Annotated in this window: 48 protein-coding genes, 1 pseudogene and 1 riboswitch; of the genes and pseudogenes, 20 read left to right on the forward strand and 29 right to left on the reverse strand. The window is 70.6% G+C overall.

Features of this window, described 5'->3' with window-relative positions; all coding sequences use genetic code 11:
• The first annotated feature begins 373 nt into the window (after positions 1-373).
• Positions 374-2,473, forward strand: coding sequence for a S9 family peptidase (locus AB0C16_RS34765; RefSeq protein WP_357689426.1), 2,100 nt, complete (start codon positions 374-376; stop codon positions 2,471-2,473).
• The gene (mgrA, locus tag AB0C16_RS34770) at positions 2,470-3,456 is read left to right on the forward strand and encodes an L-glyceraldehyde 3-phosphate reductase (RefSeq protein ID WP_357689429.1); all 987 of its coding nucleotides are present in this window, start codon (positions 2,470-2,472) and stop codon (positions 3,454-3,456) included. The genes AB0C16_RS34765 and mgrA overlap by 4 nt, the downstream gene beginning before the upstream one ends.
• A 10-nt stretch (positions 3,457-3,466) precedes the next feature.
• Here the strand turns inward: mgrA and AB0C16_RS34775 are convergent, their stop codons facing one another.
• On the reverse strand, positions 3,467-5,845 hold the full coding sequence (locus tag AB0C16_RS34775; protein ID WP_357689431.1) for a lysylphosphatidylglycerol synthase transmembrane domain-containing protein: 2,379 nt from the start codon (positions 5,843-5,845) through the stop codon (positions 3,467-3,469).
• 321 nt (positions 5,846-6,166) lie between these two features.
• Between AB0C16_RS34775 and AB0C16_RS34780 the strand changes: the two genes are divergently transcribed.
• Positions 6,167-8,182, forward strand: a complete 2,016-nt coding sequence (locus AB0C16_RS34780; protein WP_357689433.1) for a molybdopterin oxidoreductase family protein — start codon at positions 6,167-6,169, stop codon at positions 8,180-8,182.
• Here the strand turns inward: AB0C16_RS34780 and AB0C16_RS34785 are convergent.
• Positions 8,160-8,933 (reverse strand): hypothetical protein, encoded by a 774-nt coding sequence (locus tag AB0C16_RS34785; RefSeq protein WP_357689435.1) that lies wholly within the window; start codon positions 8,931-8,933, stop codon positions 8,160-8,162. The genes AB0C16_RS34780 and AB0C16_RS34785 overlap by 23 nt on opposite strands.
• Positions 8,934-8,999: 66 nt before the next feature.
• On the opposite strand from AB0C16_RS34785, the gene AB0C16_RS34790 reads away from it, so the two are divergent.
• A complete protein-coding gene (locus AB0C16_RS34790; RefSeq protein ID WP_357689437.1) occupies positions 9,000-9,557 on the forward strand; it encodes a helix-turn-helix transcriptional regulator in 558 nt (185 codons plus the stop codon).
• On the opposite strand, the gene AB0C16_RS34795 is transcribed toward AB0C16_RS34790, so the two are convergent.
• A complete protein-coding gene (locus AB0C16_RS34795; RefSeq protein WP_357689439.1) occupies positions 9,536-10,003 on the reverse strand; it encodes a GNAT family N-acetyltransferase in 468 nt (155 codons plus the stop codon). The two genes, AB0C16_RS34790 and AB0C16_RS34795, sit on opposite strands and share 22 nt — an antisense overlap.
• Positions 10,004-10,063: 60 nt before the next feature.
• Between AB0C16_RS34795 and AB0C16_RS34800 the strand changes: the two genes are divergently transcribed.
• Both AB0C16_RS34800 and AB0C16_RS34805 read left to right on the forward strand, forming a co-directional pair.
• Positions 10,064-10,447 (forward strand): VOC family protein, encoded by a 384-nt coding sequence (locus tag AB0C16_RS34800; RefSeq protein WP_357689441.1) that lies wholly within the window; start codon positions 10,064-10,066, stop codon positions 10,445-10,447.
• Positions 10,448-10,471: 24 nt separating this feature from the next.
• A complete protein-coding gene (locus tag AB0C16_RS34805) occupies positions 10,472-10,939 on the forward strand; it encodes an SRPBCC family protein (protein ID WP_357689443.1) in 468 nt (155 codons plus the stop codon).
• Between the two features lie 5 nt (positions 10,940-10,944).
• Here AB0C16_RS34805 and AB0C16_RS34810 read toward each other — a convergent pair whose 3' ends face one another.
• The 3 genes from AB0C16_RS34810 to AB0C16_RS34820 all read right to left on the reverse strand — a co-directional run bounded on the left by AB0C16_RS34810 (position 10,945) and on the right by AB0C16_RS34820 (position 12,714).
• Positions 10,945-11,394 (reverse strand): hypothetical protein, encoded by a 450-nt coding sequence (locus AB0C16_RS34810; protein WP_357689445.1) that lies wholly within the window; start codon positions 11,392-11,394, stop codon positions 10,945-10,947.
• An 87-nt stretch (positions 11,395-11,481) separates the two neighbouring features.
• A complete protein-coding gene (locus AB0C16_RS34815) occupies positions 11,482-11,802 on the reverse strand; it encodes a multidrug efflux SMR transporter (protein WP_357689447.1) in 321 nt (106 codons plus the stop codon).
• 32 nt (positions 11,803-11,834) lie between these two features.
• Positions 11,835-11,899, reverse strand: a riboswitch (guanidine-III (ykkC-III) riboswitch).
• A gap of 17 nt (positions 11,900-11,916) precedes the next feature.
• A complete protein-coding gene (locus AB0C16_RS34820) occupies positions 11,917-12,714 on the reverse strand; it encodes a methyltransferase domain-containing protein (protein WP_357689449.1) in 798 nt (265 codons plus the stop codon).
• Positions 12,715-12,817: 103 nt separating this feature from the next.
• On the opposite strand from AB0C16_RS34820, the gene AB0C16_RS34825 reads away from it, so the two are divergent.
• The 3 genes from AB0C16_RS34825 (at position 12,818) to AB0C16_RS34835 (ending at position 16,030) form a co-directional block, all read left to right on the forward strand.
• Positions 12,818-14,623 carry an acyl-CoA dehydrogenase gene (locus tag AB0C16_RS34825; RefSeq protein WP_357689451.1) on the forward strand — a complete coding sequence of 602 codons (1,806 nt, stop codon included), beginning with the start codon at positions 12,818-12,820 and terminating at the stop codon, positions 14,621-14,623.
• Positions 14,624-14,798: 175 nt separating this feature from the next.
• The gene (locus AB0C16_RS34830) at positions 14,799-15,740 is read left to right on the forward strand and encodes an MBL fold metallo-hydrolase (protein ID WP_357689453.1); all 942 of its coding nucleotides are present in this window, start codon (positions 14,799-14,801) and stop codon (positions 15,738-15,740) included.
• Positions 15,741-15,805: 65 nt separating this feature from the next.
• Positions 15,806-16,030: a DUF6458 family protein gene (locus AB0C16_RS34835; protein ID WP_357689455.1), complete on the forward strand. Its 225-nt coding sequence runs from the start codon at positions 15,806-15,808 to the stop codon at positions 16,028-16,030.
• 1 nt (position 16,031) lies between these two features.
• Here the strand turns inward: AB0C16_RS34835 and AB0C16_RS34840 are convergent, their stop codons facing one another.
• From AB0C16_RS34840 to pdhA, 4 genes are all read right to left on the reverse strand, one after another.
• The gene (locus tag AB0C16_RS34840; RefSeq protein ID WP_357689457.1) at positions 16,032-16,325 is read right to left on the reverse strand and encodes a Dabb family protein; all 294 of its coding nucleotides are present in this window, start codon (positions 16,323-16,325) and stop codon (positions 16,032-16,034) included.
• 202 nt (positions 16,326-16,527) lie between these two features.
• The gene (locus AB0C16_RS34845) at positions 16,528-17,973 is read right to left on the reverse strand and encodes a dihydrolipoamide acetyltransferase family protein (protein WP_357689459.1); all 1,446 of its coding nucleotides are present in this window, start codon (positions 17,971-17,973) and stop codon (positions 16,528-16,530) included.
• 17 nt (positions 17,974-17,990) lie between these two features.
• Positions 17,991-18,971: an alpha-ketoacid dehydrogenase subunit beta gene (locus tag AB0C16_RS34850; RefSeq protein ID WP_357689461.1), complete on the reverse strand. Its 981-nt coding sequence runs from the start codon at positions 18,969-18,971 to the stop codon at positions 17,991-17,993.
• Positions 18,972-19,050: 79 nt separating this feature from the next.
• A complete protein-coding gene (gene pdhA, locus AB0C16_RS34855) occupies positions 19,051-20,142 on the reverse strand; it encodes a pyruvate dehydrogenase (acetyl-transferring) E1 component subunit alpha (protein WP_357689463.1) in 1,092 nt (363 codons plus the stop codon).
• 223 nt (positions 20,143-20,365) lie between these two features.
• Between pdhA and purS the strand changes: the two genes are divergently transcribed.
• The 4 genes from purS to purL all read left to right on the forward strand — a co-directional run bounded on the left by purS (position 20,366) and on the right by purL (position 24,415).
• Positions 20,366-20,611, forward strand: a complete 246-nt coding sequence (purS, locus tag AB0C16_RS34860) for a phosphoribosylformylglycinamidine synthase subunit PurS (RefSeq protein ID WP_357689466.1) — start codon at positions 20,366-20,368, stop codon at positions 20,609-20,611.
• Positions 20,612-20,832: 221 nt separating this feature from the next.
• Positions 20,833-21,219, forward strand: coding sequence for an ATP-binding protein (locus AB0C16_RS34865; RefSeq protein WP_357689522.1), 387 nt, complete (start codon positions 20,833-20,835; stop codon positions 21,217-21,219).
• A 161-nt stretch (positions 21,220-21,380) separates the two neighbouring features.
• Complete coding sequence (gene purQ / locus AB0C16_RS34870; protein ID WP_357689468.1) at positions 21,381-22,064, forward strand: phosphoribosylformylglycinamidine synthase subunit PurQ; 684 nt, start codon at positions 21,381-21,383, stop codon at positions 22,062-22,064.
• Complete coding sequence (gene purL, locus AB0C16_RS34875; RefSeq protein ID WP_357689470.1) at positions 22,061-24,415, forward strand: phosphoribosylformylglycinamidine synthase subunit PurL; 2,355 nt, start codon at positions 22,061-22,063, stop codon at positions 24,413-24,415. Before purQ ends, purL begins: the two co-directional genes overlap by 4 nt.
• 72 nt (positions 24,416-24,487) lie before the next feature.
• Here purL and AB0C16_RS34880 read toward each other — a convergent pair whose 3' ends face one another.
• Positions 24,488-25,297 (reverse strand): hypothetical protein, encoded by an 810-nt coding sequence (locus tag AB0C16_RS34880; RefSeq protein WP_357689472.1) that lies wholly within the window; start codon positions 25,295-25,297, stop codon positions 24,488-24,490.
• A gap of 241 nt (positions 25,298-25,538) precedes the next feature.
• Between AB0C16_RS34880 and AB0C16_RS34885 the strand changes: the two genes are divergently transcribed.
• From AB0C16_RS34885 to AB0C16_RS34895, 3 genes are all read left to right on the forward strand, one after another.
• Positions 25,539-27,557: an adenylate/guanylate cyclase domain-containing protein gene (locus tag AB0C16_RS34885; RefSeq protein WP_357689475.1), complete on the forward strand. Its 2,019-nt coding sequence runs from the start codon at positions 25,539-25,541 to the stop codon at positions 27,555-27,557.
• A 69-nt stretch (positions 27,558-27,626) separates the two neighbouring features.
• Positions 27,627-28,289 (forward strand): Crp/Fnr family transcriptional regulator, encoded by a 663-nt coding sequence (locus AB0C16_RS34890; protein ID WP_357689477.1) that lies wholly within the window; start codon positions 27,627-27,629, stop codon positions 28,287-28,289.
• 22 nt (positions 28,290-28,311) lie between these two features.
• The gene (locus AB0C16_RS34895; protein ID WP_357689479.1) at positions 28,312-29,775 is read left to right on the forward strand and encodes an MFS transporter; all 1,464 of its coding nucleotides are present in this window, start codon (positions 28,312-28,314) and stop codon (positions 29,773-29,775) included.
• An 82-nt stretch (positions 29,776-29,857) separates the two neighbouring features.
• Here the strand turns inward: AB0C16_RS34895 and AB0C16_RS34900 are convergent, their stop codons facing one another.
• The 15 genes from AB0C16_RS34900 to AB0C16_RS34970 are packed head-to-tail and all read right to left on the reverse strand — an operon-like array spanning position 29,858 to position 43,470.
• Positions 29,858-30,619: a crotonase/enoyl-CoA hydratase family protein gene (locus AB0C16_RS34900; protein WP_357689481.1), complete on the reverse strand. Its 762-nt coding sequence runs from the start codon at positions 30,617-30,619 to the stop codon at positions 29,858-29,860.
• Positions 30,616-31,398, reverse strand: coding sequence for a VOC family protein (locus tag AB0C16_RS34905; RefSeq protein WP_357689483.1), 783 nt, complete (start codon positions 31,396-31,398; stop codon positions 30,616-30,618). Before AB0C16_RS34905 ends, AB0C16_RS34900 begins: the two co-directional genes overlap by 4 nt.
• Positions 31,391-32,740 carry an acetyl-CoA carboxylase biotin carboxylase subunit gene (locus AB0C16_RS34910; protein ID WP_357689485.1) on the reverse strand — a complete coding sequence of 450 codons (1,350 nt, stop codon included), beginning with the start codon at positions 32,738-32,740 and terminating at the stop codon, positions 31,391-31,393. Before AB0C16_RS34910 ends, AB0C16_RS34905 begins: the two co-directional genes overlap by 8 nt.
• A gap of 5 nt (positions 32,741-32,745) precedes the next feature.
• The gene (locus AB0C16_RS34915) at positions 32,746-32,958 is read right to left on the reverse strand and encodes a biotin/lipoyl-binding carrier protein (RefSeq protein ID WP_357689487.1); all 213 of its coding nucleotides are present in this window, start codon (positions 32,956-32,958) and stop codon (positions 32,746-32,748) included.
• Positions 32,955-34,523, reverse strand: a complete 1,569-nt coding sequence (locus AB0C16_RS34920) for a carboxyl transferase domain-containing protein (RefSeq protein ID WP_357689489.1) — start codon at positions 34,521-34,523, stop codon at positions 32,955-32,957. The genes AB0C16_RS34915 and AB0C16_RS34920 overlap by 4 nt, the downstream gene beginning before the upstream one ends.
• On the reverse strand, positions 34,520-36,076 hold the full coding sequence (locus tag AB0C16_RS34925; RefSeq protein WP_357689491.1) for an AMP-binding protein: 1,557 nt from the start codon (positions 36,074-36,076) through the stop codon (positions 34,520-34,522). Before AB0C16_RS34925 ends, AB0C16_RS34920 begins: the two co-directional genes overlap by 4 nt.
• Positions 36,073-36,810 carry an SDR family NAD(P)-dependent oxidoreductase gene (locus tag AB0C16_RS34930; protein ID WP_357689493.1) on the reverse strand — a complete coding sequence of 246 codons (738 nt, stop codon included), beginning with the start codon at positions 36,808-36,810 and terminating at the stop codon, positions 36,073-36,075. Before AB0C16_RS34930 ends, AB0C16_RS34925 begins: the two co-directional genes overlap by 4 nt.
• Complete coding sequence (locus AB0C16_RS34935) at positions 36,800-37,252, reverse strand: MaoC/PaaZ C-terminal domain-containing protein (RefSeq protein WP_357689496.1); 453 nt, start codon at positions 37,250-37,252, stop codon at positions 36,800-36,802. Before AB0C16_RS34935 ends, AB0C16_RS34930 begins: the two co-directional genes overlap by 11 nt.
• Positions 37,249-38,130 (reverse strand): branched-chain amino acid ABC transporter permease, encoded by an 882-nt coding sequence (locus AB0C16_RS34940; RefSeq protein WP_357689499.1) that lies wholly within the window; start codon positions 38,128-38,130, stop codon positions 37,249-37,251. The genes AB0C16_RS34935 and AB0C16_RS34940 overlap by 4 nt, the downstream gene beginning before the upstream one ends.
• Complete coding sequence (locus AB0C16_RS34945) at positions 38,127-38,837, reverse strand: ABC transporter ATP-binding protein (protein WP_357689501.1); 711 nt, start codon at positions 38,835-38,837, stop codon at positions 38,127-38,129. The genes AB0C16_RS34940 and AB0C16_RS34945 overlap by 4 nt, the downstream gene beginning before the upstream one ends.
• 1 nt (position 38,838) lies before the next feature.
• Positions 38,839-39,618, reverse strand: a complete 780-nt coding sequence (locus AB0C16_RS34950) for an ABC transporter ATP-binding protein (protein ID WP_357689503.1) — start codon at positions 39,616-39,618, stop codon at positions 38,839-38,841.
• Positions 39,611-40,603 (reverse strand): branched-chain amino acid ABC transporter permease, encoded by a 993-nt coding sequence (locus AB0C16_RS34955; RefSeq protein ID WP_357689506.1) that lies wholly within the window; start codon positions 40,601-40,603, stop codon positions 39,611-39,613. The genes AB0C16_RS34950 and AB0C16_RS34955 overlap by 8 nt, the downstream gene beginning before the upstream one ends.
• A complete protein-coding gene (locus AB0C16_RS34960; protein WP_357689507.1) occupies positions 40,600-41,820 on the reverse strand; it encodes an ABC transporter substrate-binding protein in 1,221 nt (406 codons plus the stop codon). The genes AB0C16_RS34955 and AB0C16_RS34960 overlap by 4 nt, the downstream gene beginning before the upstream one ends.
• 35 nt (positions 41,821-41,855) lie before the next feature.
• Complete coding sequence (locus AB0C16_RS34965) at positions 41,856-43,055, reverse strand: acetyl-CoA C-acetyltransferase (protein WP_357689509.1); 1,200 nt, start codon at positions 43,053-43,055, stop codon at positions 41,856-41,858.
• Positions 43,048-43,470 (reverse strand): thioesterase family protein, encoded by a 423-nt coding sequence (locus AB0C16_RS34970; RefSeq protein WP_357689511.1) that lies wholly within the window; start codon positions 43,468-43,470, stop codon positions 43,048-43,050. Before AB0C16_RS34970 ends, AB0C16_RS34965 begins: the two co-directional genes overlap by 8 nt.
• 178 nt (positions 43,471-43,648) lie before the next feature.
• On the opposite strand from AB0C16_RS34970, the gene AB0C16_RS34975 reads away from it, so the two are divergent.
• The gene (locus AB0C16_RS34975; RefSeq protein WP_357689513.1) at positions 43,649-44,260 is read left to right on the forward strand and encodes a TetR/AcrR family transcriptional regulator; all 612 of its coding nucleotides are present in this window, start codon (positions 43,649-43,651) and stop codon (positions 44,258-44,260) included.
• Between the two features lie 90 nt (positions 44,261-44,350).
• Here the strand turns inward: AB0C16_RS34975 and AB0C16_RS34980 are convergent, their stop codons facing one another.
• Complete coding sequence (locus AB0C16_RS34980) at positions 44,351-46,228, reverse strand: ABC transporter ATP-binding protein (RefSeq protein WP_357689515.1); 1,878 nt, start codon at positions 46,226-46,228, stop codon at positions 44,351-44,353.
• Positions 46,229-46,262: 34 nt separating this feature from the next.
• Positions 46,263-46,904: pseudogene (locus tag AB0C16_RS34985) on the reverse strand (alkaline phosphatase PhoX); the annotation flags it as partial.
• A 225-nt stretch (positions 46,905-47,129) separates the two neighbouring features.
• On the opposite strand from AB0C16_RS34985, the gene AB0C16_RS34990 reads away from it, so the two are divergent.
• Entirely contained in the window at positions 47,130-47,567 is a 438-nt protein-coding gene (locus AB0C16_RS34990) for a sterol carrier family protein (RefSeq protein ID WP_357689517.1), read from the forward strand.
• Positions 47,568-47,631: 64 nt separating this feature from the next.
• Here AB0C16_RS34990 and AB0C16_RS34995 read toward each other — a convergent pair whose 3' ends face one another.
• Positions 47,632-48,870 carry a hypothetical protein gene (locus tag AB0C16_RS34995; RefSeq protein ID WP_357689518.1) on the reverse strand — a complete coding sequence of 413 codons (1,239 nt, stop codon included), beginning with the start codon at positions 48,868-48,870 and terminating at the stop codon, positions 47,632-47,634.
• A gap of 258 nt (positions 48,871-49,128) precedes the next feature.
• Here AB0C16_RS34995 and purF point away from each other — a divergent pair, with 258 nt between their 5' ends.
• Positions 49,129-50,565 carry an amidophosphoribosyltransferase gene (purF, locus tag AB0C16_RS35000; RefSeq protein WP_357689520.1) on the forward strand — a complete coding sequence of 479 codons (1,437 nt, stop codon included), beginning with the start codon at positions 49,129-49,131 and terminating at the stop codon, positions 50,563-50,565.
• Positions 50,562-51,596, forward strand: coding sequence for a phosphoribosylformylglycinamidine cyclo-ligase (gene purM, locus AB0C16_RS35005; protein ID WP_357689521.1), 1,035 nt, complete (start codon positions 50,562-50,564; stop codon positions 51,594-51,596). Before purF ends, purM begins: the two co-directional genes overlap by 4 nt.
• Positions 51,597-51,749: the final 153 nt, after the last annotated feature.

Below are 51,749 nucleotides of genomic sequence, written 5' to 3' on the forward strand. Positions count from 1 at the left end.
ACCCCGCTCAGAGGCGCACATTTCATTTCATTTCGTACTGCTGTGTTCTAAATCCTTCCAGCCACCCAGATCCGTGTCAAATTCACCCGAACCAGCCTGACCAGCAGAAACCGAACACCACCCCGTTCCCAGGGCAACCCCTCTAACTTACCAGCCTTCAGAGCGATCCGCGAACCACTCTTCAAACCGGCGAGTCTCAAGGGATTGCCGACGACCACCGCGCAACCATGCCGAATCCACCGGAGTGGAGAAGGAGGTTGGTTGCGCCGCACCGCGTCGGCTTCTAAAGATTAGCAGCGCTCCCGACCGCCTGAGACGCATTCGCCATGGCTCAAGGCCACAGAACGATCACAGCCGACCATAGACTCCCCACGTGAGCAGCAAAACACCGCCACTGGCGAAGAAGGTCCCGACTGAGCGCACACACCACGGCGACACCGTGGTCGACGAGTACGCCTGGCTCTCCGACAAGGACGATCCCGAGACGATCGCCTATCTCGAGGCGGAGAACGCGTTCCTCAAACAGGAGACCGCTCACCTGGCCGACCTGCAGGAGCAGGTGTTCCAGGAGATCAAGGGCCGCACCCAGGAGACCGACCTGTCGGTGCCGAGCCGCAAGGGCGCGTGGTGGTACTACACCCGCACCGAGGAGGGCAAGCAGTACGCCGTCTCGTGCCGCGTCCCCGCCGAGGGCGACACGCCCCCCGAGATCAAGCCCGGCGAGCGCCTCGCCGGGGAGCAGGTCATCCTCGACGGCAACGAGCTGGCCGGCGACAGCCCGTTCTTCGCCGTCGGCACCAGCGCCATCACGCCCGACGGCACGATGCTGGCCTACTCCACCGACTACAAGGGCGCCGAGCGCTTCACGCTGAGGTTCAAGAACCTGGAGACCGGCGAGCTGCTCGATGACGAGATCGAGGACATCTTCTACGGCGGTTGCTGGTCGGCCGACGGCTCGACGTTCTTCTACACCCGCGTCGACGACGCCTGGCGCCCCTTCCAGGTCTACCGTCACACCCTCGGCACGCCGGACGACGTGCTGGTGTACGAGGAGACCGACGAGCGCTACTGGATCGGCATCGGACTCACCCGGAGCGAGCGCTACCTCGTCCTGGGCGCGGGCAGCAAGATCACCAGTGAGGTGCGCATCCTCGACTCGAACGACCCCGCGGGCGAGTTCCGGGTCGTCCGCCCGAGGACGGTCGGCGTCGAATACAGCGTCGAGCACGCCGGCGACTTCTTCTACGTCCTCCACAACGAGAACGCCGAGAACTTCGAGCTGGCCACCGCCCCGCTCGACGCCCCCGGCGACTGGACCCCGCTGATCGCGCACAGCGAGGGCACCCGGCTGCTGGACGTCGACGCGTTCGCCGACCACGCCGTCATCCACTTCCGCCGCGATGGCCTGACCGGCATCCGGGTGCTCCCGTACGGGGACGAAGCCGTGCCGAACGGCTGGCGCGACCGTGTGGAGGCCGCCTACGCCGGCGCCGCGTACGAGATCGAGTTCCCCGAGCCGCTCTACGACGTCAGCCCCGCAGGCAACCCCGAGTTCACCACGCGCCGGCTCCGGCTCGCCTACACCAGCATGATCACGCCGGCCAGCGTCTACGACTACGACCTGGCCACCCGCGAGCTGATCCTGCTCAAGCAGCGCCCGGTCCTAGGCGGCTACACCTCCGACGACTACGAACAGTTCCGCGACTGGGCCACGGCCGACGACGGCACGAGGGTCCCGATCTCCATCGTCAAGCGCAAGGACACCGACGCCCCCGCCCCCACTCTCCTGTACGGCTACGGCAGCTACGAGACCTCCATCGACCCGGGCTTCTCGGTGCCCAGGCTGTCGCTGCTCGACCGCGGCTTCATCTTCGCCGTGGCCCACGTGCGGGGCGGCGGGGAGATGGGCAGGCGCTGGTACGAGGACGGCAAGCTCACCCGGAAGCGCAACACGTTCACCGACTTCGTGGCCGCGGCCAGGCACCTCAAGCAGGCCGGCTGGGGCGAGCGGATCATCGCCAGGGGCGGCTCGGCGGGCGGGCTGCTGATGGGCGCGGTCGCCAATCTGGCGCCGGAGGAGTTCGCGGGCGTGGTGGCCGAGGTGCCGTTCGTCGACGCGCTCAACACCATCCTCGACCCGTCCCTGCCGCTGACGGTGATCGAATGGGACGAGTGGGGCGACCCGCTGCACAACGCCGAGGTCTACGCCTACATGAAGAGCTATACGCCGTACGAGAACGTGGACGGCCGACCGTACCCGCCGATTCTCGCGATCACCAGCCTGAACGACACGCGGGTGCTCTACCACGAGCCCGCGAAGTGGATCGCCAGGTTGCGGGCGACGGCCCAGGGCGGGCCGTTCCTGCTCAAGACCGAGATGGGGGCGGGCCACGGCGGGCGCAGCGGTCGTTACGACGCCTGGCGCGAAGAGGCGTTCGCGCTCGCCTGGATCATCGAGAGAGGCACCTCATGACCTACCTGCCCGACGGCGGTCGCTACGAGCGCCAGCCGTACAACCGCAGTGGGAGGAGCGGGCTCAGGCTGCCGGCGGTCTCGCTGGGGTTGTGGCACAACTTCGGCGACGATCGCCCGCTCTCCACCTCACGTACGATTCTGCGCCGGGCGTTCGATCTGGGCATCACCCACTTCGACCTGGCCAACAACTACGGCGTGCCGTACGGGTCGGCGGAGAGCAACTTCGGGCGCATCCTCCGCCAGGACTTCGCCGCATACCGGGACGAGCTGATCATCTCCAGCAAGGCCGGGTTCGACATGTGGCCGGGGCCCTACGGGGAGTGGGGATCGCGCAAGTACGTGCTGGCCAGTCTCGACCAGTCGCTGGCGCGGATGGGGCTGGAGTACGTCGACATCTTCTACAGCCATCGTCCCGATCCCGACACGCCGCTGGAGGAGACGATGGGCGCGCTGGACCGGGCGGTGCGCTCGGGCAAGGCGCTGTACGCGGGCATCTCCAACTACTCGGCCGAGCAGACCGCGCAGGCGGCCCGCATCATGCGGGAGCTGGGCACGCCGCTGCTCATCCACCAGCCGTCCTACTCGATGATCAACCGGTGGATCGAGGGCGGGCTGCTCGACGTGCTGGAGGAGGCGGGCATGGGCTGCATCGTCTACTCACCGCTCGCGCAGGGCTTGCTGACCGACCGCTACCTGGAGGGCGTGCCCGCCGACTCGCGGGCCGCGACCAGCAGGTTTCTGAACGCCGACCAGATCGACCGCGACCTGGCCCGCGACCTCAACGAGATCGCCGGGAGCCGCGGCCAGACGCTGGCCCAGATGGCGCTGCTGTGGACCCTCAGGGACCCCCGGGTGACCAGCGTGCTGATCGGCGCGAGCAGCGTGAGGCAGCTGGAGGACAACGTCGCCTGCCTGGAGGGTCCCGCCTTCACCGAGGACGAACTGGAGGCGATCGACAAGATCACGCGACCGGCCGCGTGACCGACGGGAGTCACAGGGCCTCGTGCCGCTGAAGGTAGGTGAACGAGGCCCAGCCGGGCAGCACCGGCAGCCAGAAGGTGAGCAGCCGGTAGAGAAGCACGGCCGACGTGGCCAGCTCCTTGGGCAGGCCGGCCACGGTCAGGCCGACGATGAGCGAGGCCTCGACGGCGCCCAGACCACCGGGGGTGGGCGCGGCCGAGCCGATGGCGTTGGCCGTGAGATAGACGACGGCGACGGCGGTGAAGTCGAGCGTGCCGCCGAAGGCCGCGACGCAGGCGTCGAGGCAGACCACGAACGCCAGGGTGATCATCAGGGTCCCGACGCAGCCCTCGATCATCTTGCGCGGTGACTGGAGCACGTCGAGCAGCCGCGGCAGCACGTTGGAGAACAACCGCCGCATCCGATCGGTGACGATCCGGCGCAGCGGCGACACCCCCAGCAGCATGACGACCAGCACGGCCAGCGCCAGCAGGGCGAGGACGAGCTCGCGCGACGGGCTGAACGAGGTGGCGGTGTTGGAGCCGGTGATGTAGGCGAACAGCAGCAGCAGCGCGATGTGGAAGATCATCATGACCAGCTGCGAGGCGCCCACGCTGGCCACCGCGAGTGACGGGGAGATGCCGCGTTTTTGCAGGTAGCGGGTGTTGATGGCGACGCCGCCGACCGCGGCCGGCGCCACGAGCTTGACGAACGAGGCCGCGAACTGGACGAGCACGGTGCGCCGCAGCGGCAGCGGCTCGGGCACGAACCCGCGCAGCATGAGCGCGGCCGCCACGTAGCTGACGAACGAGGCCACGAGCGCCAGGCCCGACCAGCCCCAGTTGGCCGTGGAGATCACGTTGGCCAGGTTGACCTGGCTGAGCTGGGAGAGCAGGAAGTAGGCGGCGAGCGTGCTGGCGATGATGGTGACCAGGGTGCGCGGCCTGAACCGCTCCAGGCGTACCTCTTCGACCGTGCTCTGTGGTCTGAGCGCGACGATCTGCTCGCGGATGGCGCCCAGCAGGCCCTTCTCCTTCGACAGGGCCGAGCGTGTCTCACGGGTCAGCGCGATGCGCTGCAGCAGCGGCATCGCGTGGCCCAGCGTGTCGGGGCCCATGACGGCGGCGGCCGCGCGGACCGAGCGTTCGGGCCCGACGCGGAGCGCGAGGTAGGTGAGCAACTGTGCGACGTCGAGCCGCAGCAGCAGGTCGCCGGCGGCGATCTCGCCGCTGCGGGCGTCGGTCAGCACGACGCGACCCGCCTTGTCCAGGTGGATGCCGTCGCCGGTGAGCCGCCGGTGCGCGAGTCGCTGGATCTGCAGCAGGGCCACCTGCTCCCAGATCTGCGCGAGGACACCGTCGTCGATCTCGGCGTCGGGCACCTCGTCGAGTGTGCGCGTGTCGAGATGCTCGTAGGCGAGCAGCGCGGCCTCGGTGCCGATCTCGCTGGTGCCGAGGAGTCGCGGCGTGCTCGCGCCCGCCGCCTGCGTGGCGTACGCCATGAGCGCCTCGCGTTCCAGCTCGGCCCGCAGTGATCTGATCGCCCGGCGCCTGGTCTCGGAGTTGAGCCGGATCCGCCGCCACAGCCGGTACGGCAGGCCGGCCACCTGGCGGTCACGGTCGAGCACGGTGACGTCGAGGCTGCTGCCGTCCTGGAGCCCCATGTGGTAGCGGCGGCTGCCCTGGTGGTCGTCGTCGATCCGGCGGGCCGACACCGGGGCGAAGGAGAGCTTGCGGAGGGCGGCGACCACGGCGTTGCCGGGCGGCCGGGTGTTGGGGCTGCCCACGCCGTAGAGCGTCGCGTAGCCCATCGCCATGCCGACCAGGATGGTGACGATGGCGCCCGGCAGCGTGATCTGCCGGCCGGAGAACAACGCGAAGATGTAGAGCGCGACGACGGTCCACATGAGCGCGCGCCAGGTGGGCCGCCGGGAGATGCGCACGGCGGTGGCGTAGGCGATCACGGAGGTGAGCAGCGTGTTGAGCGGCTCGATCGAGCGGCCGCCGGTGAGCAGCTGACTCAGGTCCTCGACGTTGCCGGCGACGATCCACTGGCCGAGCAGGAAGGAGCCGACCATGCCGATGATCGCGGCGATCAGTCCTTCCGCGACGCGCAGCCCGTCGCGGTGGAAGACGCGTTCGACGGCGAACGCCACGGGCACTATCAGCACGGCCGCGCCGCCGAGGAACGTGGCCACGCGGCTGAGCAGGTCGGGGACGAGAGTGGTGCCCTCGGTGACGTCGGCCTCGAGGCCGTTGAGGGTCTGCTTGGCGATCAGGGCGAGCAGAACGACCGCGCTGAGCACGAGCAGCGTGGCGAGGAAACGCAGCAGGTCGGAGGGGCGGCGGAGGCGTTGGGGCAGCAGTGGCTCCACCACATAGACATCGGGGTCTGGACGTGTCTTAGCCACGGCTGGATCCCCCTCCGAGAGGTCCTCCGTGTTCGCACGTTCCCTGATTTCGGCCACCGACAGCGATTCTGCACCTTCCCGGCCGGACCGTACGATCTTTAGCCGCTAGTGTCCCTAATCGTCACCTCCGTCTCCACCGAGTAACGACTCGGTCGGCTGTGACGTGCCCAGCCCCGGCGTTTCGAAGCGTCTGGGCTCTCGCGCCCGCGTCGCCGCACGTCAACCGGTAGACGGGGCGCGCGACGCAGAGTACACGGCGCAGGCGCCCCATCGGCAACACGACCCTCGGGCCGGTGCGGGCCGGGAAGTAGGCTTTCCCCTATGTCGGGTGAGCTGAGGGTTTGGGGCGCTTGTCCCCTGGACTGCCCGGACGGCTGCTCATGGATCGTGAGCGTCGACGAGGGCAGGGCCGTGAAGATGCGTGGCAACCCTGACCACCCCTACACGCGGGGCTCCCTCTGTGTGAAGGTCAACCGCTATCTGGAGCACACCCGGGCCGACGACCGCATCCTCCACCCGCTGCGCCGTACGGGGCCGAAGGGGTCGGGGCGGTTCGAGCGGATCACCTGGGACGAGGCGCTCGAGGAGATCTCGGCCCGGCTGCGCGGCATCATCGAGGAGCACGGCGGCGAGGCGATCTGGCCCTACCAGGGCACCGGGTCGCTCGGCTACATCCAGGGTTGCGGGGGGATGGCCGGGCGCCGGTTCTGGAACGTCCTCGGCGCCTCCAGGCACTGGCTGAACATCTGCGCCACCGCCGGCAACATCGGGCTGACCCTGACCAACGGCACCCCCGGCGGGATGGATCCCGAGGACTTCGCGCTCTCGAAGCTGATCCTGCTCTGGGGCACCAACACGCTGACCAGCGGCCATCACCTGTGGAAGTTCGTCCAGGACGCGCGGGCGAACGGCGCCCACGTGGTGGCCGTCGACCCGATCCGCACCAGGACCGCCGACCAGGCCGACCAGCACCTGGCGATCAGGCCGGGCACGGACGCGGCGCTGGCGCTCGGGCTGCTCAACGTGGTGCTCGCGGAGGGCGCGCAGGACGAGGAGTTCCTGGCCGGGCACACGGAGGGCTGGGAGGCCTTTCGCGAGGAGATCCTGAGCCATCCGGTCGCGAGGGTGGCGGAGATCACCGGCATCCCGGCCGAGGACATCCACAGCCTGGGGATGAGGCTCGCGCGCACCCGGCCCACCGCGATCCGCGCCACGATGGGCGTCCAGCGGCACGAGGGCGGCGGCACCGCGATGCGGACCATCGCCGCGATCCCCGGCGTCACCGGCGACTGGCGCCACCCGGGCGGCGGCGTCTCCTACTCCACCAGCGGCCACGTCCACCTCGGCGTCGACACCCGCGACGACCTGCTGGCCGCGCCGGTCCGCACGCTGACCATGACCCGCCTGGCCTCCGACCTCGAGACGGTGAAGTGCCTGTGGGTGTACGGGGCCAACCCGGTCGGCTCCACCTCCGACACCAACGCGATCAGGCGCGGGCTGCGGCGCGACGACCTGTTCACGGTGGTGATGGAGCACTTCCCCACCGACACGGTCGACTACGCCGACATCGTGCTGCCCGCGACCATGCAGACCGAGCACCTGGACCTGCACGCCGGCTACGGCCACATGTACCTGCAGTGGAACGAGCCCGCCGTGGAGCCGCCGGGCGAGTGCCTGTCGACGACCGAGACCTTCCGCCGCCTGGCCGGCCACATGGGCCTGACCGAGCCCTCCCTGTACGACTCGGACCTGGAGCTGGCCGGGCAACTCCTCGCCGGCGGTCACCCGTCGCTGGAGGGCATCACGCTGGACCGGCTGCGCAAGGAGGGCTGGGTGCGGATGAACTATCCCAAGCCGTTCGTCCCGTTCGCCGACGGCTTCCCGACGCCGTCCGGCCGGTTGCGCTTCCCGCCCGCCGGCCAGGCCTACGTCCCGCCCCTGTCGGCCCGTACGGCCGGCGACTCGCCGTACAAGCTGACCCTGATCACACCCGCGGCGCACACGTTCCTCAACACGGTGTTCGGCAACAATCCGGAGCTGCGGCGCCGGGCCAAGGAGCCGGTCGTGCTGGTCAACCCGGCCGACGCGGCCGAGCGCGGGCTGGTGAGCGGTCAGCGGGTGCGGGTGCACAACGGCCGCGGCGAGTTCCTGGCCGACGTCGAGGTCAGCGACCGGGTGGCGCGGGGCGTGGTGGCCTCGCCCAAGGGTCGCTGGCCGAAGCACAGCCCCGGCGGCGCGAACCCGAACGCGGTCGTCGAGGAACGCGACGCCGACCTGGGCCGGGGGGCCGTCTACCACGACAACCTGGTCGAGATCAGCCCTTGTGCCGGTCCATGAAGGCGACGATCCGGTCGAGCACCTCGGGGCCGTAGGAGCTGCGGAACATGTCCGTGGCGTGGAAGCCCTCGCCCTTGATGATGTGCACCTCGTTGGCGGGGGCCTTGGTCGCGGCGTCGTGGGACGTCTGGAGGTCTTTGGCGCCGCCGTAGCCGTCGTTCTCGGTGCCGATCTGGAGCAGCGGCACGGTGATCTTGGCCGCGACCTCGGCGTCGATCGCGCCTGAGAGGGCGACGATGCCCGCCGCCTTGTCGCCCATCCTCGCCGCGGCGGGGGCCGAGACGGTGCCGCCGATGGAGCCGCCGACGAAGAACAGCCGCTTGACGCCCTTCTTCCCGGCCAGCCGCTTGCCCATCTTGACCGCCATGTCCTCCGGCGGAACGCTGCTGTCGCGGGCGTAGAGGAGGACGCGGTAGCCGGCCTCGACCAGGCGGTCGGAGAGCGGGCGCCAGTTGCAGACATTGCCGAGGCGCTCGTAGGTGATCACCACGCCGACCTCACCCTTGCCCGTGATCACGCCGGGCAGGTCGTCGCCGTGGGTGAAGATCTCGCCGTCCTCCTCGGTGAAGCAGCCGCTCACGTTGGGGCCGGTGATCACGCGGGACGGGGACGGGGTCGGGGTCGGGGTGGCGGGTGGACTGGATGTCGGCGTGGGCGCCGGGGTCGGACCGCCCGACGCGGTGGTGGTGACCGTGCCCCCGCAAGCGGTCAGCACCACCACGAGCCCCGCCAAACCGATGATCCTTCGCATGCCCGCCTCCCTACACTATGTCTGAACTGACATAGTTGTGGGACGCACCTTACCCTTGGAAGCACCATGAGCTCAACGACGAAGACCCCGACGCTGGGATTCGCGATCCTCGCGGTGCTGGCCCGCGGTGATCGCACCGGGTACGACATCGCCGCGGCCATGCGGCGGCCCGTCTCCTACTTCTGGACGGCCGGTCACAGCCAGATCCACGCCGAGCTGCAGAAGCTGCTGGCCGGCAGGCTGGTCGCCTACGAGACCACGCATGGGCCGGGGCCGCAGGACAAGAAGGTCTACCGCCTGACGCCCGAGGGCTCGCGGGCGCTGCGGGCATGGGTGACCGAGCCGCCCCGGGAGCGGCCCGAGCGCGACGAGCTGGTGCTGAAGACGTACGCGTCGTGGCTGGCCGATCCCGCGCTGGTCAGGCGGCTGTTCGCCGACCAGCTCGCGGTGCACGAGGCACGGCTGGCGGAGTACGAACGCGAGGAGGAGTTGTTCGGTGAGCCGCCCCGGGCGGGCGACCCACGATTCGGCAACTACGCGACGCTACGGTGCGGCCTGGGCTACGAGCGGCACCGCGCCGAGTGGTGCAGATGGATGATCGCTCAGCTCAGCGACAGCTTGTAGCCCTCGTGGGAGGCGGTGAAGCCGAGCGAGTCGTAGAACCGGTGCGCGCCGGCGCGTGTCTTGTCGGAGGTGAGCTGCACCATGACGCAGCCGCGGGACCTGGCCCGGTCGACTCCCCACTGGATCATCCTGCGGCCGAGGCCCTCTCCCCGGGTCGTGGCGGCGACCCTCACGCTCTCGATCTGGCATCGCTCGGCACCGAGCCGTGACAGGCTCGCCAGGTAGGTGAGCTGCATCGTGCCCACGACCTCGCCGTCGCGCTCGGCCACGATCAACTCGTCGTAGGGATCCGCGTCGATGCGGGCGAAGGCCTTCAGGTAGCGTTCGTCGGCCGGGTCGCCCTCGCGCTTCGCGCCGAGCGGGTCGTCGGCCAGCATCGCGACGATCGCGGGCACGTCCTCGGCGGTGGCCGTGCGGAAGACTGGTTCTGGAACGGTTTCGGACATGAAGCTCATCATCCCGTAACCGGTTTGACGGATGCGAAGGTGTCCCGCTTGGGTGGCGGGATGATTGAGATTCATTCCGTGACCATCGACTGCGCGGAGCCGTACGAGCTGGCTTCCTGGTGGAGCAGGGCGACCGGGCTGCCGCTCGGCGACGACGACCGGCCGGGCGACGACGAGGTCATGCTCCGCACCGAGCAGGACCCGTTCCTGCTGTTCATCCGGGTCCCCGAGGGCAAGACCGCGAAGAACCGCGTCCACCTCGACGTCAACGGCACCGAGGGCCGGACCCGCGACCAGGAGGTCGAGCGGCTCCTGGGGCTGGGCGCGACGGTGCTCCACGACCTCCGCGAGGCCGACGGCACCGGCTGGGTGACCATGCGCGACCCCGAGGGCAACGAGTTCTGCGTGTGCCGGAGTCAGGCGGAGAGAGGGTTGCCCGAATAACGTTCTGTCGGCGATGCTGACCGCATGAGCGAGCCGAGCGCGTCCGCGAGCATCGAAATCGCCGCCTCCCCCGAGCGGGTCTACGCCCTGGTCACCGATCTGTCCGGGATCGGCAACTGGAACGCCGAGTGCCTGCGTGCACGGTGGGTCGGCCCCCTCAAGGAGGCCAGGCCGGGAGCCAGGTTCGTCGGCGGCAACCGCAACGGCTCCCGCCGCTGGTCCACCAGTTGCACGGTCACCGCGGCGGAGCCGGGCCGCGCCTTCGCCTACCACGTGCGCGCGGCGGGGGTGCTCGACATCGCCATCTGGCGCTTCGACATCACCCCGACCGAGACGGGTTGCCGGGTCGAGCAGAAGACCTGGGACACCCGGGGCAGGTTCATGAACGTCGTCGGCGGCTGGGCGACGAACGTGCCGGACCGGGCCGTGCACAACACCGCGAACATGAACCGGACCCTGCAAGCGCTCAAGCGGGAGGCCGAGGGCGCCTGACGGCGTCACTCGGCCCGCGCGCGTCCCTTCATGGTGAGCGTGAGGATGCCGGCGATGATGTAGACGAGCAGGCCGTGCCAGAGCGACTGGAAGGCCGAGCCGAAGACACCCTCGCCGTCGAGCACCAGCTGCACCGGGTAGTCCAGCACGGCGGTGATCCCGGCGGGGAGCAGCGCGAACTTCCACGGGTGCCGCAGCGACCAGTGGCGAGCCTGGCGGGTCACCCGGTCGCCCTCGTCGGGCTTGGACACCGCGCCGATGGCGGCGATCAGCGCGAACAGGCTGATGCCGAGGCCCAGCGCCCAGACCAGGTCGGCGGGGCCGGGCAGCAGCACGCCCATGCCCCAGCTGGCCGCGGCGACCGCGCCGCCACCGATGGCGGCGGTCTTCCAGGGGGCGCCGCGCAGCGCGGCGCCGGACAGCGAGACTTCGTCGCGTCGACTGATTTCGTTCATATCCTCAGGGTGCCTTTTGGGCCCCCCGGTTCACATCCGGGACGAACCCTGAGAATCCCCTTACCAGTCGCGGCGGATCAGTACGCGTCAGTGCGCGCCGGCCAGGTTGAGGCCCACGATTCCCATCACGATGAGGGCGATCGAGGCGAGGCGGACGAACGACGCGTCGTCGCCCATGGCCAGCATGCCGACCATCGCCGTGCCCACCGCCCCGATGCCGGTCCACACCGCGTACGCGGTGCCGACGTCGAGGGATTTGAGCGCGTACGCGAGCAGACCGAAACTGAGCACGGCCGTGACGAAGAAGGAGATGGACCACCACACGTTGGAGAACCCGTCGCTCAGCTTGAGCGACAGGGCCATGACGACCTCGAAGAGACCGGCGACGATGAGAATGAGCCAGGCCATGAGTGAAACCTCCGGCGAGCGAGACGACAGGTCGTGCGTCGTCTTGGCTTTCCGGGTACGGCGCGTCTCGTCCGGGAGCGGGGCTCTGCCGCTATAACGAAGGTGACGAGCCGATCATTCCCACCAGATGGTGACCCAGCGGTCTCTCGGGAGCGGCCACATGCCGAAGGAGAGCGCGGTCTCCGCGACCTCCGTCGAGCGCGCCGGGTCGAGGCAGATGCGCTGGCAGGCGCTGGCCGCGAGGTCCTCCAGGGTGGAGAAGCGTTCGAGCGGCGCCTCCCGCTCCTCCACCCGCACGGGGTAGCCGAGGGCGGCGGCCAGTGCGACACAGTCTTCGGCGATGGGCCTGACCGGGCGCTCGACGCCGTGGAAGTGCTGCCACAGGGGCGCCATCCAGCTCATCGGATGGCGCTGCGGCATCTCGATCACCACCCGGCCCCGGGTGCGGTCGTCGAGCGCGCGCAGGAAGGGCGCCAGGTCGGGGACGTTGTAGACCACGTGCGCGGCGATCGTCGCGTCCACCGAAGGCACCTGCCCGGCCACGTCGGGCCAGCGCCCCTCGACCGTCGTCAGCGCGACGCCCAGCTTGTCGGCCCGGGTGGTGAGCTCGGCCAGCATCGCGGGTGAGGTGTCGACGGCGTAGAGCTCGCCGATGCGCTCGTGCAGCGGCAGGGAGGCGGCGCCGGTGCCGGCGCCCACGTCGAGCAGCACACCGCCCGGTGGCAGTGCTTCGGTGAGGCGGGTCATCGTGGGCCCGTGGTCCGGGTCGGCCAGCGCCAGGTCGGTGCGCGTGGCGAAGCGGCCGGGCGAGTGGCCCCAGGGATCGACCGGGGCCCTGGCCATGATCTCCTCCGGAATGGCCCAGGATTCCAGCCGCTCTCGCCAGCGCCCGGCGAGTTCTTCGGCATCCATGAAGACGAGCATGCCACGCATACCGCTGGTTACTCGCGGGTAGCATTGCTAGTAGGGTTACTAGCCAGTAGATATCGCCCCCGGTTCAAGGAGATCAGCAGCCATGGGCCACTTCAAGAGCAACCTGCGTGACCTGGAGTTCAACCTCTTCGAGGTGTTCGGGCGCGGCGAGATCCTCGGCACCGGGCCGTACGCGGATGTGGACGAAGACGTCGCCCGCAGCATCCTGGACGAGGTCAACCGGCTGGCCTCTGGCGTCCTTGCCGACTCGTTCGAGGAAGGCGACCGCCACCCGCCGGTCTTCGATCCGGAGACCGGCGGCGTCACGGTGCCGGCCGGCTTCAAGAAGTCGTACAAGGCGCTCGTGGACGGCGGCTGGGCACACCTGGACCTGCCGACCGATCTGGGCGGTCCCGGCATCCCCCGGAGCCTGGCGTGGGCCACCGCCGAGATGGTGCTGGGCGCCAACCCCGCCCTGTACATGTACGCGGCCGGCCCCAACTTCGCCTACACCCTGTGGAAGGTCGGCACCGACGACCAGAAGCGCTTCGCCGAGCTGGCCATCGAGCGCAACTGGGGCGCCACCATGGTGCTCACCGAGCCCGACGCGGGCTCCGACGTCGGCGCCGGCCGGGCCAGGGCGGTTCGGCAGCCCGACGGCACCTGGCACATCGAGGGCGTCAAGCGCTTCATCACCAGCGCCGAGCACGACCTGACCGAGAACATCTTCCACCTCGTGCTGGCCCGCCCCGAAGGCCACGGTCCCGGCACCAAGGGCCTGTCGATGTTCCTGGTGCCCAAGTTCCACGTGAACCTGGAGAACGGCGAGCTGGGCGAGCGCAACGGCGTCTACGTCACCAACGTCGAGAAGAAGATGGGCCTGAAGGTCTCCACGACCTGCGAGCTGACCTTCGGCGACAAGCACCCGGCCATCGGCTGGCTGGTCGGCGACGTGCACGAGGGCATCAAGCAGATGTTCATGGTGATCGAGCACGCCCGCATGATGGTCGGCACCAAGGCCATCGCCACGCTCTCCACCGGCTACCTCAACGCCCTGGAGTACGCCAAGGCCCGCCTGCAGGGCGCCGACCTGGCCCAGATGTCCGACAAGACCGCGCCCCGGGTGCCCATCACCCGGCACCCCGACGTGCGCCGCGAGCTCATGCTGCAGAAGTCGTACGCCGAGGGCATGCGGGCGCTCGTCCTCTACACGGCCACCTTCCAGGACGCCATCCAGCTCGACCCCGACGACCCGCACGCGCAGGCCATGAACGACCTGCTGCTGCCGCTGGTCAAGGGCGTCGGCTCGGAGCGTTCGTACGAGCTGCTCGCCCGGTCGCTGCAGACCCTGGGCGGCTCCGGCTACCTGCAGGACTACCCGATCGAGCAGTACATCCGCGACGCGAAGATCGACTCGCTCTACGAGGGCACCACCGCCATCCAGGGCCTCGACCTGTTCTTCCGCAAGATCCTGCGGAACCAGGGCGTCGCGATCGGGTCGCTGCTGGCCGAGATCGGCGCGTTCGCCTCCTCCGAGGCGGGCAACGGCCGGCTCAAGGAGGAGCGCAAGCTGCTCGCCGAGGCCGCCGCCGACGTCAAGATCATGGGCGACACGATGGCCGGATGGGCGCTCGGGTCGATGGACGCGCCCAGGGAGGTCTACAAGGTCGGGCTCAACACCACCCGATTCCTGCTGGCGCTGGGCGACCTGGTGATCGGCTGGCTGCTGCTGCGCCAGGCCGAGATCGCCCTGGCCAAGCTGGTGGACGGCGAGGACGCCTTCTACCAGGGCAAGGTCGCCGCCGCCTCGTTCTTCGCGACGACCGTGCTGCCGCGCCTGGCCGTCGAGCGCCGCGTGCTCGCCGCCACCGGCCTGGACCTCATGGACCTGCCGGAGGACGCCTTCTAACCCGGCACAACCCCTCTGCCCGCCTCTCCGCCACCCGCGGCGGTCACCTCGCGAACGCCCGCCCCGCCTCCGGGGCGGGCGTTCGGCCGCCGGGCAGGCCCCTCCCCCGCCGAGCGGGGACGGCCCGCCGAGCTCTCGCCGAGCGGGGACGGGCCGGTTTCGCTACGGTCGGAGGATGAGTTCGACCCCGCACGACCATCCACTGCCCCCGCCGCGGGTCGAAGAGGTCTCCGACGGCGTCTACGCCTACGTGCAGCCCGACGGCAGCTGGTGGATCAACAACACGGGCTTCCTCGCCGGCCGGCGCGGAGTGATCGGCATCGACGCCTGCTCGACCGAACGCCGCACCAGGGCCTACCGCGAGGCCATCGCCGCCGTCACCGACCGGCCCGTCACGACGCTGGTCAACACCCACCACCACGGCGACCACACGTTCGGCAACCACTTGTTCCCCGAGGCCACCATCGTCGGTCACGAGCGCACCCGCGAGCTGGTGCTGGCCGACGGCATCCCCGCCTACCGCACCCTCGTCTGGTCGCCCGACGTCGAGTGGGGGGAGCTGGAGGCCGTGCCGCCGTTCCTCACCTACACCGACCGCGTCACCCTCTACTCCGACGAGCTGCGGTGCGAGGTCAGGCACGTCGGGGTCGCCGCCCACACGACCAACGACTCGTTCGTCTGGATCCCGGAGCGCCGCCTGCTGTTCTCCGGCGACCTGCTGTTCAACGGCGGCACGCCGTTCGTGCTGATGGGCTCGGTGACCGGCGCGCTGGAGGCGCTCGACCAGCTGGAGCGGCTCGGCGCGGAGACGATCGTGCCCGGCCACGGCGACGTGTGCGGGCCGGAGGTCATCGCCCGGGTCCGCGGCTACCTGCGGTTCGTGCAGGAGACGGCCGAGCGCGGCCGGGCCGCCGGGCTCACCCCGCTGGAGACCGCCCGCGAGACGGATCTCGGCGAGTGGGCGGCGCTGCTCGACTCCGAACGCATCGTGGGCAACCTGCACCGCGCCTACGCCGAGCTGGCGGGCCTGCCCCCGGGCGGCGACATCGATCTGGTCGCGGCCATCGGCGACATGATCACCCTCAACGGCGGCCGGCCACTCTCCTGCCTCGCCTGAGCGTGTGATCACCCATACCCGGGTATGACCGTGGGCGTACTCGCTCTTTGCCTTCGGAGGTCGTCATGGGTGTCGGGGTCAGCATCTTCTTCCTCACGCTCGGCGCCATCCTGAGATTCGCCATCGAGCCCGACGTGTTCGGTGACAGCGTCCACATGGACGTGATCGGCCTGATCTTCATGATCGTCGGCGGAGCGGGCATCGTGCTGAGCATCGTGCTGGCTCCCCGGCGGGGCCGCACCTCCGAGGACCGGCTGATGCACCGCGAGAACCAGCCGCCGGAGATCTGACCTACGCCTCGATCTGCACGGCGGCGCGGGCCGCCATGATGGGCCTGATGTGGTCGGTGACGACCGCCTGGTGGCGCGGGTGGTCACGGTAGGCCAGGTAGTCGTCGACGTTGTCGAAGTCGGCGACGACCCCGAACTCGTGATTGCCCTGGTTGACACCCACGTCGTCGCCGACCGTGTAGGCGCGGATCTGCGGGATGAGGTCAGGCAGCTTGCGCAGCTCGGTCGCCACCATGGCCTTCTGCTCCTCGGTGGCGTCTTCGGTCCAGGCGAAGAGCACGATGTGGCGGATCATGCGGCCACCCTATCGCCGCGCCCCTGCCAGGCATCACCGCGCTCCACGGGCGCCACTTCCCGCCCAGCCGTCCGCCCGGGTGAGCCACACCCCGGGACCCGCACGGCCGGGCGGCGGGCGAAGGACGCGGGCGCACCAGGGCGCCCGCGTCCGGTCCGTCACCCGTGCCGGAGCGGGAGCCGGTCGCGGTGAAGCGTCCGGCTCAGCTCCAGGCCAGCATCCGCAGCGGATCCTCCAGCATCGCGCCCACGTCGCGCAGGAACAGCGAGCCGAGCTCTCCGTCGACGATCCGGTGGTCGAACGAGAGCGCCAGGGTCGTCACCTTGCGGACCGCCAGCTCGCCGTCCACCACCCACGGCATGTCCCTGACCTGGCCGAAGGCGAGGATGGCCGCCTCGCCCGGGTTGAGGATCGGGGTGCCGGTGTCGACGCCGAACACGCCCACGTTGGTGATCGTGATCGTGCCCCCGGCCATCTCGGCCGGCTGGGTGCGGCCGGCCCTGGCCGTCTCGGCGAGCTCCCCGAGCCGCTTGGCCAGCTCGGGAAGCGACAGCTCGTGGGCGTTCTTGACGTTGGGCACCACGAGCCCGCGGGGGGTCGCGGCGGCGATCCCGAGGTGGACGTAGTGCTTGACCACGATCTCCTGGGCGGCCTCGTCCCAGGAGGAGTTGATCATCGGATATCGCCGGGCCGCGGTCAGCACCGCCTTGGCCACCAGAAGCAGCGGCGAGACCTTGACCTCGGCGAAGTCGGGCAGCGTGCGCAGCCGCCGGACCGCGTCCATGGTCTCGGTCACGTCCACCTGGAGGAACTCGGTGACGTGCGGAGCGGTGAAGGCGCTGGCCACCATGGCCTGCGCGGTCATCTTCCGCACGCCCTTGATGGCGATGCGCTCCTCACCCTGCCCGGCGGGCGCCGCCGTGGTCGCGGGCGCGGCGGCGGCGTGGACGTCGTCACGGGTGATGGAGCCCTCGGGTCCCGTCCCCGCCACGGTGGCGAGGTCGACGCCCAGGTCCTTGGCCAGTTTGCGCACCGGCGGCTTGGCCAGTACGGGGCCCCGGCCGCCGGCCGGACCCGCCGCGCCGCCCTCGGTCACCGCCTCGCGCGGGGCCATCGCGGGCTTCGCGGACGGGCCGTCGACCCGGGACGGACCGGCGACGGGAGCCGCCGGAGCCGTGGGCGGCCGGGCGGCTCCCTCGCGCTCGCCCTGTGTGCCCGGTTTGCGGGGGCGGCGTTTGGTGGCGCCGGTCTTGACGCCATAGCCGACCAGGACCGCCTGGCGCTGCTCCTTGGGCGCCGGGCTGCCGTGAGTGCCCGGCTCCACCGCGCCCTCCTCGGGCGGGCGCGGCACCATGTCGTCGGCCAGGGCCTCGATCCGGCCGGCCTCGGCCGACTCCTGGGCCGGCTCCTCGGCCGTCTCGACGGTGATGATGGGCACGCCCACGTCGACCGTCTGGCCCTCGTCCGCCAGCAGGTCGGCGACCACTCCGTCCCAGGGGACGGGCAGCTCGACGATGGACTTGGCCGTCTCGATCTCGACGACGATCTGGTTGACCTTGACCGCGTCGCCCTGCTTCACATGCCAGCGGACGATCTCCGCCTCGGTCAGCCCTTCGCCGACGTCGGGGAGCTTGAAGTCGCGTCGCATGAATTCCGGTCCCCCTCTCAGTAGCCGAAGGCGCGGTCGACGGCGTCGAGCACCCTGTCCAGGTCGGGCAGGTAGTGCTCCTCCAGCTTCGACGGTGGGTACGGCGTGGAGAAGCCGCCGACCCGCAGCACCGGGGACTCCAGGTGGTAGAAGCACCGCTCGGTGATCCGGGCCGCCAGCTCGGCGCCGAACCCGCTGTTGACCGGCGCCTCATGGACCACCACGACCCGGCCCGTACGGCGGGCGGACTCCATCACGAGCGGCTGGTCGAGCGGGTTGAGCGAGCGCAGGTCGATGACCTCCAGCGAACGCCCGTCGTCCTCGGCGGCCGTCGCGGCCTCCAGGCAGGTCTTGACCATGGGCCCGTAGGCGATCAGGGTCGCGTCGGTGCCCGGCCGCACCACCCGGCCCCGGTCGAAGGGGGTCCACCAGTCGGCGGACGTGGTGTCGATCTCGGCCTTCTCCCAGTAGCGGCGCTTGGGCTCGAAGAAGATGACCGGGTCGTCGCTGCTGATGGCCTGCTGGATCATCGAGTAGGCGTCGGCCGGGTTGGAGCAGGCCACCACACGCAGCCCGGCGGTGTGGGTGAAGTAGGCCTCGGGCGACTCGCTGTGGTGCTCGACCGCGCCGATGCCGCCGCCGCACGGGATGCGTACGACCACCGGCAGCCTGATGGCGCCCAGCGAGCGCATCGGCATCTTGGCCAGCTGGGTGATGATCTGGTCGGCCGCGGGGAAGACGAAGCCGTCGAACTGGATCTCGCACACCGGCCGGTAGCCACGCAGCGCCAGGCCGATCGCGGTGCCGATGATGCCCGACTCGGCCAGCGGGGTGTCGATGACCCGGTCTTCGCCGAAGTCCTTCTGCAGGCCGTCGGTGACCCGGAACACGCCGCCCAGCTTGCCGACGTCCTCGCCCATGATGAGGACCTTGGGGTCGTCCTCCATGGCCTTGCGCATGCCCTCGTTGAGCGCCTTGGACAGGCTCATGACGGTCATGAGGCCTCCTTGGCGGACGTCATGACCTTCGTTCCCCTGACCAAGGTGCTGTGCCGGCTGATGACCTCACTCCGGTCGCTCATGACTCGAAGCCCTCCAGGTAGGCGGCGAACTGGGCGCGCTCCTCGTCGATCAGAGCGTGCGGCTCGGAGTAGACGTGGTCGAAGATGTCGAGCGGCCGGGGATCGGGCATGGCCAGGCAGCGCCTGCGCAGGTCGGCGCCGAGCTGGTCGGCCTCGGCCTCGATCGAGTCGAAGAACGCCTGGTCGGCGTGTTCGTTCTTGAACAGGTAGGCCTTGACCCGTTCGATCGGGTCCTTGAGCTTCCACGCCTCCAGCTCGCTGGCCACGCGGTAGCGCGTCGGGTCGTCGGTGGTGGTGTGGGCGCCCATCCGGTAGGTGTAGGCCTCGACGAGCGTGGGGCCCTGTCCTTCGCGGGCGTTCCTGAGCGCCTGCCTGGTCACGGCGAGACAGGCGAACACGTCGTTGCCGTCGACCCGGACGCCGGGAAAGCCGAAGCCGGAGGCCCTGCGATAGAGGGGGATGCGGGTCTGCTTCTCCAGCGGCTCGGAGATGGCCCACTGGTTGTTCTGGCAGAAGAACACGATCGGCGCGTTGAACACGCTGGCCCAGATGAACGCCTCGTTGACGTCGCCCTGGGAGGTGGCTCCGTCGCCGAAGTAGGCGATGGTGGCCGCGGTCGCGTCGTCGCGCTGGATGCCCATGGCGTAGCCGACCGCGTGGAGGGTCTGGCTGCCGATGACGATCGTGTAGAGGTGGAAGTTGTGCTCCTTGGGGTCCCAGCCGCCGTGGTTGACGCCCCGGAACAGGCCGAGCAGCTTCACCGGGTCGACGTCGCGGCACCAGGCCACGCCGTGCTCGCGGTAGGTGGGGAAGGCCATGTCGGCGTCGGTCAGCGCGCGGCCGGAGCCGATCTGCGCGGCCTCCTGGCCGAGCAGCGAGGCCCAGATGCCGAGCTCGCCCTGCCGCTGCAGGGCCACGGCCTCCAGGTCGATGCGCCTGACGAGCGCCAGGTCGCGGTAGAGGGACCTGACCTCTTCAGGCGTCAAGTCGATGTCGTAGTCGGGATGCTCGACCCGCTCTCCCTCCGGGGTGAGCAGTTGGACGAGCTCTGGGGGTGCTTGGGCACCACGAGAGGCGTCGGCTGTCACGTGCCACTCCTGTGCGTTCGGGGCCTTTCGCGGTGGGGTCTCCACCTGGGCCGGCCTGCTGAGCGTTTGACCATCTGGTGGTGGTTCGTACGCTTTGAGGACATGGTGGCAGACGTCACAGCCCTTCGCGCAAGCCCCATGCCCTCCCCGTTCCCGTTGTGCCGGTGGCCACACCCGCCGGTAGGCTGGGCTTTCCATCACCGCCATAACCAGGAGGAACGCAGTGGCGCGCGTCATCGTAGACGTCATGCTGAAGCCCGAAATTCTCGATCCGCAGGGTCAGGCGATCGCCCGAGCGCTGCCCCGGCTGGGCTTCTCCGGCGTCTCGGCGGTACGCCAGGGCAAGCGGTTCGAGATCGAGCTCGACGGCCCGGCCGACGAGGCCGCCATTGCGGACGTCCGAAAGATGGCCGAGACGCTCCTGGCCAACACGGTGATCGAGGACTACAGCGTCCGGGTTGAGGAGTAGAACAGCACATTTGACACCGGATTTCCCCCTGGCGGCTTAAAGCCAGATTTTGGCGTGCCACAATGCCACGGGCTTGCCAACACTAAATAACAACAACGTGATTTTGCGGTTAGCCCCGATTTCACGGGGAAACCTACTCCAGGTGACATTCCGGAGCCCGGAGGAGTCCGGTGGACATTGAGTTCTCGTTGGCACTGCCGCGGGATGCGATCGGCATCCCGATGGTCAGGCGAGTGCTAGGCGATGCGATGCGTTCGCTCAACGTGAGCGAGACCTGCATCTCCGACATGCTGCTCGCGGTCTCCGAGGCGTGCTCCAACGCGGTGCGGCACGGAGGACCCGCCAACCGCTACGAAGTGACCGCATCGATCGGATACGGCCGCTGCGACGTGCGCGTGGCCGACAGCGGAGGTGGTCTGCCGTCGATGCCGCCGCACTTTCCGCCTCCCGACACCGAGAACGGCCGCGGCCTGCTGATCATGCGATCCGTCGTGGACGAGATCTCCTTCGGCGTCACGCCCGGCAACGGCACCACGGTCCACCTGCGCAAGCTGCTCGCCTGGGACGACGGGGCCACCGCCCGCCCGCGCCAGCTCGCCGCCGTCTGAACTTCGCTGAGATCCTCCCGCCGGAGACCGTCCCGGCCCCGCTGACCTGGCACGCCCGGCGAGGAACAGCCCGCCGCACCCGATAACCTGGGAGCACCGCCCCGTCCACCCCGAAGCGACGGCGGCGCGTGCGTGCGCAATCCTCGAAGGGGACGACTGTCATGAGCGCTGCCCGTGTGGGCGTAGTCACGTTTCCAGGAACTCTCGACGACCAGGACGCCGCCAGAGCCGTGCACCTCGTGGGCGCGGAGGCGGTTCCGCTGTGGCACGCCGACCACGACCTCAAGGGGGTCGACGCGGTGTTCCTGCCCGGCGGCTTCTCCTACGGCGACTACCTTCGCTGCGGGGCCATCTCCCGGTTCGCGCCGCTGATGGACGAGCTCATCCCGGCCGCCCGCGCGGGGCTGCCCGTGCTCGGCACCTGCAACGGGTTCCAGATCCTGTGCGAGGCGCACCTGCTGCCGGGCGCGCTGACCCGCAACGCCTCACTCCACTACGTGTGCCGTGACCAGCGGCTCCGGATCGAGCAGACCGACACCCCCTGGACCGGCGCGTTCTCGCCCGGCCAGGAGATCATGCTGCCGATCAAGCACGGCGAGGGCCGCTACGTGGCCTCGGCCGACACCCTCGCCGCCCTCGAGTCCGGCGGCCAGGTCGTCGTGCGCTACCTCGGCGCCAACCCCAACGGCTCGCTCAACGACATCGCCGGCATCAGCAACGAGGCGGGCAACGTGGTCGGCCTCATGCCGCACCCCGAGCACGCGGTCGAGGAGCTGGTCGGCGCCCCGAGCACCGACGGCCTCGGCTTCTTCACCTCCATCCTCAAGAAGCTGGTGAACGCATGAGCGAGCGCAGCGAGCCGACCGGCGCACACCGCACCGACAACGTCCAGCGGGCCGCCGAGACGCCCGACGAGCCGATGCCCTTCGCCGAGCTGGGCATGAAGCAGGACGAGTACGACCGGGTCAAGGAGATCCTCGGTCGCCGTCCCACCGGCTCCGAGCTGGCCATCTACAGCGTCATGTGGTCCGAGCACTGCTCGTACAAGTCGTCCAAGGTGCATCTCAAGCAGTTCGCCACCAAGGCGCCCAAGTCCGAGGCTCTGCTCGTCGGCATGGGCGAGAACGCCGGCGTCGTCGACATCGGCGACGGCTGGGCCGCCACCTTCAAGATCGAGTCGCACAACCACCCGTCCTACGTGGAGCCCCACCAGGGCGCGGCCACCGGTGTCGGCGGGATCGTCCGCGACATCATGTCGATGGGCGCCCGCCCGGTCGCGGTCATGGACTCTCTCCGGTTCGGCGGCGCCGACGCCGTCGACACCCGGCGGGTGCTGCCCGGCGTGGTCGAGGGCATCAGCCACTACGGCAACTGCCTGGGCCTGCCCAACATCGGCGGCGAGGTCGTCTTCGACCCCTGCTACGCCGGCAACCCGCTGGTCAACGCGCTCTGCGTGGGCCTGCTGCGCAAGGACCAGATCAAGCTGGCCACGGCGCCCGGCCCGGGCAACAAGGTCGTGCTGTTCGGCGCCTCGACCGGCCCCGACGGCATCGGCGGCGCGAGCGTCCTGGCCAGCGCGACCTTCGAGGACGAGTCGCACGCCAAGCGGCCCGCCGTGCAGGTCGGCGACCCGTTCATGGAGAAGCTGCTGATCGAGTGCTGCCTGGAGCTCTACGCGGCCGACGTGGTCGTGGGCATCCAGGACCTCGGCGCGGCGGGCGTCTCGTGCGCCACCACCGAGCTGGCCGCCAAGGGCACCGGCGGCATGCGCGTCGACCTCAACCTGGTCCCGCTCCGCGACCCCTCGCTCAGGCCCGAGGAGATCCTGATGAGCGAGTCGCAGGAACGGATGATGGCCGTGGTCCGGCCCTCCGACATCCCGGCCTTCATGGCGATCTGCGAGAAGTGGGACGTCCCGGCCACCGTCATCGGCGAGGTCACCGACACCGGCCGGCTCGTGATGACCTGGGACGGCGAGACGATCGTCGACATCCCGCCCGGCACCGCGGCCGACGACGGCCCGGTCTACGAGCGGCCCTACCACGAGCCCGCCGGGCAGGCCGCGCTCAACACCGACTCCCCCGACCGGCTCGAACGGCCGACCGACCTGCGGGCCACGCTGCTCCAGTTGCTCGGCTCGCCCAACCTGGCCTCCAAGGAGTGGGTGACCTCCCAGTACGACCGCTACGTCCGCTCCAACACCGTGCTGGCGCAGCCGGCGGACGCCGGGATGCTGCGCGTCTCGGAGCGATGGAACTCGGGGGGAGAGAGCGAGGCACGAGCCGGCGAACCCCGAAGCGGTCGCGACCATGAACACGAGGCCGTCGCCGGGGCCGAGCCGACGACCAAGGGCATCGCGCTGGCCACCGACGGCAACGGCCGCTACGCCAGGCTCGACCCCTACGCGGGCGCCCAGCTCGCGCTGGCCGAGGCCTACCGCAACGTCGCCGTGACCGGCGCCAAGCCGCTGGCCGTGACCAACTGCCTCAACTTCGGCTCACCCGAGGACCCCGAGGTGATGTGGCAGTTCGCCGAGGCGGTGCGCGGGCTGGCCGACGCCTGCCGCACCCTGGGCGTGCCGGTGACCGGCGGCAACGTCTCCTTCTACAACCAGACCGGTTCGACCGCCATCCACCCGACCCCGGTCGTGGGGGTGCTCGGCGTGATCGACGACGTGGCCAAGCGGGTCCGCACCGGCTTCGTCGCCGAGGGGCTGCGCATCGTGCTGCTCGGCGAGACGCGCGAGGAGTTCGGCGGGTCGGAGTGGGCGCACGTCGTCCACGGCCACCTCGGCGGCCTGCCGCCCGCGGCCGACCTGGAAGCCGAGCAGGCTCTGGCCACCGTGCTCGTGGAGGCGGCCGGGCGGGGGCTGCTCGAAGGCTCCCACGACCTGTCCGACGGCGGCCTGGCGATCACGCTGGCCGAGTCGTGCCTGGCCCAGGGGGTCGGCGCCACGGTGACGCTGGGCGAGGACCCGTTCACCGAGCTGTTCAGCGAGTCGGCCGCGCGGGCGCTGGTCGCGATCGCGCCCGAGCGGTTCGAGGAGTTCGCCGCGCTGTGCGGCGACCACGACGTGCCCTGCCACGGTCTCGGCGTCACGGGCGGCACGTCGCTCGTCGTCGAGGGCGTGCTGGAGGTGCCCGTCTCGGAGTTGCGCGACCGGCACTTCGCAGCGCTGCCCGCGCTGTTCGGCTGAGGTTCACTCAACAGGAAGGTCCGGCACGGAACTTCGTGCCGGCCCTTCCTGTCGGTGTCAGCTCTTTCGGTGTCACCTCTGAAGGCAGACCACGTAAGCGGTGCCGTTCACGCTGGTGCCGTTGTGACCGCCACCGCTCTGGATCGAGGCTTCACCCGAGGGCCTGTCGTTGCCGCCGCCGTTGTCGTCCTTGGCCACGGTGACGGTCCAGGAGGCGGTGCCGGGCGCGCTGCCCATGACCTTGGCGTTGTTGAGCGTGCTGAACGAGAAGCCGCCACCGCTGGCGACGTCTCCGGTGTTGCACTTGGCGGTGGCCGAGCCGACCGAGTTGAGGTTGGCGGACCTGGTGTAGCTGTTCACCCTGATCGCGCCGCCCCAGTCACCCTTGGGCCCCTGGGGACCGGTGTCGCCCTTGGGACCCTGTGCGCCGGGCTTGCCATCCTTGCCGTCCTTGCCATCCGTGCCGTTCTTGCCGTCCTGGCCGTCGGCGCCCTTGGGGCCCTGGGGACCGGCGGGGCCGGTCTCACCCTTGGGGCCCTGGACGCCCTGCTTGCCCGGGATGCCCTGGCGGCCCTGCGGGCCCTGAGAGCCCGTGTCGCCCTTGGGTCCCTGCGCGCCGGTGTCGCCCTTGCTGCCCTCGACGACCGTCGTGGTGGACGATCCCCCGCCGATCAGCACGCGGATCTCGGTCACCCGGCACTTGGTGCTCGGGTTGACGATGCGCGCGTAGCGCGTCTTCTTGTTCACACAGGCGTGCACCTCGCCCGCCGCGGACGCCTGGCTCGTCGCCGAAGCGGTGGCGACGCCACCGACGGTGAGGAGTGATGCCGCCAGCGCTCCGACGGCGGCGAGAGTGAGCGTGCGCCCCCCGCGAACCTTCATGATGTTTTCCTTCCGGACACGTGTGGTGCTCAGGATGAGCATGAGGTTCACGTTTCAAACGTTCCAAGGGTGTACAGAAACTACATAACGTGTTTATTACATCGCAAAGCGTTACGCCGAGGTCTGACGTTTCTTGACCGGTCAAGGTGATCGACAATCCGTAAAAGGACGCATTGGCAGGCCCCGTACGGCATGGATAATCGGGACTGTCCGGGGGGCACGGATCCGACGGAGGACGACCTTGGCGACCGACAGTCCCTACCTCCCACCCGCGACACAACCGGTGCGAGGGGTTGTCTGGGCCATCCACCTGATCCTGCCGTTGGCGGGGCTCTGGCTGCTGCTGGTCCAGCCGCAACTGAACCTCCGCTGGCAGCACAACCCCAGCCACTTCTGGATGATCATCACGGTGGCCGGGATCAACGTGGTGCTCGGCACGCTGATCAGCGAGGCCTCCCGCAGGCGGCAGGACGCCCGGTTGTTCCTGGTGTCGATGGTGTTCCTGGCCAGCGCGGGGTTCTTCTTCCTGCACGGCCTGGCCACCCCGCAGGTCATCCTGCCCACCGGCTCGCTGGGGTTCGACCTCGGCCAGCAGGTCGGGCTCACCATCGCGGCCGGGTTCGCCTTCGCCTCGGCCCTCCCCCTGGGCGAGCGCGAGGCGCGGATCGTGCTCACCTACCAGCATCTCGTCCGGGGCGTGCTGTTCGGCTTCATGATCCTGTGGGGGCTGGCCTCGCTGATCGACGGGCTGACCCCGCTCAGCCAGGTGCCGCTGACCGCGCCGGTCACCTGGCTGTCCTGGGGCGCGATCCCCGGTCTCGTCCTGTACGCCGCCGCCGGCGCGATGATGTTCAGGCTGCACCGGCGGCGGCCGTCGGCCATGCTGATCAGCCTGATCACCGCCTACGCCCTGCTCGCCGAGTCGATGATCGCCGGCATGTCGCAGCTCAACTGGCATCTGTCCTGGTGGGAGTGGCACATCCTGCTGACGTTCGCGTTCGTGTTCGTCGGCTACAGCGCCTTCCTGCAGTTCAGGCGCGAGGGCTCCAGCGCGGGCCTGTTCGACTCGGTGACGCTGTCGGCCACGCTGGCACGCATCCGGCAACAGTACGACGAGGCGCTGGAGGAGCTGGTCGAGCACGTCCGCCGGGGCGAGCCGCTGGCCGCCACCCGGCTGTCGGAGAAGTTCCGGCTCAACGAGGGCCAGGCCGCGGTCCTCGACCGGGCGGGCGCGGCCCTGGCCAACGAGCGCGAGCTCTCGGAGCGGCTGTCGGCGCTCGTCGCGGTGAGCGCCCAGACCCGCGTCGGCCTGCCCGAGACCCAGCTCCTCGCGGGCGTCCTGGAACGCGTACGGCAGGCGTACGGAGACGTGCGGATCGGCCTGATCTCCGAGGGCAGGACCCACATCGGCTCCCGCGAGTACGACTTCACCGGAGAGCAGCCGATCAGGCGCGACAACCTGCTGGCGTTCCCGCTCACCGTCAAGGGGCGCCTGGCGGGCGCGCTGGAGGTGCCGGTCGGCCGCACCGCGCAGGACGAGGCGCTGGCCGCGACCCTGGCCGGGCAGCTGTCGCTCTCGCTCGAGAACGCCCGTCTCTACCAGGAGCTCGACACGCTCTTCCGGCAGTACATGTCGCCCGACGTGGCCAACGCCCTGCTGGCCGACCCCGCCCAGGCGGCGCTCGGCGGCCAGCTGAAGGAGCTGACCGCGCTCTTCGCCGACCTGAAGGGCTTCACCACGTTCTCCGAGCTGGTCACGCCGGGCGAGATCGTGGAGATGCTCAACCGCTACCACACGGCCGCCGTGCCCTGCATCCTCAACAACGGCGGGACGATCGTGCAGTTCGTCGGGGACGCGCTGCTGGCCCTGTTCAACGCGCCGGCCACGCAGGACGACCACGCCAGGGCGGCCTGCCGGGCGGCCCTGGCCATGCAGCGGGCGGCCGCCGAGGTGGCGGAGGAGGTGTCCTGGAGCCGGGTGGACGACGTCGAGTGGCCGACCTTCCGGGTGGGGGTCAACACCGGGCCCGCCCTGGTGGGCAACATCGGCAGCCCCGAGCTGCGCGGTTTCAACGCCATGGGCGACTGCGTGAACGTGGCCGCCAGGCTGCAGGCGCTCGCCGAGCCCGGCACGGTGGTGATCGGCGAGACCACGCTCAAGCAGCTGGGCCGGGACGTCACGGTGAGCCCGCTGGGGAGGCTGAGCCTCAAGGGCAAGGAAGAACGCGTGGCGGCCTACGTTCTGACGGCGTTGCCCTAGAAGGTCCGTTGCCATAGAAGGTCATAGAAGGTCATAGAAGGCCAGGGATTGTGCGGACATAATCAGCGCATGAATCCAGAGCCCGGCGAGTTCCTCTCCCTGCTCACCCCCGAGGAGATCGAGGCGTTTCGCGCCGTCGGACGGCCGCGACGCTGGGAGCGCGGGGCGACCGTGATGACCGAGGGCGACACCTCCGACTGGGTGCTCGTGCTGACCGAGGGCCGGGTCAAGGTGTCCTCCCACACCAGCAGCGGCACCGAGGTGGTGCTGGCCGTGCGCGGGCCCGGCGGGCTGCTCGGCGACATGTCGGCCATCGACGGCTCGCCGCGTTCGGCGACGGTCACGGCGCTGGAGCCGATCGCGGGCTTCGTGGTGCGCGGCTTCCCGGCCTTCCTGCAGACGCACGGGCGCATCGCCGTACTCCTCATGCAGCTCGTCACGGGACGGCTGCGCGACGCGGACCGCAAGCGGATCGAGTACGGCGCGTTCGACACGACCGGCAGGGTCGCGACGCGGCTGCTGGAGCTGGCCGAGCGCTACGGCGAGAAGACCAACAGCGGCGTGCGGGTGGCGCTGCCGCTCTCCCAGGACGAGCTGGCCGGCTGGACCGGCGCCTCGCGCGAGGCGGTGAGCAAGGCGCTGCGCACGCTGCGCGACCGCGGCCTGATCGAGACCGGCAGGCGGCGCGTGGTGATCCACGATCTCGAAGGGCTGCGCAAGCGGGCCCGCTGACCCCGCCCAAAAGGGACGTACGTTGTACGTCATAGTGGAGGGCATGCTCGCGGTCTCCCCCGATCACGCCGCCCGGATGCGCTACGCCTGGAAGGTGTGCTCGGTCACCAGTCTCGGGCTCATCCTCATCGGGGTCGCGGGCAGCACGCTGAACGTCGCCCTGCCCACGGTCGTGCGGCACTTCTCCGCCGACCCCTTCCAGTCGAACTGGATCCTGCTGTCGTTCCTGCTGGTCAACACCGCGAGCCTGGTGTTCTTCGGCCGGGTCGCCGACCTGCTGGGCCGGCGGGAGGTCTACCTGCTGGGCTTCGCGCTGTTCACCGTGGCCTCGCTGCTCGCCGGGCTGTCGCCGAGCGTGTGGTTCCTCGTCGCGATGCGGGTGTTCCAGGCGGTCGGGGCGGCGATGATCCTGGCCAACGGCACGGTCATCATCACCGACGCGTTCCCGCCCGAGCGGCTCAGCCAGGGCATGGGCGTCTACATCGGCACCCTGTCCGTGGCGCAGCTCGCCGGGCCCACGCTCGGCGGCCTGATCGCGGAGACCGCGGGCTGGCAGTGGATCTTCTGGATGAACGTGCCGGCCGGGCTGATCGCGATCACCTGGGGCGCGATCATCCTGCGCAAGGTGCCCCCAGGGCCGAGGCGGCCGGTCGACGCGCTGGGCAACGCGCTGGTCTTCGCCGCGCTGTCGGCGGTGCTGCTGGCGCTGTCGGAGGCGGGCTCGCGTGGCCTGTCCAGCCCGGTCGTGCCGGTCGGCGCGGCGGTGTTCGCGGTGCTGGCCCCGCTCATCGTCCTGGTGGAGCGCCGGGCCTCGCATCCGGTGCTCGACCCGCGGTTGTTCGGCGGGCGGATGCTGGCCTGCGCCAACCTGGCGTCGTTCTGCAACGCGATCGCCCGGGCCTCGCTGATCCTGGTGGTGGCCCTGTACTTCCAGGCGGCGCGCGGCGTGGACGCCTTCACGGCCGGGCTGAGCGTGCTGCCGGTGCCGATCGGCATGGCCCTGGCCTCGCCCGTCGCGGGTTCGATCGGCCGCCGGATCTCGCCGTACGCGCTGGCGATCGGGGGCTCGCTGATGAGCGCCACCGGGCTCGGGACGCTGATGCTGACGGTCGACCCCGGCACCCCGTACTGGATCATCGGGATCGGGCTCTTCGTGGCGGGCTGCGGCAGCGGCACGTTCCTCACGGGCAACACCACGCAGGTCATGGGCGCGCTGCCGGCCGGCAGCCTGGGCGTGGTCAACGGGTTCCGGTTGATGATCATGAACGTGGGCGTCGTGCTCAGCGTCGGTCTCTCGCTCAGTGTGCTGGCTGGCTCGGTGGGGCCCGAACTGGGAGCGCAGGTCTACGCGGCCACGCTGTCGGAGCTGTCACCCGTGGCGGTCGGCCAGCTGATGGACGGCTTCCGGCGGACGTACGGGGTGTTGTTCGGGGTCGCCCTCACCGGCGCCGTCCTGGCCGCCCTGGCCCGCACGCGCCGCGATTAGCCACGTTTCCTCACGTCGAGATGGGCTGGTCATACCGCGCCCAGCCGTCGCCGTGTCCGGGGCGGCTGGCCGACGCGTCGAGTCACCTGCCGGTGAAGGCCGGCGGGCGGCGTTCCGCGAAGGCGCGGGCCCCCTCGCGGGCGTCCTCGGACGACCACACGTGCTCGACCAGGCGGGCCTGGCGCTCCCACTTCTCCTCGTCGGGCCAGGCGGCGGACTGGACGAGGACGTCCTTGCTGGCCGTCACCCCGAGTGGGCTGTTGGCGGCGATTGTGGCGGCCAGGGCGAGGGCGGCGGGCAGGGCCTGGCCCGGCTCGGCCACGACGTTGACCAAGCCGAGGTCGTAGAGCCTGCGTACCGGCAGCTCGGCACCGGTCAGGGCGAGCTGCATCGCGACGTTGCGGGGTAGGCGCTCGGGCAGGCGTAGCAGCGCGCCGCCGTCGGCGACGAGGCCGCGCCGCACCTCCGGGATACCGATCCTGGCGTCCTCGGCGGCCACGATGAGGTCGCAGGCGAGCGCGATCTCCAGGCCGCCGGCCAGGGCGAAGCCCTCGATGGCGGCGACGAGCGGTTTGCGCGGCGGCCGCCTGACCAGCCCGGCGAAGCCGCGCTCGGGGTGTTCGCCGGTCTGGCCGGACAGGAACGCCTTCAGGTCGAGCCCGGCGCTGAACCCCGGCCCGGCGCCGGTCAGCACGCCCGCCCGCAGGCGGTCGTCCATATCGAGCCGGTCCATGGCCTGCGCCAGCAGCGCGGCCATCTTGTCGTCGATGGCGTTGCGGGCTTCGGGGCGGTCGATCGCGATCAGCAGGACGGCGTCGTCGCGGGTCTCGACGCGCACGCTCATGTCTCCTCCTGGGTGAACCTGGCAGTGCCGATGTGGAAGTCGCCGGGCCCTCCGGCGAGGGTCAGGCGGTCGACGCCCGGAGTGCGGGCCGGCCGGACGACGAGGACGCCGCCCGGCCAGCGGTACACGGGTTCGCCGCCCTCGCCGCCAAGGACCTCGCCGCCGAGGACCTCGGCGAACAGGCGGTGGGACAGGGCGGGGTCAGTCGAGCGGAGCGTGGTCGAGCGCAGGTACGCGACAGGGCCAGGCGGAACCTGCCAGGCGGCGGTCCACCAGTGCGGGTCGCGGCCCTCGCGGTTGCCGGGCAGCCGGGTGGGGTCACGGTCGCGGGTGGCGAGCAGCTCGGCCGTGGGCGGGTAGCCGACCGAGGTGTCGGCGAGCTGGATGACGACGCCGTGCACCTCGTCCGGCCGAATGAAGGTCTCCCGCCAGGGAGGATGGGCGAGGTCGGTGTTGACGACGGTGAGGCCCAGCCGCTCGACGCGTTCGATGGCGTGCCCGACGTCGGGCACGGTGAAGGTGAGGTGGTGCGGGCCCTCGCCGTGGCGGTCGAGGAAGTGGCGCAGGAAGCCAGGACCGTGGCGCGGGCCCGGCGGCCCGGCGGCGTCCATCAGCTCCAGCCTGGCTCCCGCGCGGGCGTCACCGAGGTGGCTGAGCACGTACCGGAAACCGGGCAGCACCTGGCCGAGCAGCGGCGTCGCGCCGAGGTGGCGGCGCAGCCAGGCCAGATGCCGCGGCGCGTCGCGCACCGCGATCGAGGTGTGGTCGAAGTCAGACATCGTTCAGCCAGTGCCGATCCTCGATGAGATCTTTGCAGGTCTCGCCGCGCTCCCACTGGCCAGTGGCGAGCAGTGCACGGTGGAACGGCAGGAGCGTGGCGATCCCGTCGATCCGGAAGTCGTCCAGTGCCTGCCGCATGCGGGCGGTGGCCGCGGCCCGGTCCGGCCCCCAGACGATCAGCTTGGCGATCATCGGGTCGTAGAACGGCAGGAGAGCCGTGCCCTTCTCCACGCCGGAGTCCACGCGGACGTGCTCGCCCTCGGGCTCCTGGTACGCGGTGATCGTGCCGGGCGCGGGCAGGAACCGTTTGGCCGCGTTCTCGGCATTGATCCGGCACTCGATGGCGTGCCCGTCGAGGCGCACGTCGTCCTGGGTGAAGGACAGCGGCTCACCCGCGGCGATCCTGACCTGCTGCTCGACCAGGTCGATGCCGGTGACCAGCTCGGTGACGGGGTGTTCGACCTGGATGCGGGTGTTCATCTCCAGGAAGTAGAAGTCCTCGCCGTCGAGCAGGCCCTCCACGGTGCCCGCCGAGTGGTAGCCGACGGCGCGGGCCGCTGCCACGGCGATCTCACCGATCCTGGCGCGGATGCGCGCCGAGACATGCACGGCGGGCGACTCCTCGACGAGCTTCTGGTGACGGCGCTGGATCGAACAGTCCCGCTCGGACAAGTGCACCACGTTCCCGTGGACGTCACCGAGGATCTGCACCTCGACGTGGCGCGGGTCGTCCAGGTAGCGCTCCAGGTAGACGGTGGGGTCGCCGAAGAACCGTGCGCCCTCGCCGGAGGCTCCGGCTATCGCGGCCTTCAGGTCGTCCGGTGTGGCGGCCACCCGGAAGCCCTTGCCGCCGCCGGCGCCGGACGCCTTGACCGCGACCGGATAGCCGATCTCGCCGGCCGTGGCGAAGGCGTGGCCGAGGTCGCGGACCGGTTCCAGGGAGCCGGGGACAACCGGGACACCGGCCGTCATCATGCGGTTCCTGGCCTCAATCTTGGAGCCCATGGCACGCATCGCCTCTGCGGAGGGGCCGATGAACACCAGGCCCGCCCGCGCGCAGGCCTCGGCGAAGTCCGGGTTCTCCGACAGCAACCCGTAGCCCGGGTGGACGGCCTGGGCGCCGGTCTCCTTCGCGGCCTCGATGATCCGGTCGGCGCGCAGGTAGCTGTCACCGACCGGGCCGGGGCCAAGGCACACGGCGGCGTCGGCGGTGCGGACGTGGACGGCGTCCCGTTCGGGTTCGGAGTGGACGGCGACGGCCTCGACGCCCATGCGGTGCAGGGTGCGGGTGACGCGCACCGCGATCTCCCCCCGGTTGGCGACGAGCACGCGGGTGAACATCGCCCTCACCCCAGCGTGACCAGCGAGGCGCCCTCGTCCACGACCTCGCCCTCGCTGACGTGGACGACCGTGACAGTGCCGGGCTCCTCGCTCTCCACGGGGATCTCCATCTTCATGGACTCCAGCACGACGACCGGATCCCCTGCCTCCACGGTGTCGCCCACCCGGACGAGCACCTTCCACACGACTGCCGAGATGTCGGATTCGATGATGGTCATGGGCGCACGCTCCATTGCCGTCGTTGCGGACCCAGGGTCGTCCTCAGCCTGGTGAGGGAGGCGTTGAGGAACGCGCAGACGATCTCCCTGGTGTCTCGCGGATCGATCATGTTCTCCACGCCGAACGCCTCGACCGTCTTCCACGGGTCGGCCAGCGCCAGCATCCGCTCCTCGGCCAGCCTCCGGTACTCCTCCGGGTCCTCAGCGGCCTCGATCTCCCGTTTGAACCCGGCCTCCACGCCGCCCTCCACGGGCAGGTCGCCCCACTCGGCGGTCGGCCAGGCGATGCGCAGGCTGAGCCCGTCGGGCCGCGAGGTGGCCGAGACCGCCATCCCATACGCCTTGCGCACCTGCACGGTGACGACTGGGACCTCGGCCTGGATGAGGGACTGGATGGCCCGCATGCCCCAGCGCACGACGTTGCCGCGCTCGGCGTTCGGCCCCACCATGAAGCCCGGCACGTCCACGAAGTAGACGATCGGCAGGTGGAAGGTGCTGCACATGTCCACGAATCGGACCTGCTTCTCGGCGGCGGCCGCGTCGAGCGCGCCGCCGAGGTGGCTCGGGTTGCTGGCGACCACGCCCACCGGGATGCCGTCCATGCGGGCGAAGCCGGTGCAGACGCTGCGCCCCCACTTGGGGCCGATCTCGAAGAACGAGCCGCGGTCCACGATCGCCTCGACCATCTTGGACGCGCGGTAGGGACGGCGGCGGTTCTCCGGGATGAGGTCGAGGAGCTCCTCGACCCTCCGGTCCACCGGGTCGGAGCGGTCGCCGCGCGGGGGCAGCTCCCACACGTTCTGCGGCAGGTAGCCGAGCACGGTGCGCATCTGGCGGATCGCGTCGTCCTCGTCCTCGGCCAGGTTGTCGATGGCGCCGGAGATCCCGGTGTGGATCTTCGCGCCGCCCAGCTCGTACTTGTCGACGTCGAGCCCCATGGCCCGCTTCACCAGCGGCGGCCCGCCGGCGAACATGACCGAGTCCTTGGTCATGACGGAGAAGTGGCTGAGCACCGTGCGGCCTGCCGTGCCGCCGGCCGCGGCGCCGCTCACCATGGCGAGCACCGGCACCTCCGACAGCAGCTCGTAGGAGCGTTCCCAGCTCAGCGAGCTGACCAGGTAGGAGTGTCCCTTCTCCGCCTGTGCGGCCACGTCGCCGCCGATGCCCTCCATGAACATCACCAACGGGATGCGGTACTCGTGGGCCAGGTCCTCGACGAACCCGCCGAGCCCACCCTTCATGCGGTCGAGGTAGGTCTGCGGGGCGCCGCCGCGCACGGTGAAGTCCTCGCCGCCGATGGCGACCGGGCGGCCGGCGAACTCGCCAAGCCCGCACACGTAGCTGGCGGGCAGCCGCCCGCGCAGCGTGCCGGTGGCGTCGACGTCGTCGTAGGCGGTGAACTCGCCGACCTCATAGAACTGGGTGGCGGCCCGGTCGATGCGCTCCCTGATCGTGTAGCGGCCCTGTTCGTGGGCGCGGTCGACGCGGCGCTGCCCGCCGAGCTCGCGGGCGGCCGCGCGCCGCCGCTCGATCTCGGTCAGCGCCTCCTTCCAGGTGAAGCTCACGCGGTCATCTCCTTTCTGTCGTGCACGCCTGGCCCCGAGGTGGCCTTGGAGAGCAGGCGCTTTTGGATCACGCCGGTGCCGACGCTGCGGACGAAGGTGTCGGTGGTGGCCAGCTCGACGTAGCGGGGCAGCGCATACCGGGGCAGGTTGTCCTCGCAGAATTGGAAGAACGCGGCCACGTCGAACGCCTGCGATGGCACGACGAAGACCTTGATGTCGTCCTCGCCGCCGATCTCGTCGCGCACGCCGATGGCGGCGCACTCCCCCACCCCGGGAGCCGTCCGCAGAACCGTTTCCAGTTCGTACGCCGAGACGTTCTCGCCGCGCCGCCGCATGCTGTCGGTGAGGCGGCCGACGAAGTAGAGGAAGCCGTCCTCGTCCATGCGCCCGAGGTCGCCGGAGTGGAACCAAAGCCCGCGCCAGGCCTCAACGGTGGCGTCGTCACGCCGCCAGTAGCCGAGCGTGATCATGTCGGCCTGCTGCGGCCGGTAGACGATCTCGCCGGCTCGGCCCGGTGGCAGCGCCCGGCCCTGCTCGTCGTGGATCTCGACGTCGAATCCGGCACACGGCCAGCCCGCGCTCCCCCGGCGTCGCCGGTCGGGGGTCTCGAAGGTGGGGCCATCGGCCTCGGTCTGGCCGAACATGCTCTGAATCGCGATGCCCAGGCCGTCCTCGAAGAACGGGTAGGCGTCGGGCGGGATGGGTGCGCCGAGGAGGCGGCGCAGCGGCGTGCCGCGCGCGGCCTCGGGGCCGAGCGTCATGACGACCGACAGCACGGCCCCGATCACGAACGCCCACGTGCACCCGAATCCGTTCACCTGCGGCCAGAACCGTTGGGCGCTGAAGCGGCGGTCGAAGGCGATGGCCGAGCCGGACTGGATCGCGGCCGGGAACACCAGGTGGAAGTCCACGTGGAAGAACGGCAGCACGAAGTAGCCGGTGTCGCCCTGGGTCAGGCCGAGCACCCGGGCGACCACCGCGCCCAGGTTGGAGAAGTATGCCCGCGGCAGCATGACGCCCTTGGACGGCCCCGTGGTGCCGGACGTGTAGAGGATCGTCCCCAGGTCGGAGGCACGCGCGGCGGCGTTGGCGGCGTCCAGCTCGGCCGACGTCGCCGCGTCGATCTCCTCGGGGTCGCCGTCGTCCAGAATCCGGACGGGCGCGGGCGGGTCGTCGCCGACGCCCGCGAGCAGGTCGCGCTCCACGAGCAGCAGCACGGGCTCGCAGTCGCCGAGCACGAACCGCATCATCGGCCCCTTCAGCTCGGCGTTGACCGAGACCTCGACCGCGCCGATCCACCAGATGCCGTACTGCCACGCCAGCCGCCACGCGGAGTTCCCGCTGACGACGGCCACCCGGTCTCCCGCCTGGACCCCACGCCGGCGCAGCTCGGCCGCGCAGCGGCGGCTCGCGGCGGCGAACGCGCCGACCGTCCACTCGCCGTCCGGCCAGCGCAGCAGCACGCCGTCCGGCCGGTCGGCCTCGGCCCGGAGCAGGTCGGTGACCGGTCCCAGGCGTCCCAGCTCGACCCCGTCGAGCAACTGACCTCTCACAGGTGAAGTTCACCCCCATTCACGTCGATGATCTGCGCGGTGATGTACGAGGCCGCGGGCGACAGCAGGAACGCCACCGCCTCGGCGATCTCCTCGGGCCTGCCCAGCCGGCCGAGCGTGATGGTCTCGGCCCAGTGGGCGCGCACCCGCTCGGGCACGTCCTGGATCATCGGCGTGTCCACGGCCCCGGGGGCGACCGCGTTGCACCGGACCCCCGAGCGGGCCAGCTCCAGGGCGACGGTCTTGGTCAGCCCGACGACCCCGGCCTTGGCGGCGGCGTAGTTCGTCTGCCCGAAGGAGCCGTGCCTGCCGGAGGAGGAGATGTTGACGATCGCGCCGGACCCGGAGCCGGCCAGCAGCGGGCCCATGCTCTGGCAGCCCAGCCAGGAGCCGCGCAGGTGTACGTCGATGACCTGCTGCCATTCGGCGTCGGTCATGCGGGCCATGGTGCGGTCGCGGGTGATGCCGGCGTTGTTGACCAGCCCGTCGATCCCGCCGAGGGCCTGCTCGACCCGGGCCGAGGCGGCCTCCCAGGATTCACGCCGCGCCACGTCGAGCGGCACCGCAACGGCGTCGGGGCCGAGCTCGGCGGCCGTGCGGCGCGCTCCGGCGTCGTCGAGGTCGGCCACCGCCACGCGGGCGCCGCGGGCGGCCAGCACCAAGGCCGTGGCTCTGCCGATCCCGGACGCGCCACCGGTCACCAGATACCTGCGGCCCTCGTGGTCACTCGCCATCGCCTGCTCCTCCCACGAGCAGCACGTCGGCGCCGCGCTGCACGACTGTCCCGTCATGCCGGGCCACCTCGACGCCGATGGTCACCACGCCCGAGCCGGGGCGTGACCGGCTGGGCCTGAGGTCGGTGACCGTCTGTGTGGCGCGGATCGTGTCGCCGGGGTAGGTGGGCGCGACCATGGCGCGCTCGACATTGAGGTAGCCGAGCACGTGCAGCTCGTCGATGCCGGGGGTGCGCAGCCCGCTGGAGACGGCGAGCACGAGCAGCCCGTGGGCGATGCGCCCGGCGTACGCGGTGTGCTCGGCGACCCACTGCGCGTCGGTGTGCAGCGGGTTGAAGTCTCCGGAAAGGCCGGCGAAGGCGACGATGTCGGCCTCCGTCACGGTACGGCCCGCGGAGATGTGCGTCTCCCCGACCGCGAGGTCCCCGAAATACCGGGTCACAGCTTGACACTCTCCCTGATGCCGACGATGCCGTTGGGCCTGACGATGAGGAAGGCGACCAGGCAGAGCACCACGATGGCCTCCAGCAGGGTGGTGGACAGGTAGGCCGAGACCATGGCCTCCAGAACGCCCAGCACCATGCCGCCGAGGATCGCGCCCCTGATCTTGCCGATGCCGCCGATGATGGCCGCGATGAACGCCTTCAGCGTGATCACGAACCCGAGCCCGATCGTGATCGTCCGGAAATTCGTGATGTACATGAACACTCCGACCATGCCGATCGCGCCGCTGAGTCCGTAGACCAGGGCGACGATCTGGTTGACCTTGATGCCCATCAGCTCGGCCGTCGAGCGGTCCTGCGACACGGCGACGATGGCCTGCCCGTGCCTGCTGCGCGACAGGAAGAGCTGGAAGCCGACGACGATCGCGACGGCGACGACAAAGTTCATGATCGCCAGATGGCCGATGCGCACGTCGCCGAGGTCGATCGAGCCGCTGGGCAGCAGCCCTTCCGGAAAAGTCCTAGGCTGCACGCCCCAGATGAGCTGGACCAGGTTGCGCAGGATGAAGCCGGCCGCCATGGCCGCGATGAACGCCATGAACAGCTGCTTGCGCGACATCAGCGGCCGGTAGACCCCCCGCTCGACGCCGATCGCCAGGACCGCGGCCAGCGCCATGGCCACGATGACCACCAGCCAGAACGGCACGCCCATGGCCAGCAGGCCGGCCGCGAAGAACGCCGCGAAGATCAGCGTGTCGCCGTGCGCGAAGTGCATCAGGCCGAGGACCTGGTAGACCAGGCCGTAGCCGACGCACCACAGCGAGTATTGCGCGCCGATGCTGAGCCCGTTGACGAGCTGCTGCAGGAAGTAGGTCATGCGACGGTCTCCCAGTAGTGAGAGCCGACCTCGTCGGGCTCGACCCCGGCCGCGTCGGCCTCGAACACGATCCGTCCCGCCGTCAGCACCGCGATGCGGTCGCACAGCTCCAGCGCCTTGGTGACGTTCTGCTCCACCAGCAGCACGCTCATCTCGTGCTCGGCGACGAGCCGCTTGAGCCCCTCGTACACCTGGTCGATGAGGATCGGGGCGAGCCCGAGCGACGGCTCGTCCAGCAGGAGCAGCGACGGGTTCGACATCATCGCCCGGCCGATGGCCAGGATCTGCTGCTCGCCTCCGCTGAGCAGGCCGGCCGGGGAGTTCCTGCGCCGTTCGATGACCGGCCAGGCGGCCAGGTATCGCTCCACGTCTTCGGTGATCTTCGAGCGGTCGCGGCGGGTGTAGGCGCCGAGCCGGAGGTTCTGCTCGGTCGTCATGCGGGGGAAGACGCGCCGGTTCTCCGGGCAGAGCGCGATGCCGCGGGCGACGACGGCGGAGGGCGAGTCCTTCAGCAGTGACGCGCCGCCATAGGCGATCGTGCCGGAGGTGGCGCGCACCTGCCGGGCCAGCACCCGCAGCAGCGTGGACTTGCCCGCGCCGTTCGGGCCGCACACGGCCAGCACCTCGCCCGGCCGCACAGTCAGGCTGACGGCGTGCAGCACCTGTGTGACGCCGTAGCCGGCCCGTACCTCGCGTACGTCGAGCACGTCATTCACCTCCGACGTAGATGCTGCGGACGCGGGGGTCTGCTGCGACCGAGGCGGGCTCGCCATCGGCCACCAGCCGGCCGCCGTCCATGACGACGACCCGGTCGGAGACCTCCAGGACAAGTTCGAGCCGGTGCTCAACCAGGAACAGGCTCAGTGCCTGCGCGCCCGTCTCCACCAGACTCGCGACCATGCGCACGAGCGTGTCGGCGTCCTCGACGGACATTCCGGCCGTCGGCTCGTCCAGGACCAGCACCCGGGGCCGCAGCGCGATGGCCCGGGCAAGTTCGAGCCGCTTCTGGTCGGCGTATGACAGCGCGCCGACGGTGAAGGCGAGCTTGTCCCCCAGCCCCACTTTGCCGAGCGCGTCCTGCGCGCTCGCGCGCATCTCCCGCGCCCGCCGCCGCGCGCCGACCGCCCCGGCCACCTCCGCCATCCAGGACGGCGTGAGCCACCGCCCGCCGGTCGCGACGAGGTACATCCCGGCCAGCGTGTTGTCCAGGACGGTCATCTCCTCGACCAGGCGCAGGTTCTGGAACGTGCGCGCCATCCCCGCCCGCCTGATCGCCTCGGGCGACCGGCCGGAGATCACCGTCCCGCCGAGCCGGACCTCGCCACCGGTCGGCCGGTAGAAGCCGGACATCACGTTGATGAGCGTGGACTTGCCGGAGCCGTTCGGCCCGATGACGCCAACCACCTCGCCCTCCCCTACCGAGAAGGACACGCCGTCGAGCGCCGTCACACCGCCGAAGGTCATCGCGATGGAGTCAACCTCAAGCATCGGTCGCCCTCCCTTCCTGGTGCGCCCGCCAGGAGTGGAACAGGTCGCGCAGCACCTTGCCGCGGATGAAGACCGCCACCAGCACCGCGAGCCCGACCAGGCCCACGCTGTAGTCGCTGATCCCCCGGAACTGCTCGTTGAGAAGCGTGAACACGACCGCGACGGCCACCGCACCGGGCAGGCTGGCCATGCCGCCGATGATCACGTACAGGCTGAGCATGAACGAGGCGTCGAAGCCGAAGTCGGCGGGGCTGATGAACTGCACGGTCGCCACCAGGAACGAGCCCGCCACCCCGACCAGCGCCGAGCCCACCACCATCGCGGTCGCCCGCACGGCCAGCGGCCTGATGCCCATGCTGCGCGCGGCCACGTCGTCGTAGCGCACGACCAGCATGGTCCGGCCGAGGAAGCCCGAGATCACCCGGTGCAGGAACAGGTAGAGCACCGCCAGCAGCGCCAGGCACAGGTAGAACCCGGTCACCGGCTCGCTGAAGGACAGCCCGAACAGGTCGAGCTGCGGGATGCCGAAGAAGCCCTCGCGGCCGCGGGTGAGGTCGGGCAAGTTCGCCAGGAGCTGCGCCATCGCGATGGTCAGTCCCAGCGAGACGAGCACGAAATAGTCACCCCGCACTCGGGCGCTGGCCAGCGAGAGCAGCCCGCCGCCGAGCCCGGCGACGACGGCCGCCGCCAGTGCGGCCGCCTCGAACGGCCAGCCGTGGTCGGTCACGAGGATCGCCGTCGTGTACGCCCCGAGACCGTAGAACGTGCCGTGAGACAGGTTGAGCAGGCCGGTGTAGCCGAGGGAGAGCACCAGCGGGGCGACCGCCGCCGCGTTCAGCACAGCCAGCGTGTAGATCTGCAGCTGGAACGGCGAGGTGACGACGAGGGGGATCAGGAAACCGGCCGCGATGGCCAGCGGCACCGCCACCCCGACGGCCCCGGACGCCCTGCGCGGCAGGGTCCTGATGGCGGTGAGCGAGGTCATTTCGCCGGGGTCACCGTTCCGTCGGCGTTCATCACGTACGAGGCCGCCAGTTCCCTGTCACGCGGCCCGGGACCGGTGAGCTTGGACATGGTGCCGAACCTCTGCTTCGGCGTCAGCTCGGTGGTGAAGGCGATCTGACCCAGCAGGCCCTGGCCCGTGGCCTTGGTGACGTACTGGAGCAGGTCTGTCTTGGACGTCGCGCCTGCCTCGATCGCCGCCCCCACGGTCAGCACGCTGTCGAAGCTGTGCATGGCGGCGGTGGGGATGTTCTTGCCGTACGCGGCCAGGAAACGCTTGTCCATGGTCTCCAGCAGCGACCCGGGCTCCGGGAACACGTTCGCCGGATCCATCTGGTAGTAGTCGCCCTGCGTCAGGACGGATCCCACGGAGTCGGCGAACGTCTTGCCCCAGCCCTCGCCGAGGAAGTCCACGAAGGGCTTGTCCACGCCGGCCCGGCGCACCTGAGCGGCGATCTTGCCGGCGTCGGCCTGGAAGGCGCCGCTCATCACCACGTCCGGGTCCGCCTTGGCGAGGCTCGTGACCATCGTGGAGAAGTCGGCGGTGCCATCGGGGTAGGACTGCTTGCTGGCGATCTGCGCGCCGCCCTTGGTCAGCGACTCCTGCAGGCCCTTGTAGTAGGAGTCGAGAAAGGAGTAGTCGCCGGCGATAGTGCCCGCGGACTTGGCGCCCAGCTCGGTGGCCGCGAAGGTCCCGGCCACGCGGGCGAAGTTGGCCACACTGGCCGACACCACCACGAGGTTGTCGGCCTCGGTCGTCAAGAAGTCGGCGGAGGCGAACGAGACGACGGCGGGCAGCTTGTACTTCTGCAGCACGACACCAGCGGCCTGCGCCTGCCCGCTGGTGAGGAACCCGGTCAGCGCGAAGAGGTTGTCGTCGGAGGCGAACCTGGCCGCGATCGTAGTCGCCGCCTCGGTCTTGAGCTGGTCGTCGGCCGACTCGACGGCGAATTTCCTGCCCTTCAGCGGCCCGGAGCGCACCCCGCCCTGCTCGTTGAGGTAGTCGGCGGCCAGCTTGGCACCGTCCACGAGGTCCTTGCCGGTCTCGGCGGAGTCGCCGGTCAGCGGCGCGGCCACCAGGATCCGGATCTCCTCCACCGTGCCGGCGGTGTCCGCGCCGCCGGCGCAGCCGGCGAGCACGAGGGAGGTGGCCGCGGCGATCGCTGCGAGGACCCCGGGCCGCTTGTTGCAGAGTCTCATGCTCCTGCTCCTTATCTGGGGGGCGTTGGTGGAGGTCAGGCGAGCCTCTCGACGACCATGGCCATGCCTTGGCCGCCGCCGACGCACATGGTTTCGAGGCCGATCTCCTTGTCGTGGAAGGAGAGGGCGTTGACGAGGGTGGAGGTGATGCGGGCTCCGGTGGAGCCGAACGGGTGGCCGACGGCGATCGCCCCGCCGTGGACGTTGAGCTTTTCGGCGGGGATGCCAAGCTCTCGGCCGCACGGGATCAGCTGGGCGGCGAACGCCTCGTTGATCTCGAACAGGTCCACGTCGCCGACCGTGAGCCCGGCCAGCCGCAGCACCTTGCGGGTGGCCTCGACGGGACCGAGTCCCATGATCTCCGGCGAGATCCCGGAGACGGCGGTGGCCACGATCCGGGCCAGCGGGCGCAGTCCCAGCTCCCGCGCCCTGGCCTCGCTCGTGATCACGAGTGCGGACGCGCCGTCGCTGAGCGGGCAGCAGTTGCCGGCAGTGGTGCGTCCGTCCTCGCGGAAGACGGGCCGCAGCGCGGCCAGGCCCTCCGCCGTGGTCCCCGGACGCGGGCTGTCATCGGCCCCGATCACGGCGCCGTCGGCGCGGGTGTAGGGGGTGATGTCGGAGCTCCAGAAGTCCGCCGACGCCGCAGTGCGCTGCTGGGACAGCAGGGCGTACTCGTCCATCTCCGCCCGGGTGATGCCGTGGAGCACGGCCACGTTCTCGGCGGTTCGGCCCATCTCGATGTAGACATCGGGCAGCTCGCCGGACAGGCGTGGATCGCTCCACGGCACGGCACGGGCGGTGCGCTCGCGGGCCGGGTCGAACAGCGGGTTCATGGTGCCGGCGATGGAGTCGGCCTCGCCCTTGGCGTACGAGCTGCAGGACTCGACGCCGGCCGAGACAAACACCTCGCCCTCCCCGGCCCGGATGGCGTGCGCCGCCATCCGGGTGGTCTGCAGGCTGGAGGCGCAGTAGCGGGTGACCGTGCAGCCCGGCACTCCGTCGAGCCCGAGCAGGACCGCGACCACGCGGGCCATGTTGAAGCCCTGCTCGCCGCCCGGCGAGCCGCAGCCGAGCAGGATGTCGTCGATGCCGCGCGGATCCAGCTCGGGGATCTTCGCCAGGGCCTGGGAGATGACCTGCGCAGCCATGTCGTCGGGCCGCTCGCGGGCCAGCGACCCCTTCACGGCCCGGCCGATCGGGGTGCGCGCCATGGCGACGATGACTGCCTCAGGCATCGGAGACCGTACCTCTCCGCGGCGCGAGCCGCCGCCGCTCCTCCGGAGTGAGCTCCCGGGAGCGGTGCGCCTCCCGGTCCCACATGACGATGACGACCGCGGCCCGCGCGAGATCGCCGCCGTCGGGGGTGCGGACGATCTCGTCGGTCCTGATGCTGCGCCCACCGAGCCGGCTCACCTCGAAGCCGACGTCGATGGCGCCGATGTCCATCCGAATTTCGGCCAGGTAGTCGATCTCAATGCGGGCGACCACGTAGGCGTCCGGTGATTGGATGCGGACCACATCTCTGAGCCAGGCCGTGCGGGCTTCGTCCAGCAGCGTGAGCAGGGTCCCGTGATACACGTGGCCCTGATGGTCCAGATCCCGCCACCTCAGCGGAACACGGACCAGGCAGCCTCCGCGTTCAGACGTCACCGCAGACCTCGTTCTTTATGTCGGACGATTGATATAAGATGCTAGACGTACGCTAGGCCAAGCTGTCAATAGATCAGCCGAAATAGCTAGCCAATGGGTGTTCACGCCAACCGGGGACTTGATGTTTCGATCGTGTTAAAAAAGAACTAAGCTGATCATTGTCCACGGGGAGGAATGGATGCCGAAGATCGTCGATCACGACCAGCGCAGGGCCGAACTGGCCGACGTCGCGCTCGACCTGATCGCCCGCCACGGGATCAAAGCGGTGACGCTGCGCACCGTGGCGGAGACCGCCGGATGGTCGACCGGTGTGCTCAACCACTACTTCCGCTCACACAACGATCTCCTGGTCGGCGCTCTACGGCGGGCCGCCGAGATCCAGGGGCGGATGTTCAAGCAGCTGCGCGGCGACCTGTCGACGGATCCCATGCAGCGGTTGCGACAGCTCGTCGAGAGCGTGCTGCCCCTCGACGACCGGCGGATCGCGATGACCCGGATCTTCCTCGTCTTCTACGCGCAGTCGGCGGGCGACCCCGAAGCCAGAGAAGAGGTGGCGGACTACCTGCACAACTGGCGGCGGGTGGTGGAACGGGTGATCGTCGAGGCCCAGCGGGCGGGACAACTCCCCTCGGAGCTGGAACCGGCCCGGCTGGCGATGGAGCTGGTGGCGCTGTCCGATGGGCTGGCCATGCACGCGATCCTCGACGAGCAGGTGCTCAAGCAGCTCACGAAGGCCGGAAGTCTCCGCATCGAGCTGGTGGAAAACTCCTTCAAGCTGTCCATCGGCTGACACCTTGGGCGCCGGGCCGGCGAGCGGCGGCTGCGCCCTGTCCATGAGCCTCAACACGCTGCCCGTCCGCCATACGCCCGTGGAGCCTCCTCAGGCGGCGCCCACCACCGTGGGCTCGGCGAACTGCGTGCGGTAGAGCTCCTCGTAGCGGCCGCCGGCGGCGAGCAACTCGGTGTGCGTGCCGCGTTCGGCCACCCGGCCGTCCTCGATCACCAGGATGACGTCGGCGGCCCGTACGGTGGACAGCCGGTGCGCGATCACCACGGCGGTGCGCCCTTCCAGCGCCTCGGCCAGCGCCGCCTGCACGGCCGCCTCGGAGGTGGAGTCGAGCGCGGCCGTGGCCTCGTCCAGGATGACCACCTGGGGCCGGGCCAGCAGCAGCCGGGCGATCGTGAGCCGCTGCCGCTCGCCGCCGGACAGCCGGTAGCCGCGCTCGCCCACCACGGTGTCGAGCCCGTCGGGCAGCGACTCGATCAGCGTGCCGAGCCTGGCCCTGCGCAGCGCGTCCCAGAGGTCGTCCTCGCTCGCCTCGGGCCGGGCGAACAGCAGGTTGGCCCGGATCGAGTCGTGGAAGAGGTGCCCGTCCTGGGTGACCATGCCGAGTGTCGCGCGGATCGAGTCGGCGGTCAGGTCGCGCACGTCCACCCCGCCGAGCCGTACAGCGCCCGAGTCGACGTCGTACAGGCGGGGCAGGAGCTGCGCGATCGTGGACTTGCCCGCGCCGGAGGAGCCCACCAGGGCGACCATCTGCCCCGGCTCGGCCCGGAACGAGACGCCGTGCAGCACCTCGGCCCCGCCGCGGCTGTCGAGCACGGCCACCTCCTCCAGTGAGGCGAGCGAGACCTTGTCGGCCGACGGGTAGGCGAAGCGCACGTCGTCGAACTCGACGGAGACGGGCCCGCCGGGCACCTCGACCGCGCCGGGCCGGTCCTGGATGAGCGGCTTGAGGTCCAGCACCTCGAAGACCCGCTCGAAGCTGACCAGCGCGCTCATCACGTCCACCCGGGCGCTGGCGAGGGCGGTCAGCGGCGAGTAGAGGCGGGTCAGCAGCAGCGCCAGCGCCACCACCGAGCCCGGTTCGAGCTGCTGGCGCAGCGCGTAGAAGCCGCCGAGCCCGTAGACGAGCGCCAGGGCGAGCGCGGAGACCAGCGTCAGCGCGGTGACGAAGACCGACTGCGTCATGGCCGTGCGCACGCCGATGTCGCGCACCCGGCCGGCCCGGCGGGCGAACTCGGACGACTCGTAGGCGGGCCGGCCGAACAGCTTGACCAGGGTCGCTCCGGGGGCGGAGAACCGCTCGGTCATCTGGGTGCCCATGGCCGCGTTGTGGTCGGCGGCCTCGCGGCGCAGCCGGGCGATCCGGACGCCCATCCGGCGGGCGGGCATGACGAACACGGGCAGCAGCACCAGCGCGAGCAGCGTGATCTGCCAGGAGATGCCGAGCATCACGGTGACCGCCAGGAGGAGGGTCACGACGTTGCCGACCACGCTGGACAGTGTGTCGGTGAAGGCCCGCTGGGCGCCGATCACGTCGTTGTTCAGCCGGCTGACCAGGGCGCCGGTGCGGGTCCTGGTGAAGAACGCGATCGGCATCCGCTGCACGTGGTCGAAGACCGCCGTGCGCAGGTCGACGATCAGCCCCTCGCCGAGACCGGCCGACAGCCAGCGGGTCAGCAGCCCGAGTCCCGCTTCGAGAATCGCCAGGCCGGCGATCAGGACGGCGAGCCCGACCACCACGCCGACCGCCTCACCGCGGCCGATCGCGTCCAGCACCCGCCCCGCCAGCACCGGAGGGGCGACCGCCAACGCTGCCATCACCACGCTCAGCAGCAGGAACAGCGCCACCTTCCGGCGGTGCGGCCGGGCGAAGCCCCAGATACGGCGGAGCGTCGCCCTGGAGACAGGACGACGCTCCCGCTGGTCGTTCATCGAATACAACTGGTGCCACGCGGTCATCTCCATGCTCATGGCATGGACACTAAGACCTCGACTTAACTTGAGGTCAACTCCCGATCCTCTTGCCCTGGCTGTGCCACACGACGGCGACCGACGGCAGGGGCTGGCCGCCGTCGGGCCACCGGCTGCCGGGGTCGTCCGGGGTCGAGCCGTCCACCTCGCCCGGATGCTGCACCGCGACGAAGACGCTGCGCTGGTCCTCGCTGATCAGCGGGCCGCAGGTCTCGGCCCCGATCGGCACCGTGAGGAACTGGCGGAGGTGCCCACGCTCCTTGCCGCGTACGGGCATCACGAACAGGCCGTCGTTGGCGCCGAGCGCGTTGCCGTCGGTGGAGATCCACAGGTTGCCGTCGCCGTCGAAGGCGACGTTGTCCGGGCACGAGATCGGCGACACCCGGGCCTTGTCGTAGCCGGCGAAGTAGGTCGCCGGGTCGTCCGGGTCGCCGCAGACCAGCGGCAGCGACCAGGCGAACGTCGTCTCGGCCGCGTCGTCACGCCGCTCGACGATCTCCAGGACGTGACCGTGCTTGTTCGCGGCGCGCGGGTTGGCCTCGTCGGCCTGGGCCGGGGTGCGGTTGGAGTTGTTGGTCAGCGCGACGTAGACGGCGCCGGTGACCGGGTTGCGCTCCACGTCCTCCGGCCGGTCCATCTTGGTCGCACCCACCTTGTCGGCGGCCGTTGCCGCTGTCGTTGCCGTCCTCGTGCGCGCAGGCGTTGCCGCAGCGGAACTGGCAGGTCATCGCCGATCGGCCGGATTTGTGCGAGCTGGTGAGCAACGGAAGAAACCGGTTCGCCACGGGAACTCCAAGAGGGTGCGCGATAGTCCGGCTCGGACGTTACGGTCACCGTCGGAACCGCGGGTGAACGCCGCCCCCCGGCTCGATGAACGCTCCGCCGGGAGGACAATGGCCGGGTGCCACCACGCAGACCCGACCCCGAGAAGCTGCGGGCCGCCCTCGACGCCCAGCTGGTCGCGCTCGACGAGCCGCCCTACGACGGGCCGGCCGCCGCGCTGGCCGGCGCGCTCGTCGCGGCCGTGCTCACCGCCTACGACCGGGGGCTCACACCCGAACGCGACGCCGCCCGGCAGGCCGTGCGCCACCTGCTCGACCGGCTCGCGACGGCCGCGCCCGGCCGGAGCGTCGAGGTACGGGTGCCGCCCTACGCCGCCGTGCAGGCCGTCGAGGGCCCCCGCCACACGCGCGGCACTCCCCCCAACGTGGTCGAGATGGACGGCCGCACCTGGATCGAGCTGGCCGTGGGCCGCCTCACCTGGGCCGACGCCATGGCGAAGGGCGCCGTCTCAGCGAGCGGCGCCCGTGCCGACCTGTCCGATCACCTGCCGCTCTAGGTCACCCGTCGCTCTCGGTCACCTACCGCTCCGGATCGTTTGCCGCTTTCGGTCATCTGCCGCTCTAGCGCGGGCGTTTCATCCACGGAAACCTGTTCTCGAAGCACCGGTCGGCCAGTTCGCCGGGTAGCTGCGCGCACTCCTGCACCACGTTGTAGAACCAGACGGCCACGACGGTGAAGAGGATCAGTGCGAGCACGCTGACCACGATGCCGGTGATCGCCCGGCCCTTTCCCACGCCCTTGCCGAGGGCCACGGCGCCGAACACGATCGACAGGATGGCGGTGAGCAGGCCGGTGAAACAGACGAAGACCAGGAACGGGCTGGCCACGCCGAGCACCAGCGACGCGGTGGCGAGGCCGCTGCCGGGCTTGCTCGGCTGGTAACCATAGGGGCCCGGCACGTAGCCGGGCCCTCCCGCGGGCGGACCGTGACCGGGCGGCCCGCCGTACGGGCCTCCACCGGGCGGCCCGCCATAGGGCCCTCCACCGGGCGGCCCGCCGTACGGCCCTCCACCGGGCGGCCCGCCGTACGGCCCTCCACCGGGCGGCCCGCCGTACGGGCTGGAGGGCGTGGTGCCCGGGACCGCCGGCTCACCCGTGCCGTGCCCGGCCTGCGGGCCGGCGGTCTCGGGCGGCTCGCCCCGCGACGGCGTCCCGGGCTCCGGGAGCCGACGCTCTCCGGGGGCATCCCCCGGCCCGTGCTCCTTGGGACCTCCCTCGTGCGTCTCGTACGGCGAGGTGGGCGGATCGTACCTGGACGGCGCCGTCCTCGGCGGCCCCTGCTCGTGCCCCTGGGCGCCTTCCCAGCCCGGGTAGGGCGGCCTCCCACCGGGCCTCTGGTACGGCTGCGTCTCCTCGGGCCGGTTCCAGGCCGGGGTGTCGAAGGCGGCGGTGCGCTGGGTGTCGGCCTCGTCGCCGGCGGACACCTGCGTCGGCCCCGGCACCTCGGGCGAGGTGGGCAGGTCGGGGTTCGGGGGCGTGGGCTCCTCGCCGGGCGGCGGCTCGTCACCCGGCCAGGGCTCGCCTCCGGGCTTGGGCTCCCTTCCGGGCGGCTCGCGCTCCGGCAGTGGTTCCTCGGGGTGCGGCACCACCGGAGGGACGGGCTGGATGGGCTCGCCGGGTTCGTCGGGTTCGTCGGGTTCGTCGGATTCACTGCGCGTGCCAGGGGCGCCGGAGCCGAGGTATTCGTCGGGCGACTCCTCCTCCCACCTGGACGTGGAGGGCGGGTCGTCCGGACCGGGCGTTCTGCCGGGCTCGTCCCTGGGCGGGCGCGGCTGGTTCGGGTCCTCAGGTGTGGTCACGTCTGCGTCTCCCGAGGTGTCTATATACCGGATACTTCACCCTTGCGCGTAGAGGGGCACCGAAACCGCACGACACGGTCAGGGTTGCTCCAACCTTCCGTCACGGTGCGCCAAAGCGGCTTCCCCGGCTCGGCCGCCAAACCCGCGGCCTCACCGGGAGGTCGTCCGCGACGGATCGGACGCCGGGAGATCGGCTCACGCCGTCTGATCTGCCCCCGGGTGCGCGAGCAGGGAAGAGTCCGACCTAGACTGAAGCATGTGCTGAAGGGCGACGGCCGCATCGGCCATGACCTGGACCCCCAAGACCGCGCTCCCAAAGACGCCTGCGGGGTCTTCGGCGTATGGGCTCCGGGCGAGGAAGTTTCCAAACTCACCTACTACGGGCTGTACGCGTTGCAGCACCGCGGCCAGGAGTCCGCGGGCATCGCGGTCAGCGAGGGCAGCCGCATCCTCGTCTACAAGGACATGGGCCTCGTCGCCCAGGTCTTCGACGAGTCGGTGCTCGGCACGCTCCGCGGCCACCTGGCGATCGGTCACTGCCGCTACTCCACCACGGGCTCCAGCGTGTGGGAGAACGCACAGCCCACGCTGAGCTCCACCGACGTCGGCGGGCTCGCGCTCGCCCACAACGGCAACCTGATCAACACTCCCGAGCTGGCCCAGCGGCTGGCGCCGGGGGCCACCCGGGCGACCACCGACACCGAGGTGCTCACCACCCTGCTGGCCCAGGACCCCAGCCGATCCGTCGAAGACTCGGCGGCCGAGCTGCTGCCGCAGGTCAAGGGCGCCTACTCGCTGGTGTTCATGGACGAGAAGACTCTTTACGCCGCCCGCGACCCGCAGGGCATCCGCCCGCTGGTGCTGGGCCGGTTGGAGCGCGGCTGGGTGGTCGCCTCCGAGACGGCCGCCCTCGACATCGTGGGCGCCACGTTCACCCGCGAGATCGAGCCGGGCGAGCTGCTCACCATCGACGAGCGCGGCGTCCGGTCGCGCCGGTTCGCCCTGGCCGAGCCCAAGGGCTGCCTGTTCGAGTACGTCTACCTCGCCCGTCCCGACACCACGATCGCCGGGCGGGGCGTCCAGGTCACCCGGGTCGAGGTCGGCCGGGTGCTGGCCCGCGAGCACCCCGCCGAGGCCGACCTGGTCATCCCCACCCCCGAGTCCGGCACCCCCGCCGCCGTCGGCTACGCCCAGGAGAGCGGCATCCCCTACGGCCAGGGCCTGGTGAAAAACTCCTACGTCGGCCGCACGTTCATCGAGCCGTCTCAGACCATCCGCCAGCTCGGCATCCGGCTCAAGCTCAACCCGCTGCGCGAGGTCGTCGAGGGCAAGCGGCTGGTCGTGGTCGACGACTCGATCGTGCGCGGCAACACCCAGCGCGCCATCGTCCGCATGCTGCGTGAGGCCGGGGCGCGCGAGGTGCACGTCCGCATCTCCTCGCCGCCCGTCGCCTGGCCGTGCTTCTACGGCATCGACTTCGCGACCAGGGCCGAGCTCATCGCGGGCTCGCTGACCGTCGACGAGATCCGGGCCTCGCTCGGCGCCGACTCCCTCGGCTACATCTCGCTCGAGGGCCTGACCAAGGCGACCACGATCCCCGCCGAGCGCCTCTGCAGGGCGTGCTTCGACGGTTCCTATCCGATCCCCATCGACCAGGACAACGTGGGCAAGTTCGTGTTGGAGAGCAAGGCGTGACGAGCTACGAGGCCGCCGGGGTCGACATCGAGGCGGGCGAGCGGGCCGTCTCACTGATGAAGGACAAGGTGGCCCGATCCCGCCGGCCCGAGGTGGTCGACGACGCCAGCGGTTTCGCCGGCCTGTTCGACGCCTCGGCGCTGCTGCGCTACCAGCGGCCGCTGCTGGCGACCTCCACCGACGGCGTGGGCACCAAGGTCATGCTCGCCCAGCAGCTCGGCAGGCACGACACGATCGGCATCGACCTCGCCGGCATGGTCCTCGACGACCTGGTGGTCTGCGGGGCCGAGCCGCTGTTCATGACCGACTACATCGCCTGCGGCAAGGTGGTGCCCGAGCGCGTCGCCGAGATCGTCGGCGGTGTCGCCGAGGGCTGCCGCCTGGCCGGGGCGGCCCTGGTGGGCGGCGAGACGGCGGAGCACCCCGGCGCGATGGGCCCCGACGAGTATGACCTGGCCGGCGCCGGCACGGGCGTCGTGGAGGCCTCGGCCATGCTCGGGCCGTCGCGGGTGCGCGAGGGCGACGTGGTGCTGGGGCTGGCCTCGTCGGGGGTCCACTCCAACGGCTACTCCTTGGTGCGCCACGTGCTGCGCGAGGCGTCACTGCCCCTCGACGCCGACCTGCCCGAGCTCGACCGGCCGCTGGGCGACGAGTTGCTGGAGCCCACCCGGATCTACTCACTCGACTGCCTGGCCCTGGCCCGCGCGGTCGACGTGCACGCCTACGCGCACATCACCGGAGGCGGCATCGAGGGCAACCTGTCACGCTCGCTGCCCGGCCACCTCGACGCGCTGCTGGACCGGGCGTCGTGGACTCCTCCGGCCATCTTCTCGGTGCTGGCCGGGCACGGCCGGATCGCGCAGCCCGACATGGACCGCACGTTCAACCTCGGCGTGGGCATGGCCGCCATCGTCGCCGCCGACGCGGTCGACGAGGCGCTCAGGCTGCTCCAGGCCCGCCACGTGGACGCGTGGGTGCTCGGGGAGATCACCCTGGGCACCGGTCAGGCCCGTTACCGCCAGGCTCGCTGAACCACTCACGTGACGGACCGCCCCGGGCCTCCTGGCTGTGCCGAGAGAAACAGATGGTTGGACCGGCGACGCGCAGACGCGCACCCGGCGTGATGTCACGCCGGGTTCTGGAAGGTCCAGGAGGTGACCGTGCTGGGCGCGGCCAAGGAGGAC

Source organism: Nonomuraea sp. NPDC048916 (assembly GCF_040649575.1).
GTDB lineage: Bacteria > Actinomycetota > Actinomycetes > Streptosporangiales > Streptosporangiaceae > Nonomuraea.

What these genes read in the sequence shown, in the direction of transcription:
- AB0C16_RS34795 (WP_357689439.1), bottom strand. Translation starts at nt 10,003, where the DNA reads ATGTCCGAAACCGTTCCAGAACCAGTCTTCCGCACGGCCACCGCCGAG.
- AB0C16_RS34915 (WP_357689487.1), bottom strand. Translation starts at nt 32,958, where the DNA reads ATGACCATCATCGAATCCGACATCTCGGCAGTCGTGTGGAAGGTGCTC.
- AB0C16_RS34820 (WP_357689449.1), bottom strand. Translation starts at nt 12,714, where the DNA reads ATGGATGCCGAAGAACTCGCCGGGCGCTGGCGAGAGCGGCTGGAATCC.
- AB0C16_RS34940 (WP_357689499.1), bottom strand. Translation starts at nt 38,130, where the DNA reads ATGACCTACTTCCTGCAGCAGCTCGTCAACGGGCTCAGCATCGGCGCG.
- AB0C16_RS34835 (WP_357689455.1), top strand. Translation starts at nt 15,806, where the DNA reads ATGGGTGTCGGGGTCAGCATCTTCTTCCTCACGCTCGGCGCCATCCTG.
- AB0C16_RS34815 (WP_357689447.1), bottom strand. Translation starts at nt 11,802, where the DNA reads ATGGCCTGGCTCATTCTCATCGTCGCCGGTCTCTTCGAGGTCGTCATG.
- AB0C16_RS34910 (WP_357689485.1), bottom strand. Translation starts at nt 32,740, where the DNA reads ATGTTCACCCGCGTGCTCGTCGCCAACCGGGGGGAGATCGCGGTGCGC.
- AB0C16_RS34850 (WP_357689461.1), bottom strand. Translation starts at nt 18,971, where the DNA reads ATGACCGTCATGAGCCTGTCCAAGGCGCTCAACGAGGGCATGCGCAAG.
- AB0C16_RS34975 (WP_357689513.1), top strand. Translation starts at nt 43,649, where the DNA reads ATGCCGAAGATCGTCGATCACGACCAGCGCAGGGCCGAACTGGCCGAC.
- AB0C16_RS34930 (WP_357689493.1), bottom strand. Translation starts at nt 36,810, where the DNA reads ATGGCGAGTGACCACGAGGGCCGCAGGTATCTGGTGACCGGTGGCGCG.
- purL (WP_357689470.1), top strand. Translation starts at nt 22,061, where the DNA reads ATGAGCGAGCGCAGCGAGCCGACCGGCGCACACCGCACCGACAACGTC.
- AB0C16_RS34800 (WP_357689441.1), top strand. Translation starts at nt 10,064, where the DNA reads ATGATTGAGATTCATTCCGTGACCATCGACTGCGCGGAGCCGTACGAG.
- purQ (WP_357689468.1), top strand. Translation starts at nt 21,381, where the DNA reads ATGAGCGCTGCCCGTGTGGGCGTAGTCACGTTTCCAGGAACTCTCGAC.
- AB0C16_RS34830 (WP_357689453.1), top strand. Translation starts at nt 14,799, where the DNA reads ATGAGTTCGACCCCGCACGACCATCCACTGCCCCCGCCGCGGGTCGAA.
- AB0C16_RS34980 (WP_357689515.1), bottom strand. Translation starts at nt 46,228, where the DNA reads ATGAGCATGGAGATGACCGCGTGGCACCAGTTGTATTCGATGAACGAC.
- AB0C16_RS34950 (WP_357689503.1), bottom strand. Translation starts at nt 39,618, where the DNA reads ATGCTTGAGGTTGACTCCATCGCGATGACCTTCGGCGGTGTGACGGCG.
- AB0C16_RS34840 (WP_357689457.1), bottom strand. Translation starts at nt 16,325, where the DNA reads ATGATCCGCCACATCGTGCTCTTCGCCTGGACCGAAGACGCCACCGAG.
- AB0C16_RS34790 (WP_357689437.1), top strand. Translation starts at nt 9,000, where the DNA reads ATGAGCTCAACGACGAAGACCCCGACGCTGGGATTCGCGATCCTCGCG.
- AB0C16_RS34890 (WP_357689477.1), top strand. Translation starts at nt 27,627, where the DNA reads ATGAATCCAGAGCCCGGCGAGTTCCTCTCCCTGCTCACCCCCGAGGAG.
- AB0C16_RS34785 (WP_357689435.1), bottom strand. Translation starts at nt 8,933, where the DNA reads ATGCGAAGGATCATCGGTTTGGCGGGGCTCGTGGTGGTGCTGACCGCT.
- AB0C16_RS34845 (WP_357689459.1), bottom strand. Translation starts at nt 17,973, where the DNA reads ATGCGACGCGACTTCAAGCTCCCCGACGTCGGCGAAGGGCTGACCGAG.
- mgrA (WP_357689429.1), top strand. Translation starts at nt 2,470, where the DNA reads ATGACCTACCTGCCCGACGGCGGTCGCTACGAGCGCCAGCCGTACAAC.
- AB0C16_RS34810 (WP_357689445.1), bottom strand. Translation starts at nt 11,394, where the DNA reads ATGAACGAAATCAGTCGACGCGACGAAGTCTCGCTGTCCGGCGCCGCG.
- AB0C16_RS34865 (WP_357689522.1), top strand. Translation starts at nt 20,833, where the DNA reads ATGGTCAGGCGAGTGCTAGGCGATGCGATGCGTTCGCTCAACGTGAGC.
- AB0C16_RS34880 (WP_357689472.1), bottom strand. Translation starts at nt 25,297, where the DNA reads ATGAAGGTTCGCGGGGGGCGCACGCTCACTCTCGCCGCCGTCGGAGCG.
- AB0C16_RS34900 (WP_357689481.1), bottom strand. Translation starts at nt 30,619, where the DNA reads ATGAGCGTGCGCGTCGAGACCCGCGACGACGCCGTCCTGCTGATCGCG.
- AB0C16_RS34905 (WP_357689483.1), bottom strand. Translation starts at nt 31,398, where the DNA reads ATGTCTGACTTCGACCACACCTCGATCGCGGTGCGCGACGCGCCGCGG.
- AB0C16_RS34825 (WP_357689451.1), top strand. Translation starts at nt 12,818, where the DNA reads ATGGGCCACTTCAAGAGCAACCTGCGTGACCTGGAGTTCAACCTCTTC.
- AB0C16_RS34805 (WP_357689443.1), top strand. Translation starts at nt 10,472, where the DNA reads ATGAGCGAGCCGAGCGCGTCCGCGAGCATCGAAATCGCCGCCTCCCCC.
- AB0C16_RS34780 (WP_357689433.1), top strand. Translation starts at nt 6,167, where the DNA reads ATGTCGGGTGAGCTGAGGGTTTGGGGCGCTTGTCCCCTGGACTGCCCG.
- AB0C16_RS34965 (WP_357689509.1), bottom strand. Translation starts at nt 43,055, where the DNA reads ATGCCTGAGGCAGTCATCGTCGCCATGGCGCGCACCCCGATCGGCCGG.
- AB0C16_RS34960 (WP_357689507.1), bottom strand. Translation starts at nt 41,820, where the DNA reads ATGAGACTCTGCAACAAGCGGCCCGGGGTCCTCGCAGCGATCGCCGCG.
- AB0C16_RS34955 (WP_357689506.1), bottom strand. Translation starts at nt 40,603, where the DNA reads ATGACCTCGCTCACCGCCATCAGGACCCTGCCGCGCAGGGCGTCCGGG.